Below are 57,671 nucleotides of genomic sequence, written 5' to 3' on the forward strand. Positions count from 1 at the left end.
AATTGTACAGATCCCTTAACCATTACATCTCAAGATCCTGAGGCGGGAACCTTACTTCCGGACGGAAATTACACCATTACCCTATCGGCCGAAGATGCCTTTGGAAATGTGGCAACCTGTGAATTTACGCTTACGGTAGAATCGACCTTGGGACAAAATGATGTTGGGGTTCTAGCTGGCGTAGAAATCTACCCCAATCCTGCGAAAGATCATATCGTGATTGAAAATCCCTTAGACCTCGAATTGGAAACACTTACTGTATTCGACCTTTTGGGAAGACGCATTCAACTACATGACCTTTCTCAAATGAGCGGGCAAAGAATCCTGGACGTGTCCTTCATGGATAGTGCAGTGTACGTATTGGTCATCCAAGGAAAGAATGGAAAGCTGGTACAACAGCTTATTAAAGAATAACTAACCAAGAACAAAGTAACCTATCGATTATGAAAAATCTAATCCTGTTTTGCACTTTGTTGGTATACTGTTCCTGCGTTTGGGGACAGTATACCATAGATGATACCGACACTACTCCCTTCGAAGATATTGCTGCTACAGGCATTGCGCTAGAAGCACATGATGAGAGCGAAGACAACGTTGCATTGCCCTTTACCTTTCAGTTGGGAGATAGAAGTTCTACAGATATTCGCATTGGGAATAACGGAGGGCTCCTTTTCGACAGGACATTCGGAAACCTAACTTTCGAAAATAGAACCCTGTCGGGAATAAGTCCGAGAATCGTGGCATTTTGGGACGACTTAGACGATCCCGTTGGAGATGTTTACTATGAAATACGTGGAACGGAACCCAATAGAAGATGTATCATTCAATGGGATGAAATGCCACACTACGAATTGGATAATGGAGAAACAGTGACCTTTCAAATAGTGCTCTATGAAGGAAGCAATGAGATCGTTTTTGTATACGAAGACGTGTTCTTTTCAGATTCAGAATTCGATCAAGGTGCCTCTGCCACAATTGGTTTGGTAAGTGGGTATATACTTGCCGAATATTCACTGGATAGTCCTATGTTGAACGATGGAGATGCCATTCGGTTCATTCCCCATGTTGTAGTGGGCAATGTACCAGAAATTACCTGTCCCGTGGATATGACTGTAAATAACGATCCTGGAGAATGTGGGGCGATTGTGAATTTCCCAAACGCCACAGCGACCGATGTGGAAGACGGTACCGCCATGGTGACACAAATTCTCGGCCCGCCCAGCGGATCTTTTCTGGAGCAAGGAGAGGAAACGGTAGTGTTCCAAGCGACGGATTCCGATGGAAATGTCTCCTTCTGTGAATTCACTATTACTGTAAATGTTATTGATACCGAAGCTCCAGTGGCCGTATGTCAGGATGTAGTTTTTGAATTGAATGCTTCGGGAACCGTAGGGGTTTCTCCTTCCGATTTCGACGGAGGCTCCACGGACAATTGCGATATCACCGTTCGCGCTATCGATGCGGTTTTGTATACCTGTGAAGATTTGGGCGATAACATCGTCAATTTTACCGTGTATGATATTGATATGAACTCAGATTCCTGCACAGCCATTGCTACTGTGGTCGATAATTTAGCGCCAACAGTCATTTGTGCGGTAGACGATGCAGGAAGAATAATACAAACGGGCGATCCTTTAGGTCAGAGCATTCCTGAATCTGGATCAACAGGTCCCATGATTCCCTCCGTGGCGACGATTTCGGAAACGGGCATTATCGGAACGGATTATGAGTTGGCTACGGTAGAGCTGGACATAACACACAGCTGGACTGGCGACATAGAAATTACACTGATATCTCCTTCGGGAACCGAATTGGAATTGAGCGATGAAAATGGAGGATTTGGCGAAGATTATACTAATACTGTATTTAGGGATGGAGGAGCCGATATTACCCTAGCCGAAGCTCCCTTTACGGGGACTTTTGAACCCGAGGAGGGCACATTTTCTGAAACCTTCATGGGAGAACCTATAGAAGGGGATTGGGTACTAGACATTTACGACGATACCTCTGGGGATGACGGGATGCTTAACAGTTTCACTATTCGATTCGACTCCGTTACCCTGGGCGGAGGACCTGCCAGATTTTCCTTGGATGATTCAGGGAGTATCTTGATTACACCAGACATGATGGACGATGGCTCCTATGATAATTGTGGTGTTGTCGAAGTAGATGTAGCTCCAAATACCTTCGATTGTTCCCAAATAGGATTGCAAACGGTAACCTTAGCCGTTCTTGATGGAAGCGGAAACTCCAGTTCGTGTACCACCGAAGTTCTTATTGAAGATACCACACCTCCTGAATTGATATGTCAAGATATTACGGTTGTGTTGAATGATTCGGGAAGTGCAACCATAACCACAGACGATGTCATTCAGGAGGTAACCGATAATTGCGGAGTAGCTTCTTCGGAAATTGATACAGATACCTTCGATTGTTCTAATGTAGGAACCAACGATGTCACTGTCACTGCATTCGATAATTCTGGTAATAGCATCACCTGTATGGTAACGGTAACTGTGGTGGATGATATGGCACCGGATTTAGTTTGTTCGGATATCATCATTTTCTTGGATGAAAACGGGAATGCCACCCTGGTGCCCGAAGACGTGATAGCTTCGAATACGGATAATTGTGATGTTCAAGAAGTACAATTGGATAGTAATGAATTTGATTGCTCGGATATAGAAAACCCAGTTATGGTAACCGTTTCCAGTGAAGATTTGAATGGAAATATGAGCACTTGCTTAGTCGAGGTTACTGTAAAAGATATCATAGCTCCCGAATTGGTCTGCCCAGAAGATCAGATTGAAGTGATCGAAGCAGGAACCCTTTTCGAAGTGCCGGATTATTTTGCCTTAGGAGATGTGATGGCTACCGATAATTGTACAGACCCTATTACCGAAATTGAGCAAGATCCATCACCCGGAACACAATTATCACAGGGCACTTACACGGTTTCCATAGCTGTCACAGATGAATCGGGAAATGAAAGTACGTGTTCCTTCGAACTCGATGTACAGGAAACTTTAAACGTTTCATCTTATTCCGATTTGTCCAGTGTTCGTCTGTTCCCCATCCCCACCACAGATATTTTGAATATCGCCAATCCAGAGCAGCTTCCCTTAGAAAAGTTAACCTTCTATGACATTTTGGGAAGACCTATAAAGAGTTTTGATTTAGAAAATATGGGACAGCACAAATTACTGGATATCTCCCAACTGGGCGTGGCGACCTATATCGTAAAAATTGAAGGACAAGGAAAAGTAAAGGTGATTAACATAATCAAAAATTAAGTAAGGATTAGTGATTTGATTAGGTTGATCTTTGGAATGAAGATCAATTGTTAAACCGGGACTCCCAAGCCATGCTTGGGAGTTTTTTGATCTTATCAAGGGTGAAAAGACCCGTATTTCTCGTTGAATTGTTCGCTTTCAAGAATCAGGACAGTGTTGATTTTCCTTGCTATAGCAGGGATTCTACATTCGCATTAGATACCCATTTCTAAAAATTGACTCATGACCCCAAAAACAATTGTACAGCGATTTTGCTGTGCCCTATTCTTTATGTTCACTAGTACGGTGTGGTGCCAAGCACCGTTAGAATCCCTTTTGTATCAACTCGAACAATCGGAAAGCGATAAGGACCGACTCGCTACTTTGGATAGTGTGTCCGAAATTATGGCTCGTTCCCAACATGAGGACCGAAGCCAGTATCTCAATGAATGCATTCAATTGGCCAAAGCCATGGGCGATTATGATATGGCAGCCCTAAAGGCACGCTTCATCATTCAAGATTTGATCCATGCTGGCCGTTCGGACTCAGCGCTATATGTCATAGATAAGACATTTAAGGATTCCAGTTATTTCAAAAATGAGAAACCCAAGGGAATCCTATTCTCCAAAAAAGGCACCGCCTTATTTCACGCAGAAGATCTGGAAGGCGCGGTGAATGCCTTCGAACGAGCTGCCACGATACTAAAAGCTACAGGGGATTATCTGTTCGAAGCAGATTCCCGTTATTTTGCAGGACAGATTTATGCCGAAAAAGGCGATTTCGTCAATGCAGTAAAAAGATACAAGGAAGCCTATGAACTATACGAAGAAGGAGAGGATCAAACCTACGCCAATTATGTACGAACCAGCCTAGCGAACACTTACGATGCGAACAATTTTATTGAAAAAGCCAACGAAGAACGCTTAAAGGTAATCGAAGCGGCTTTGCCAAGGCGTGAATTCGAAACCGTGTCTGCCAATTACCTCTACATGTCCGATGCTTTTGAAGAAATAGGCGATTGGGACAATATGAACAGGTATCTGCAATTGGCACTTCAATACGGAGACAGTATAGCCTCTGCTCCCGCCAAACAATTGCTGCACCTTTTCGCTTATCAGAACCTGGCAGCCTATCACATTCAGAATAACAACTTGAAATCGGCAAGTATACAATTGCAAAAGGCAGATTCGGTGAACCAGGTGGCTATGGCCTCCAAAGTGTATGAAAACAATTTAATACTTACGAAGGTTCGCTTTTTCCTGAAGGCAGGGAGCCCTGATAAGGCTTGGTCCAACCTGAATGAAATGATTCAAGGAACGGAACAGCTCAGTTTGGATCGGAAAATGGAAGTAGAAGATCTACTGGCACAAATCCATGAAGCCAATGGAGACCATGCGCAGGCTTTTGTTCATTTGAAGAATTACCAACGATTAAAGGATTCCATAGAAAATACCATTAAGACCAATACGCTCTTGTTCTATCAATCCGAATTTGAGTCGGAGCACAAGGAAAATGAAATCTACCGTCAAAAAACGGCCATTACCTTACTGGAAAAAGAACAGGAAATCGCTTTAGGGAAACGTAGAACTTTGGTTTTGGTGCTCATCCTAGTTGTTTTGCTCTCGGTCATGGTGGCCTACTATATATGGTTGTTGGGAAGAAAGAAACGGAAAGCTATGGCAAAGGCTTTCGAAGAAAGAAAGCAGGAACTACAAGATTTTGCCCAAGAGTTGATCCGTAAGACCAAGGAACACGAAACCCTCTTACAGGAATTAAAACGCTCTAACATCACCATGGATGATGAACATGATGAAGAGCTAGATACGCTACAGGAACTTTCATCATCCCGAATACTTACCGAAGAAGATTGGGATACGTTCAAACAAAAATTCGTTCGGGTATACCCCCATTTCTTCGTAAAAATGAAAAAGAAGGGGTTGCAACTCACCAAATCTGAAGAACGATTATTGGCCTTAGAAAAACTGCAATTACAAACCAGTGAGATCGCCAATATGCTCGGAATTTCCCCCAATAGCGTACTCACAGCCCGCTACCGATTGAAGAAAAAAATAAACCTATCGAAAGAAGCTTCGTTGGTCGAATTTGTTGAATCGTAGGAATTTCCTGAAAAACTATAGACAAAACTATAGACAATGCTATATAACAGGTGTTTAGGGCGATGAAGGAGCTCGATCTATTCATACTTTGCACCACCAAATCTATCAAATCATGAAAAAAATACTACTCTCCCTGGCAATGGTATGGCTGTCCTATTCGGCCTTTGCCCAAATAACATTTACACCCACTATCCTCGATTCCGGAAACTCCGTAAGTGGTCCTACCGATATGGAACCACAAGACTGGGATGGCGATGGAGATATCGATTTAATGGTGACTACCTCCGGATGGTTTCCCATAGACGGAAGGGTAACCCTCTACGTGAACGATGGTTCCGGAAACTTTACCCTTACTGTTGTAGACGATGATGCGACCTATACCGAAGGCGCATTTAATGTTCATGCAGTAGACCTGGACGAAGATGGCGACTTAGATGCATTGGTAGCAGGGTTTCAGACAGATACATTTTTATGGTACGAAAATGATGGTGCCGCCAACTTTACACGCCATGTAGTAGATAACAATACAACGTATACCGAAGAAGCCATTGGCCTCAACGCGGGGGATTTAGATGGCGATGGTGATATTGATATTGCCGCAACGGCACAATGGGCAAATACATTGTTGGTGTATCTCAATGATGGAAGTGAAAACTTTACCCGTTCCGTAATTGCCCAAGGAGTTACACCACTTACTGAAACGATAAAAACTGTTCAGGTAATTGATCTGGATGAGGACGGAGATCTAGATCTCGTTACCACAGCCAGCGATGGGCATACGTTTGCTTGGTGGGAGAATGACGGAACCGCTTCTTTTACGTCTCACATCATCGCCCAAGGAATAGTGTCTTCCGACCCAGCTTTTGGTGCAGACGATGCATCTATAGAAGATATAGACGGCGATGGCGATTTGGATATCGCTGGTATAAGTTTTTTAAGTGATCATGTGCTATGGTTCGAAAATGATGGAAGCGAAAACTTTACGTTGCATGTTGTGGACAATGACCCAACAGACACCAATTCACCTACATTTGTTCAATTGTATGATCTGGATCAGGATGGCGATTTGGATATTTTAACGGCAATCTTGGGAGCAGATACTTTTGTGTGGTATGAGAACGATGGTTCGCAGAACTTTACCTATAGACTCATTTCAGATGATACTAGTCTTACGAATGGCGCTAGGTTCCTTATCCCTACGGACGTCGATGGCGATTGCAAGGATGAGTTAATTGCCGGAGCAGGCGTAGAAAGGGTATTTACACAATTTACCATAAATGGAATTCCAGGAGGATGTTGTCCGGATGCCAGCGAATATCGGGGAGGGAGTTGGGATCCGGCGCCTCCTACTATAGATACAAAGGTGACCATTACAGATGATTATGATACCAGTGTATTAGGCAGTTTTAATGCCTGTCAATTGGTAATAGGAGCAAGTGCTACGTTAACCGTGGGGGCAAATGATTATATCAATGTACAAGGCGATATAACCGTGGACGGAACCCTTTCGGTAGCCCATCAAGGAAGTGTGGTACAGATAGATGATGCCGCAGTGACTACCAACAACCGCTCCATCAACGTACACCTAACGACACCCAATTTAGCTTCTCGTGATTTTATGGTGTTGGGAAGTCCCATGACAGGGGAGACGCGCGAAAGCGTATGGAGCTCAGCCTTTTTGGTGCTCGAAGCGAATACAGCCAATTTCGTTCCCCATCCCGATGTGGAAGCCCTATTTCCAGGAGCTGAAAACTTTGCGGATGATAACAACGATTTCTGGTCCGAAGTGCGAACCGGTAGTATTAGCCCAGGAGAAGGTTATATCGTTCGCCCACAAGCAGGCTACGGACAACCGGGAGGGATTTTCAATTATACCTACGATGGAGGGACCCTAAATTCGGGGAATATCAATTTTACCGTCATACAAAACACACCCGGCCCGACACCGGCCGACAACAAAAATGCCAGTCCCAATATTTTGGCAAATCCCTATGCATCCGCTATCTCGGCAGACGATTTCATTGCGGCCAATAGTATGATAGATGAGGTTTATTTCTGGGAACACCTTACACCGCCTAACAGTTCACTTCCTGGAGCTGGAAGTATGAACTTTTCTATGGAAGATATCTCCCTGTATAATCTTTCTGGAGGGATGGCAGCCGCTTCGGATCCTTCGGGAACCGACACGCGCCCCAATGGTTTTATAGCGACTGCCCAAGGTTTTGGAATAAAAGCCAGTGCTGCGGGGACAGCTACTTTTACCAATGCCATGCGAAGAACGGATAACAACAACACTCTTCGTCTGCAAGAAGACAAGGAACGTGTTTGGTTTAGTTTGAGTAATTCAGAATTTGGAATGCAGAAACAAACCTTATTGGCATTTCATGAAAATGCAACCAAGGGAATGGATGCTGGCTTCGATAGTCGTAGGTTGGCAACGGTAGTTTCGCTCTTTACACACCTTCCTAATGGATCGGAAGCATTGGGCATCCAAACCCTAGGTTCGTTCAATTCCTCTGTAATAGTACCTATGGGCTTTTCTACTTTGATCGATATAGATACCGAATACAAGATCTCCATTGCCGATTTGGAAGGGACTCAGCTTTCCGCTTCAGAAATATATCTCGTAGATCACGAAACAGGCACTATTCACGATTTAAAAACCGATTCCTATAGCTTTTCAAGTGAAATGGGAACCTTCAACAATCGGTTTAGTATACATTTCAATAATGTGTTGAGTACCGAAGATGAACAATTAAGTAAGATCGCCATCTACCCTAATCCAACTTCAGGGAATATCCATATCATGTCTCCTAATAATAGTATCGAGCAAGTGGAGGTATATGATTTGGCTGGAAGGAAAGTGATGGAGCAACTAGAACCCGGAAAGAACTATTTACAAATAGACCTATCTGGGTTCCCTTCTGGGGTGTACATGATAGGAATTAAGAATCACTCGGGCAGCATTTACAAACGCATTGTTAAACACTAGAGACGATGAGAGTGTATTTGCAAATAACCCTTCTGGTGATTCTGGGGTGGATTATTAGCTTCTTCTTTCAAAACAAAAAAGGCGAATCCGAAATAAAGGATTCGCCTTATTGAGGAGAATAGCGCTCCTATTTAGAAAGCAGCGCTTCAATTTGTTCCGCCAAACGATCTGCGTTAAACGAAACAGGGCCAAAGCCCGGATTGTATACTACCTTACCTTCTTCATCTAAAAGATAGATACGGGTTGGTTTGGCAGCATAGAGTTCACCCACATGATTATCCATGGCATCGACGTAAACAGGAATTTCATTTTTGAAGAGGTCCTTGGCATAAGAAGACGCTACCTTTTCACGCTCTTCCATAGTTAAAGGTTCATCGCGTTGCATCAAAGCTAGGGTGCCACTGGAACGAAAGACAGCTTGTTGGGTTTTACTTTCGCCCAGCCACCACTTATCGATGGGGTGTGCTTCCTGAAGATAGACGGGCACAAATTCCACCTGGCCCTTATATGTTTTGTAGAGATCGTAAATACGAACGGTCCCATCTGAATGGGGAGGACAGGTCTGGCTTCCGAAGATCAAGGCCACGGGCTTCTTATTTCTTAATTCTGAAAGGCGAAGCGTATCCTGTTTATCTGTGCTGACCAATTCGAAATCGGGCGCCATTTCTCCCATTTTGGGAGCTCGCTTATCATGAATGTCTTGCCATACGCGCTCATACGTTCTCCAATCCCATGCTTTAAAACAGATTCGCGTAGATAGTTGAGCAGGGTCCTGCCCTTCCCAAATCATAAAGGACATACAAAGGATAATTAACAAGGGAATGCCTATTCGTCCTAAAATGGTTCTTTTTCTAGAGGGGGTTTTAATTACAAACCAAAGGATGAATAGCCCCAACATTCCTATGGCCGAAAAAACAAAGTGCCATCCCAATAGTGTAGGGGTGATGACGAAAAAGGCCAGAATCAAGAAGGTCAATCCCAAAGGTTGTGCGTATTTCATAAAAGGATTTTCATCGGTGAGTTGTGAAGGCATTTTTCGGGAACGGCTTTTAAAGAGGTACCGTTTGCTTGCCTGAAAACCGTACAGGGCAACGAGAAATTGAAACACAGCGATGAAAAAATGAATCGCATAAGGGGTTAGACTGGAATGCAAGGCACCAGGGTCTACGAGGAATTCATATTCGGGATTCATTGGAGTAGTTATTAAAATTCGATAGAACGAATTTAACTACCTATTCCCAAGGGATTTCCGTAGGCTTGTTCTAATTCTTGAAAGAGGACATTTTAAGCGCTATAGCCCTATTTTGCAAGTACTTTGAACTTTCCTTTGCTCTTTCGAATACGAACGGCAACCACTTTGTATTCTGGGCACATGGCTTCCGAATCGTGAATATCTCCCGTAAGGTTATTGATCATAATCTCTGGGAAATGGAAGGTCGTACTCAAGATTCCTTTCTTCACCTCATCGGTAATTCTTGCCTTAACATCCACTTTTCCACGTGGTGATTCCAAACACACATAGTCCCCTTCATTGATGAGGTGTTCCTGTGCATCTTCAGGATTGATCATAAGATAATCGTCTGACAAGATCTGTTCGTTGGCTGTTCTTCGCGTCATGGCACCACAGTTGTAATGCTCTAACTCTCGATTTGTGGTAAGGATATACGGATATTCCTTTCCATGAGAAGTAAGCTCTTGGGTTTCTTCCCAGGCATGGAATTCGAAGTATCCTTTTCCGCGCTTAAATTCAGTTTTATGTAGAATTTGAGTATCGGTTCCGTCTTCGGCCACAGGCCATTGCAGTCCATTTTGCCCCAATCGATCCCAGCGAATACCCGCAAAGAAAGGAACGATTTGGGAAATTTCTTCCAACATGCCATCGGGCGTATAGTCCGGTTGGGCATAGCCCATACGGTTCATCATATCTACAATGATTTGTCCGTCTGGTTTACTGCCTTCTACGGGCTCAACCACTTGACGTACCGCTTGTACACGACGTTCCCCATTGGTAAAAGTTCCACTCTTTTCTAAGAAAGAAGCTCCTGGTAGAATGACATCGGCATATTTGGCTGTTTCGGTCATAAATAGCTCTTGAACGATCACCAAGTCAGTCGCTTGTAATGCTTTGATTACTTTCTGGGTATTCGGATCGGTCTGTACTACATCTTCCCCAATAATCCAGATGGCTTTCAAATTGCCTTGTAAAGCTGCATCGAACATTTCAGGGATTTTGTATCCAATATGTTTGGGTACTGTTACTCCGTAAAACTCATTGTATCGTTTGTTGACATTTTCGTTGGTTACATCCAAATAACCTGCTCCTTGATGCGGTTGCACACCCATATCGGCACTACCTTGTACATTGTTCTGTCCGCGTAACGGATTCACTCCAACACCTTTTCGTCCAATATTTCCAGTTAATAATGCCAAATCCGCAATTTGCATCACGGTAAAGGTTCCTTGCGAATGCTCCGTAACTCCAAGACCGTGGAATGACATAGCATTAGGCGCAGTGGCATAGGCGATGGCCGCAGCTTTCACCTGCTCTCTAGGCACTCCAGAAATGGACTCAAGGTGATCAAGGTCTATGTTCAATAATTCATTTTCGAAGGCTTCGTACCCTTCGGTTCTTCCTTCAATAAAGCTCTTGTCTACCAAACCTTCAGTAATGATATAGTACATCATCATATTCAGTACGGCCACATTGGTTCCAGGACGTAAAGCAAGATGATGGGTAGCGTATCTGGCCAATTCGGTACGTCTCGGATCGATCACAATAGAAACGTTATCAGATTTCATGGCAAACTGCTTCAATTTGGCTCCCGTTACCGGGTGGGCATCCGTAGGATTGGCCCCAATAACCATGATACAGTTTGTATGTTGTAAGTCTTCTATAGAATTGGTCGCTGCTCCGGTACCAAAGGTGCGTTGCATTCCCAAAGCGGTGGGCGAATGGCATACACGGGCACAACCGTCAATATTGTTGGTTTGTACCACGGCACGGAAGAACTTTTGCATTAGATAGTTCTCCTCATTGGTACAACGGGAAGATGAAATTCCGGCTAAAGAATCCGGCCCAAATTCATCCTTGTATTCTGTGAACTTTGAAGCAATATAATCGTACACTTCGTCCCAACTTACTTTTTCGAATTCCCCATTTCGCTTAATCATAGGCGAATCCAATCGCTCGGGATGATCGTAGAATTTGAAGGCAAATCGACCCTTCAAACAGGTGTGTCCCTGATTTACTTCGGCATCGTAAGGAGCCGTAATACTTAGGATTTCACCACTACTGGTAGCCACATCCAGATTACATCCCACACCACAATACGTACAAATGGTACGTGTAGTTTCGGTAGCTTGAATGGCCTTCGACTGGAATACATCCGAAATCGCTGAGGTAGGACAGGCTTGCGAACAGGCTCCACAACTTACACAGTCGGATTCCATAAAGGTTTGATCGATTCCCTTGATAATATGCGAATCGAATCCGCGACCGGCCATGCTTAGCACAAACTCTCCTTGTACTTCATCACAGGCGCGAACACAGCGGTAGCAATTGATACATTTAGAAAAGTCCGAGGTCATATACGGATGGCTCAGGTCTTTTTCCTTGTCCAAATGATTGTCACCTTCAGGATAGCGCACATCTCGTATTCCCACTTGCGCGGCTACGGTTTGTAGCTCACAGTTTCCGTTTACTTCACAGGTAAGACAATCTAAAGGGTGATCGGTCAAGACCAATTCAATGATATTCTTTCTCAGGGCTTTTACGGAAGTAGTACTTGTGTAAATGTATTGTCCTTCGGCCACTGGAGTATGGCAAGAAGCCAAGGTTTTTACTGGGCCATCTTCAGATAAAGCAACTTCTACACTACACACCCTACACGATCCGAACGGATCCAAATTGGGAGCGTCGCAAAGGGTAGGAACTAAGTTCTTTTCCTTGTAACGCCGAATAAACGAAAGGATGGTTTCCCCTTCAACAATCTCGAATGCCTGATGATCTATATATGCCGTTTTCATAATTGTAGGATTTAGTTGAAGTATGCCTTTAATTCATCTTCAAAATAATGGAGCGCATTTTTTATGGGTAAAGGAATTCCCCCTCCATGTGCGCAAAGGGATCCTTGTTCTAAGGTCGTGAGCAGGTCGTTAAATAACTTTCGGTCTATTTTATAATCGGAAGTAAGGGCTTTGGTCGAAAGTTCCTGTCCTCTTTTGGTTCCCAATCTACAAGGGAAGCACTTTCCACAGCTTTCATAGGCAGCAAAATCAAAAAGATGTTCTATGAACTTCATCATTGGGAAGTCTTCGGGTACGCTCACAACAGAAGCATGCCCCAATAAGAATCCTCCGTTAGCGAACGATTCGAAATCGACCGTAAGATCACCAATTTTTGAAACAGGCACCAAACCTCCTAAAGGCCCACCGATTTGAAGTGCCTTTACAGGTGATTTAAATCCGCCTCCTAAGTCATTTACTACGGTTGAAAGGGGTGTTCCCATTTCAACTTCGTACATGCCGGGACGATTAAAGAAGCTATCCAAACATACCAATTTCGTTCCTGAAGAACGTTCCGTACCGATAGCTTTCCAAGCGGCTCCGCCGTTTTTCATGATATAATGAACGGCAGCCAATGTTTCCACATTGTTTACCACCGTAGGTTTGTTAAACAATCCTTTCTGTGCTGGATAGGGTGGACGTACCCTCACTTCGGGGCGTTGTCCTTCTATAGAGGAAATCAAAGCCGTTTCCTCTCCACAAATGTAGGAACCTTGAGCTTGTATGATTTTAAAATCGAAATCGAAGCCACTGCCATTGATATTCTTTCCAATGAGGCCTTGATCGCGCAGTTCGTTCACTGCATCTTGAACAATTTGCACTGCTTCAGGATACTCCGCTCGGATGTATAGAATTCCATAACTAGCATGGGTGACATATCCCGAGATCAACATTCCGAACAAGACAGAATGAGGTCGTTCTTCCAATAGGTAACGATCGGAATAGGCTCCCGGATCTCCTTCGTCTGCATTACAGATGATGAATTTAGTAGGGTTTTCCACGTTTCGGCAGAATTCCAACTTCAATCCCATGGGGAAACCTGCTCCTCCACGTCCACGGACGTTCGAGGTCTTTATTTCTTCCAACACCTGAGCAGAGTCCTTTTTCAGGGCATCCAAGAAGGGTTGGTAGTAGTCCGATACTGTGGTAAAGGGAGCCGTTAAAATGGCTTTTCCACTAGCAGCTACCTGATACGTGTCTTGATTTAAGTTTTCCTCATCGCCAACGATATCACCCAGCTTATCAATGGCATCTCCAGAATAGTTTTTCCCTTGATAGAAAAAGGCACTGTTCTCATGGCATCTTCCCAAACAGGTCATATGACCAATTTCTTCTTCCTTGAAGTGTGATTTAAGGGACTCGTTTACGTTGTCCTGTGTTCCTGCACACAAGCAGGCAGTACCATTACAAACATATACTTTCTTGCCCTGGTTTTCGGGTTTTAGGAAATCGTAGAAAGTGGTGGTGCCATAGACGTTGGCTTTTCCGACAAGGAATTCATCTGCCAATAAGGCCAATTCCTCCTCATTGGGAGCACCACTGGGCTTGGCCAATATTCCCATCTTGTCGAAGAGATTTTCATCCAGTCCTTTTCTACCTAATAATTCACTTAAATTATCTGACATATTTTTTAGCTCGCTTTATTATCGAGGTTTTTTAGTTGTTTTTTGATTTGGGCACGGTGCGCATTCGAGTAACAGGTCGCTCTGTCTTCTCTGCAAAATCCGAAGATAGTAATTCCTAATTCCTTGGCGTAATCTACCGCCAAAGATGAAGGTGCTGAAACTGCTGCCAAAAAAGGCATTTTCCCTTTAAAACATTTCACTACGATTTCATAGGAAATGCGTCCACTCACCGTAAGGATTTTGGCTTTACCAAGTTGTCCCGTTAAAATGAGCTTTCCAATAACCTTATCTACGGCATTGTGGCGTCCGATATCTTCCATGGCGCATAGCATTTCGCCTTCTAAAGTAAAGGCTGCTGCGGCATGGGTTCCACCCGATTGTTTAAAATCATACTGTTGGGTGTTCATTTTTTCGAACACTACCGGGATGATTCCCATATCGATTTTATCCGCATCGTCCATCACGCTTCCCATGAACGACAAATCGCCCAATTCAGTCTTTCCGCAAATACCGCAGGAAGAAACTGAGAGCAAACTTCTGCTGGTGGAATAACCTTCGCCCAATTCTTCTTCGGGAACGGTGACATTTACAATGGTGACTATCCCATCCTCATTTTCTTTCTTAAGGACAATGTCCGGTATGAAATCTTTGTTTTTTAGAATGTTTTCCGAATGCAATAGGCCGCGAATAAGACTAATATCGTCCCCAGGTGTCCGCATGGAAACCGTAAAAGGGGATTCGTTGATATTTATCTGCAAGGCTTCTTCAATATTCAGGGAATCGACGATGTTTTTCGCATCGGATCCCTCAAATTTTCTGCCTTGATACTTTCTCGTAGCCATTTTGCGATCTATTGATAAAGAGCGATTTACACAAATTTAGTGGAAAAATCGCTTCAAAGCTGTTAAAACAGGCCTGTGATGTTGCCTTCGTTGTCTATACTGATGTTTTCTGAAGCTGGATGCGCGGGAAGTCCTGGCATTCGCATCATATTTCCAGAAATGGGTACCAAAAAGCCAGCACCTGCCGCGATTTCGATCTCGCGTATGGTGATGGTGAAGCCTTTGGGTCGACCAATCAACTTAGGATTGTCCGAAAGTGACTTCTGGGTCTTGGCAACACAAACGGGAAGTTTTTCCAATCCTAAATCGGCGATGGTTCTCAAGTTCTTTTTCGCCAAAGCAGAATATTCTACGCCATCGGCACCGTATATTTTCTTGGCAATGGCTTCAATTTTGTCGGTAACAGACATGTCCCACATATACGTTGGGGTAAATTTCTTATCGCAGGCTTCTACCACTTCTACCACGTGCTGGGCCAATTCTAAAGCTCCCTTTCCTCCTTTGGCCCACACTTCGGCCAAGGCCACTCGAACGCCCTTGTTTTGGGCAAACTCCTGAATCAATGCGATTTCATCATCGCTGTCGGATACAAAACGGTTGATGGAAATGATGGGTTCAATACCGAAGCCTTGTACATTTTCTAGATGCTTTTCCAAATTGGGAAGTCCATTTCTCAAGGCTTCCACATTAGGCGTGGTTAATTCTTTTAAGTCAGCTCCACCGTGGTATTTCAATGCACGGATGGTGGTGGTAATTACTACAGCTTTTGGTGATAAACCAGCACTTTGGCATTTAATATCCAAGAATTTTTCAGCTCCCAGATCCGCCCCAAAACCAGCTTCGGTCACCGTATAATCGGATAGGGACATTCCCATTCGGGTAGCAATCACTGAGTTGGTTCCCTGAGCGATATTAGCGAAGGGTCCTCCATGAATAATGGCCGGATTTCCTTCAATAGTCTGTACCAAATTTGGCTTTACCGCTTCCTTCAACAAGGCTGCCATAGCACCTTCTACTTTTAGATCACGAGCGTACACCGGCTCTTTGCCAAAGGTGTAGCCGATGAAGATACTTCCGAGGCGTTTCTTTAGATCTTCCATATCATCTGCCAAACACAGTATGGCCATGATTTCTGAAGCTGCCGTAATATCGAATCCAGTTTCGCGCGGAACTCCCGAAGTCGTTCCTCCCAATCCAACGATGATGTTCCGCAGCGCTCGATCGTTCATATCCATAACTCGTTTCCAAGTCACGGTACGGGCATCGATCCCCAACGAATTAGTTTTACTTTGTATGTTGTTGTCTATGACTGCCGAAAGCAGGTTATGGGCCTTTTCAATGGCCGAGAAATCCCCCGTAAAATGAAGGTTGATGTCCTCCATGGGAAGTACTTGAGAATACCCTCCTCCGGTAGCTCCTCCTTTGATCCCAAAAACAGGACCCAAAGACGGTTCACGAAGTACCACCGTGGTTTGTTTGCCTAACTGATTCAATCCTTCAGAAAGACCGATGGACATGGTCGTTTTCCCTTCACCCGCTGGCGTTGGGGAAATGGCCGTAACGAGCACAAGATTGCTCTGCTGCACCTTGTCCATATCTATGATGGAATGGGGGAGTTTGGCTTTGTATTTTCCGTAGAGTTCTAAATCATTGGGATCCAGTCCCAATTTTTCTGCAATGGAGTTGATGTGTTTTAATTCAACTTCTTTGGCAATATCTTGGTCAGTCATATCGATAACGTTTTCGACCTATAATATTAGCCATATTATTTTGAATTTTAGCCGTAAGTAACAATGATTTAACCTCCGATGGCAATCATACTCCTGTTTTTCCCGTGCAAATCGGGATTTTGAAGCTTCTCCAAAGTGTCCATTCCACCTCTCATTTTAAGCTTGGCTTGCACTGCTTTTTGAATGACGGGTTCGATAGATTTTCCTTCCCGAAGCGGTGTCAATAAATCGGATTCGGAAGAGGAGAAAAGGCAATTCTTTAAGTGTCCGTTGGCGGTGAGCCTCAATCGGTTACAAGTATCGCAAAAGGGATTGGTTACAGAACTGATAACAGCGAAAGAGCCTTTATATCCTTCAATTTTATAGTTCTTGGAAGTGTCGTTGGGTGCGTCTTGCAATCGGATGATTTGGTCTTCTTCAAAGTGAGAATGAACCTTATCCATTACCTCTTGATAAGAAACAGTTTTTTCTAGGTTCCATTTGTTTCCGTCGAAAGGCATAAATTCGATAAAACGCATGGCAACGGGGTGATTTTTGGTGAAATTGATGAAATCGACAATCTCATTATCGTTAAAATCCTTCATGAGGACTGCATTAATTTTCACACGGAAGCCTTCCTTAACAAGCAGAAGAATGTTGTTGAAGGTTCTTTCAAAATAATCCCGACGGGTAATCTGTTTGAATTTTTCAGCATTCAAAGAATCCAAACTCACATTGATGTTTTCGATGCCACATTTTTTGAAGGTATCGACAAATCGATCCACAGAAACTGCGTTTGTGGTAATGGCCAATTCCACCGGAAGGGAGGCCAATTTTTCAAGAATAATAGGAGCATCTTTCCGCACTAAAGGCTCGCCACCGGTAAGACGAATTTTGGTGACTCCATGATCCACAAATAATTTGGCAATAGTGTACACTTCCTCATAGGTCATGAGGTGTGATTTTGGGGAAAGCGCAATACCTTCTGCAGGCATACAATAGGTACAGCGTAAATTGCATCGCTCCGTTAGGGAAATACGCAAATAGGTATGTTCCCTGCCAAACGTATCGGTCAATATGTTATTATGCTCGTTCATTAATCGTGTCTCGCTCCTTTAAATATTCTAAATAGGTGCAGCAATGGCGGAAATACGGCGTCCATGGATTCCTTGGCACCATTGGTAGAACCCGGTAATGCCAATAAAAGGCTATTACCATAAGCTCCCGCTACGCTTCGTGAAAGCATGGAGAAAGGCGTTCTGTCCTGTCCGTAGGATCGGATAGCTTCCTCTATTCCAGGGATACGTCGATCTACCAAGGGCAACAAAGCCTCGGGAGTGACATCCCGTGACGAAAGCCCTGTACCTCCCGTATAAATGATGAGGTCTACGCCCTGTTCTTTGTAATGTGTTGCTTTCTGCTGAATGACATCCTTCTCGTCTGGAATGATGATATAATCTGCAATAGCCACATCGCAAGCCTCTAACTTTTCCATAATCGCTTTTCCGGCTTTGTCTTCTTTTTGTCCAGCCGAAATGGTGTCCGAACACACAATCACCGCAGCTGTAATGTCTTTTCTAAAACGATCCCTAAAATCCGATTTCCCACCTTTCTTTTTCAGGAGTTTTATTTCATGAATCTCTACGCCTTTATCAATCGGTTTCAGCATGTCGTACATATTCAATGCGACCACACTGGCACCATGCATGGCCTCCACTTCAACACCTGTTTTGTAGATGGTTTTTATGGTACACAACACTTGGATTTCCAGCCCATCAATTTCGTATTCGATGCCTGTATACTCAATGGGCAACGGATGGCAATCGGGCAACAGATCTGGAGTTTTCTTTACTCCCAATAGTCCGGCCGCTTTGCTCATGGCAAACACATCTCCTTTGGGAACCGTTCCGTTTTTTATCGCTTCAATCGTTTCCGCAGCACTTACTTTGACAATAGCCTGTGCCGTCGCGATTCGCAGGGTGTTTGTTTTGTGTGTTATATCGACCATTTGTAATGGAATATGTTCTATTTATTGTTTTCTTTTTTCAATACTTCTTTCATAAAAACTTCCTTTCATCACTCATCACTCATCACTCATCACTCATCACTCAACATCATGAATTAACTTTCCACTGATGCGTGGCATCTTCAAAAACTTCCTTTCCGAAGATGGGCACTTTTGTTTTTACCTCTTCTACCAAATATTCGATGGCTTTGAACACTTCTTTTCTTCTTGGAGAAGAGACGAAGATGAACATACAGATTTCTCCTGTTTTCACTTCACCCAAACTGTGGTAGATGTGCATGCAGGTTAAATTGAATTTTTCGAAAGTGGCTTCTCTAATTTCATGAAACTTCTCATTGGCCATGTCTTCGTAGGCTGTATACTGAATGGCCTTTACCGTTTTGCCATCGATTTCATCGGCCCGTACTTGTCCTAAAAAAATATTGTGGGCGCCAATGGAAGTTTTGGACTGATGTTTGGCAATGGAATTGCCTATGAATTCAGACGAAATGGGTCCTTCCTGAAATACATTTTTAGGTTTACGCTCTTTCATGTTCTTTATTTTTTTGATGTGTTATAAGGGCCTGCACCCCGTCTTTTAGACTATAAGCATGCGATATCCCATGCTGTTGTAATAATGTTGCTGCCTTTAGACTCCGAATACCCGAAGCACAAAACAGAATTTTGGTACCGTTAGCATCGATTTCGTTCAATCGGCTTTCAAGGATACTCATGGGGAGTTGAATGGCACCATCGAGATCAACTTTTGGCTCCTCATGCATCTCTCTTACATCTATAAACTGTATATTGCGATATGACGATATATCTTTAATATCCACTTCGAATGTTGATGTTTCACAAAGGTTTTTCATTTCCTTTTTTTGGAAAGCATCCCGTTGCGAAAGTACTTTTTCAAACTGCGATTCCGATCGATTGATGGAAATGGTAGTAGTTTGGGCTGTAAGGGCATTATACAATAGTAAACTACCACTTATTACCGACCCCAATCCGAGGATGATTTTCAACACTTCGTTGGCTTGCATGCTTCCTATGATACCTGGAAGTACACCCAAAACTCCAATATCGGAACAGTTGGGAACCGACCCATCTTTGGGAGGTTCTGGAAACAGGCATCGGTAACTAGGACCGTTGTTGTAATTGAAAACAGCAACCTGTCCCTCAAACTTAAAAATCGCTCCATAGACCAATGGTTTTTCGGTCAGAATGCAAGCGTCATTCACCAAATAGCGCGTTGGGAAATTATCAGATCCATCGACAACGATATCGTATTGACGGAACAGATTCAACGCATTTTGATAGGTGAGTTGGTAAGGATAGGTTTCAATTTGAATCGTATTGTTGAGGTCCAACAAGTGTTCCTTTGCAGCCAAGGCTTTGTTCTTCCCCACATCGGAAGTGCCGAATAATACTTGACGCTGCAGATTGGAGATTTCGACCACATCGAAATCCACAATTCCAATAGTTCCAATTCCGGCAGCCGCTAAGTATTGTAAAACAGGACACCCTAAACCTCCAGCACCAATGACCAGCACTTTGGCTTTGGCAAGCTTTTCTTGACCTTTTGGGCCAATTTCGGGCATGATGATATGTCTGTTATACCTACTCATAAATTATCCTCCCGCAAAAGGAGGTAGTAATGCAATTTCTGTGGTTTCTATTTTACTGTCTTTGGAAACGATCTGATTGTTCTGCGCTACTTGAAAATCTTTTTCTTCCAGTTCAGGATATTTCACGAAGAGCATCTTCAAGAGATCGGACACACTTTCTTGGGAGAACAAAAATTCCTCCTCTTGGCATTGTGTTGCCTCGGCCAGCATTCCAAAGTATTTAATGGTCAAATTCATTTTTCAATTCGTTTAAATCCTGCTCAGTATTGATATTGACGGCATGATGTTCTACTTCCTTATCCAGCACAATGGTTTTGGTTTGCAGGGTATCTACAAAGGTCCGTAGTCGTCGCTCACCCGATTCCAACAACTCCCAACAGGAAGGCAGGATTCGTTTTTTATATAATGCGATAAGCGGCATGGTCTTGTCTCCACTCTGAAATTGAACCATATCCAATGACGGTTCGTTCTCATCCATAAGCTGTTGTAATAGTGAAGTATTCATCAAGGGAACATCACAGCTCACCACAAGATTGTTTTCCGTTTTCGAATGGTACAATCCGGAGTACAATCCTGCCAAAGGCCCTGCATTTTTTATAAGGTCTTCGGTACGCAAAATTCCAAACCTATCGTATTCAGAATGATCACTCACAATAAGCATGTCGTTCACCAAAGGCTTCAAGGCATCGATCACATGTTCCAAAAACATTTTGCCTTTGTACGGTACCAATGCCTTGTCACGTCCCATGCGCTTGCTTTTTCCTCCTGCGAGAATAATACCGGTTATGTGTTCCTTCGCATTCATTTAGGTAACAAACAATTTAAAAGAGGCAACAATAAGTACTACGGCCAACAAATGCCTTAGATGTCGATTGTTCAGTTTTTTGCTACCTACATAACTTCCAAAAAATCCACCTACAACGGCAATGCCCACCAGTACAAATGATAGGGAAGAAAGTTCAACACCATTACTCAATTGTCCGGCTAATCCTGCGGCCGAATTCACCCAAATAAATAGGGCCGAAACGGCTGCAGCTTCCTTCATTTTACCCCAATGGAGCAATAGAATGACAGGACTTAATATGATTCCACCACCTATCCCTATAAGTCCAGAGAAAAATCCTATGATTCCTCCTACCAAAAGTCCTTGCCAGACTTTTACATCTTTAACAATGGGTGCTTCCTTACCGAAAACATTCAGCATTTTCAGAATGGCAAAAATCAATAGTATCCCAAGGATCTTTTTGTAAATGGAAGCATCTACTTCGACCATGCCTCCCAAAAAGGCCAAAGGAATGGAAGCAATAGCAAATGATAGAAAGAGCTTTCGATTAAAATATCCCGCTCGGTAGTAGTGAAAAAAGGCAATGGCGGCTACAAAAAGGTTCAATAGCAATGCCGTGGGTTTCATCACTTCTGGACTGAAGGAAAAAATAGCCATAAGCGCTAAATATCCGCTCGCCCCACCGTGGCCTACACTTGCATACAAGAAGGCGACGATGGGAAGAATGAGCAAAAAAGGCCAGATGGCTATGAGGTCATCCATTACAAATTCTCCAGTTTCCCGATTTGGGTATCTAAATAATCCCAACATCCTTGATTAATTTCTTCGAAAGTGGTGATGAGCGTCTTTCCATAAGGAGTCAACTCCGCACCGCCTCCATTTTTTCCACCAATGCTTGTAATGATCACTGGTTTTTCGGTCGATTTGTTTACCGAATCTATAAGCTTCCACGCCTTTTTATAGGACATTTGTAAACTCTTGGCAGCTTTAGAAAGCGATCCGGTTTCGTCTATGGCTTTCAGCAATCGGACCCTTCCTTCACCAAGGAAGACATGGTCATCTGCTTCTATCCAAATTCTACTTCTTATTTTAAGTCCCATACGCTATGAATTAGGTACATGTATTACGTCTACGATATCGCCCGGTTTCATGTCTACCATTTCTTCGGGTGCGAAAACCAATGCATTAGCCAAGGCAAAGGTTTGTAGCATGGCCGAACTCTGTCCGTCCAGAATGGTGACCGATCCGTTGGCATACATAGCCTTTAAAAATTGAGGTCGATCCCCTTTTCGCTGAAAGGGAGCCGCTAAAGGTTCTTTGGTTTTTGTGATTGAGAAATGCAGGTTTCCAGACATTCGTTCCAATGCCTTTCGAACATAGATATTGAAACAGGTTAATGCAGCTGCTGGATTTCCCGGAAGGGCGAATACTACTGTTTCTTCTTTTTTTCCGAAGAAAAGAGGCTTGCCCGGCTTTTGTTTTACTTTATAAAAGAGTTGGTTCACACCCATTTCAATAAGTGCTTTTCCTACAAAATCATAATCCCCTACGGAAATTCCACCCGTAATCAAGACCAAGTCACTTTCCAGAATGGAAGATTGTAATAATTTGAAGGTTTTGTCATAGTCATCCTCGACTTTGCGAATGGTCACTTTATCATATCCCAAACCCTGAAGCGAAGATGCTAGCATGGTGGCATTGCTTTCGTAAATCTGTCCATGTTCCAACGGCTGGCCTGGGGCTATGAGCTCGTTCCCCGTAGTTACGATGGTAATGGTAGGTTTTTTATGAACGTTCACCTCCGTAATCCCCAAGGAGGTTAGGAAACCAATTCCTGCTGGGGTGAGTAAGGTTCCTTTTTCCAGAGCAGTACTACCTTCCTTTACCTGTTCCCCTTGGGGTCGAATATTCGCATGTAGGGCAACCGTTCCTTCAATTTGAATGGTTTCTCCCCGTGCCGAAACTTTTTCTTGCATTACGACAGCATTGGCTGTATCTGGCACCGCAGCTCCGGTAAAGATCCGAATTGCATCTCCCGAATTTAGATCGAGTTGGTGTGCATCGCCCGCTTTCACTTCTCCAACAAGTGTATAGGTATTTGAGTCATGCAGATGAAGGGCGTATCCATCCATGGCCGACTGTCGAAAGGGAGGCATGTTAATGGGTGATGCGACCGCTTCGGACAATACATATCCTAAAGCTTCGGAAACACGTTTCATTTCCGATTGAGTCGTTGGGAACACATTGTCTTCAATAATCTGAAGGGCTTCTGGGATTGAGACCATGATTTTCGTTATATCCTAACAAATATAACGATGAAATTTCAGAAAGAAAAATGGCCTTACTTGGGTTTTGAGGGACCCTGCTGGCTATTCTTAGCTACTTTTTGTAAATGAACGACAAGCCTTTTTCTAATGTTTCAGAAAAATTGGTACCATCTTTTGTGTGTTCAAGTGTTTCACATTTAATATCCAGCGGAATTGCTTTCAATTTAGAAACGAAAACCTCCAAATCGCCTACATGATTCCTTTCTGGGTTCAAGTCATTATTGGTAACCGACAGATATACCTTTTTGTTTTCAGAATTATCGTCATAGCGAATGTGGTCCATTACGTGGATATGATCCAAAAACCGTACGATATAGTGGTTGTTGTACCAAAGCGATGGGTTAACGATGATGTAATTGTCGAAAATCTCGGGATGTCGAATCATAACCCATGAAGTAAATAGTCCACCAAACGCCTGTCCGGCGATACTCAAATTGTCATTGGTTCTGAAGTTTTCTTTTACGTAAGGAATGAGTTCTTTAGCAATATATTCTAAGAACTTCTTGGCTTTACCTGAATGTTTCTGTGCTTCTTTCGAAAATCCACCGTAAGGAACATACGTTGGTGTGTAATCACGGGTTTGGTCTACTTCCTTACTGCTAGTATCTGCATAGCCTATCCCAATAAGAATCATTTCATCGGTGGAAACACTTTTTACTTTAGAAAATAAATCATCTCCATCTAACAAAAACAGGACAGGATATGTTTTGTTCATATCCAATGTGTAGTTTGGAGGAGTGTGGAAGCTCAATTTATAGTTGATCCCATTTGCCTTAGATTGAAACATCCGAACTTCCGTTTTCGAAGGCGTTTTTATGAAGCTCTTTTGCGAAGTTCTCTGTGCCCATGCTGTGGATATCGCAAGAAAAAGGGTCAAGATGGCTATGAGTTTTTGTTTGCGTTTCATAGTGATATGTTTATAATTGCAGTAGGCTTCAAAAGCTCAAAAATGCCTTGTCGACTACTATTTTATTGAAAGTAAAGATTATGTCACCTGTCCGGTGTGTCAAAGATTTTCAAGTGTTTTCAAGTTGAATCACAGCTCATTTTCTACATTTTTCTGAAGGGGTTGTCTTATTTTGCAATTTCATTTCGTTACAAACATGGGGAAGCACAGTAATGGGCTTCTATATTGAGAAACCTTTAATTGAAAAAGTTACTGTTATGGGATTATTTAGTTCTCTATTCGGAAAGCGGAAAATGACGCTTGAAGAAATGAATGAAAAGAACAAAACCTACATTTCGGACAACCCCAACCCCAAGGATGACGAAGATGGGCGCATGCGTGAGGCTTCTGTTGCGATGACCAGTGGGCAATTTGAAGAATCGGCTGAGCTATACGAGAAATTGGCCGAGGATTTTCCAGCGAAAAAAGGATTGTATTTAAGTCAGGTGGGTGCAGCGTATTATTTTTTGAAGGACTTCCATACGGCTATATCATTTTATGTCACGGCAAAGGAGCATGGAGCAGATACCAGTATGATGGATGACAATATCTGGGAAGCTTGTGAAGCCATTTATAACCAAGAGAATGATAAAACGGCGATAGAAAGATACTTAACGCACTATCCCAATGGTAAATACGCGAAAAAAGCAGAGAAAATACTATCTACATAAAGATTAATCTATGTTGGCAAGGAATTCGGCAATGTCCTGAAATCCCTGTTGCGTAAAACCGGGTAGATGCGAATGTTCCGGGTACTTCTTCAGAATGGCATTGGGGATTTTTTCCAGCATTTCCGCTCCGTACCATGGAGGTGTCCAAGGATCGAATTCTCCCGATAGGATATAAGTGGGTCCTTCGAAAGATTCATTGGGCCAATCCCAATGATCGTAAATGGACGCTACGGGCCAAACGTCTTGGGTTGCAAAGGAAACATCGTTGGGGTAATAATCGCTCAACCACGGAAGGGCCTTTTTCTTTTGCCGAATCACTATTTCACTTTCTTCGGGCAATTCCTCACTTATCCATACCGAATAGCGCATTCCTTTGGCCTGTCTGGTGTAACCCAAATAAGAGTTAATGATTCCTTCTATCCCCACATGATTCCCATCGATAATGTTTTGCATAACTATAGGAGTATTGGGAAGAGAACCATGGGAACTCATTTGGTCGAGAACCCTATCGATCAATTCATTTCGCGTGTAGCTATATCTAATCGAATCTATAGAAATGCTAAAAATGGAGTCTTTTAGGAAAGAGATATGATCTGTCCATTGGTTATATAATTCTAGTGATCCGGTGTAATGGGATACAACGTTTTTCAATGTAGTATCTATATTTTCAAAAGCATCTTCATCATAATTAACATGATGTGGTAAAGGGGAATCTAAAATGAGTGCTTTTGTATTTTCGGGATAGGTTTGGGCATAGGCAGTCATAAGATTACAACTGTATGACATTCCGTAAAGAATGAGTTTATCAATGTTCAGGGCCTTCCGAAGACTTTCAATATCGGCCACACTTTCTAGGGTATTGTACCCATTTAAATCCGTGTTTTGGGTGGTCCATTTTTCGTGGCAAGACGCAACGCCTTTTAGATACAAACTATCCAACGCCTTACCCCAAAGACCCTTTTGCAATCCGAGGATTCGAAGTGAATCTACTTCCGGACAGGTAAGAAATGGCTTGGCATATTTGGTGCCCCGCTGATCCATCACCAGAACATCCCGATTTTCCCCCCAGGCTTTGTTTGTAACCCCGTTGGGCATGTGCAGGGAAGAACTGCCCGGGCCGCCGGACATAATGAGTACAGGAGTGGTTGCCTTCTCGATGCTATCTGGCACTTTCGCAAAAACAAAAGGAAGCTCTATGGTATTAGAGCTTTTATTTGTTCTGTTTTCGGGTACCTGCAACCAACCTTGGTCCCAAACCCTACCTGTAGTGTTTTTCATGGGAACGGGTCCTTCGATAATAAATACCTTTTCAGGTTCTTGGCAACTAAGAAAACTTATAAGAGTGAGACAAAATGTGATGTACTTCAGCATGACCAAACGATTAAGCATCAAAGTTGGGGCTTATTTATCCCTTTTGCATTCACATTTGTTAACTTTTGGTGTTTTTCAGGGAGTTTCTGATGCGGCTTAAACTTTGGGGAGCTACCCCAAGATAGGAAGCGATGTGTTTTTGGGACACTTGACTAAAAAGTTCAGGGCTTTTGCGAATAAGGTTATGGTATCGTTCTTTAAGGTCGTTCGTTTGTAAATCCTTTAATCGTGCTACCATCTGTAGGTAGGCTTGCTCTGCCATGATACTCCTTATTTTCTCGAACTTGGGCTGTGCTTCAAAAAGAGAGAGCAAGGTTCTTTTTTCGAATGCATATACATTCGTATCACATAAAGCCTGAAGGTATAATTCCCCCGTGGTATTAGTCAAGTAGCTTTCATAATCCGTGGCAAACCAATTTTCAACATAGAAATGATGTGTAATATCATTTCCATCCAAGATTCTATATCCACGAACCAATCCCTTTTCAATAAAGAACAACTTCTTCACTGGTTCGTTTGCGTTGAGCAAATGTTCGCGTTTCCGATACGTATGCTGTTTGGCTTTTGAAATGAATTCGGCAAACCCATCTTCAGAAAGATATAGGTGTTTGGAAAGCAGTTCTTTCATCAGTGTGAGCATTTATTTATTAAAATCCGCTTCATATTTAATTTCTCCCCTTCCATTTTTTATAAGGACATCATCGATGATACCTGCCCCTGTAAATGAAAAGTTGAGCCCTGCCAATGCTCCTAGGGCTTCTGCATAGTTCAGCTCATGAATAAGACCATCGTTGAGGTATATTTTTAAGGAATTGCTTCGAACCGTGCACTTCACCCTATTCCAGTCTGTGTAGTCCACCCCAAAGGCCGAGAAATTGTTTTCGCTCCCTCTTTGCGTTACTTCGCTGCAGTAGATATTAAGATCACCAATACAACCGGGGATAGAAAAGGGAATGTGTATCACCCCTTCCTTGCATAATAAGGTAATTCCCGTTTTTTGACAGATACCATCACCCCGAACAAATGTGTTTTTAAAGGAAACTTCGAAGGTAAGATCGTCTCCGTTTAGATCGTCAAATTCCATCACATTATAATAGTACAGCTTATTTGGCGGACTGGTTTGAGCTGTGATTTCATCCAATATCCCTTTATTGATGGAAAGAATATCGCTGCTGTCCAATTCCTGTTGCGTGAGGTATCTAGGTACAGGGCTATTGCCAATAATACTCATCCAACCTTGCGTTTTCATGTGGATGTCATGCTCTTTTACGATGTCTCCATCGACCAATAGCTTTGCCTGCCAGTAACCGGGATAGTAATAAACCGTAGTGGCTTCAGATTTATCTTTTGCGATCTTGAACTGCTTTCTGGTGTCCCAACTTTGCTGAATTTTGATATTGTCTGTTGGGACTTGTGAAACGTCATATTCGAAAACTACGGTGTTGGGAAATCCTTGAGCGACGGGTTGACTCGAAAAGCGTATCGAATTCAGGATATCTTCAGAAATACTGGTATCTGAGCTTCGAGGGAGCAAGATATAGGCAGTCAATGCCAGTGCAAGGGCCACAACAACTGCAATTTTTGCGCGAGACGTCTTTTTCGTTTTTTTCGAGCTTGAAGGGATGGGATCTTCGACGACTTTGTCACTATGATGGGAATTTTTTGCTTTATAGGCCAACCAATTTTCATGATCGAGAAATTGCGCTAAGGCGTTCAGGGTTTGTGAACTTGGCACACTACTATAGGAAAGATTCCCCAAAACTCGTTTCAAGGTACTGGTGCTTAGTTGAACCTTGGTTTTTTCGAAAATCCGTTCGCTTAAGGAGACAAAATCTTGGTGCTTCCAATGTTTACTTTCTCCCCATTGAAGGGAAGTTTCCAAATCAGTTTTTAATTGGTCAATGAATAAGGAGTCTGAACTATTTTTCGGTTTTTCTTTCATGTGTTTTCTCACTTTAGGGCATTGTTTGAAAAGAGTGTTTTGTATCAACTTGAATAAACTTGAAAGGCTTTGACCAAAAGATCCATTGTTAATCAAAGATGTTCATGTTAATCAAATTGATGTTCAATAAAACACAAACAAAAAGGCGATCACAGCAAAACAGGCATTCAAGCTACATTCCGTTGGTACGACATTCTTTAACACCTACCTAAGAACCTGAAAATACTAAAATTTAGGCTTCCTATTACAGAGCCATGAGAAGAACCATTCGAGAAATCTGCAAGAAATGCCAAGCCGTATCAATGGGATTTAGTTCGCCGCTTTCCGTAGTAAAGCGCTTTCCTTCAGTCGGTACATAAGGCGTTAGAGTTGTCCATAGAAGCAATGCTTCTATTCCGACAAACGAACCGAACAATTGTTACTTCTTTGGGCCCAAGTCCATAAGCCAGATTAAAAAGGAGAATTCTTAGATTCCAGCTGTTTAAAGTGTGTTAATCGTTGGGGATTATTTTCGTTTATGCTCATAGGAACAATGACAATATAGTCTTGGTAGTAGTAAAAGACATCATTGTCTGCAGGCATATCATAAGCCTTAGTGGGATCATTGGGTCTTAATCGCCACGTTTGCAACGCACCTTTTTCAGATACATCTGCCTCTGCCTCCAAAAGGAAAGGAGGACGGTCAAAAGTAATGGCGCGTTCCACTACTTTAACACCCTTGATACTTTCCAAGTCATCCGGAATGCTAATAGTCAGATATTCGAAAGTGTTCATTTCGCTCACCAAGGATGAGGTAGCCAATTGAGCTACCCACGAACATATTTTGTCCCTGTTTTCTGCATTGGGTCCATCCTCATCGATTCCAGAAACAGCGAGGGTGGGGATTTTCATAAGAGCAGCGGTCCTAGCGGCACCGACAGTTCCAGAACCGAACCAAGCGGCACCTTCATTGGCACCACCATTGATCCCGGAAATGACCAAGTCGATAGATTCTCCCTTTCCATAAAAAACACCCAAGGCACCGAACAGCACACAATCGGCGGGATAGCCATCTACTTCATATATTTCTATGTTGTCCGAAACGTCATGCGATAGCTGTTTGACTTGTACTTGCCCTTTTTTAAATGTTGCCATCATATTGGAAGTGCCACTGCGGTTTTCGGAACTGACGGAAATCACAATTTTGTTTGCATGAGGACTAAGGGCTTCTGCCAGACAGATAAGGCGATCCATGTCTTCGATACCATCGTCGTTGGTAATGAGAATGTTCTTTTTCTTTAAGGGTTCATTTTCTGTTTGGGAAGAGGCCATATTCTTTAGCACATCATCTGCGAAAATCCCTTTTTCTATGGTACCATCCCTGTAGTAAAGCGCTCCAAATCCTTCTTTTTTATTCTCTTTCCATTCCCCTTCATATTTAAAGATGGGACTATTGGGTTCGTACCAATAGGTTCCCATTCCGGATCGCATCCCTTCTTTATACTCCCCCACATAATGATCCCCATCGTCATTATAGTAACTTCCATTTCCGTGGGGCAATCCATTTTTAAATTCACCTTCATAGGTGTCGCCATCAGAGGCCATGATCCACTTGCCAAATCCGCTAAACTTACCATTTTCAACCGATCCTTTGTAGGTGTAATATGCTGTATTATTCCAAAGAACGGTCAATGTCCCTTCTCCCTGCACATAACCATTTTCGCACGCACCGTCCCAATGAAAACTTCGGGCTGTTGCATGATCGTGTGTATATAATTTGCAATCGGTTCCAGGTTGATAAATCCAACCGGGAGATCCAGAAGACTTTTCAAAACTATAGATGGAGAATACGATAATAGTTATTGGAACCAATTGAAACAAAAGGATTCCGACGGCACCAATTTTTTTTATGAATTTTTGCATGGAGTCAAATTTTAGTTTGTCCAAATATAGATGCCATCGCGCTCGAAACTAAGATCTTGTGATGAATGGCACAGATATGTGATCAATGGAATACCTTTTTACAGGGTTTCTTCCAAAAAAGCCCTTAAAAGTTTGATTTTAGAGCGGGCTACGGGAACTTTTATGGTACCGTTGTGCAACTTCACAAATAGTCCCTGTGAGTTTCCTTGTGTGGTTTCTATAGCATTCAGGTTTACCAGAAAGGACCTGTGGCATCTTAAAAATTGTGGGGAGGCTTTTAATTGAGTAGCTACTTGGGAAAGGGTATTTCTATATAAATTTTTAGTCACTAGGTCCCCTTCTTTGGTATGTAGGGCCACGTAATTCCCCTCTGCGCTTATATAGAGTATATCACTTTCGTTAAGGGACATTGGTTTCTTCTCAAGTGTAAGCGTAATAATGGCATTGGTAGTTGGTTTCTGAAGCTTTAATTCCTTCTGAAATCGCTCATTGAGTTCTTGTGAGATTTGAAGGTGTTTTCGAGCCAAAAGATTGAATCGGAACAAAATGAGGAAACCTGCTGCGACACACCCAATGGCAAGGATTTTAATGAGCCAACTTGTGAGTTCCTCACCCGAAACGAGGGATTCAAAATCGTTGTTTATAAATAGGGCATTGTAAATGTGGTTCCACAGGCCGATAAGAAGAAAATTATAAGTTAAGAATAAAAAGGCTTTTGATACGGACCAATTGCTTTCCTTGAAAAAGGATGGAAAAAAATAGGGAAAGCCAAAGTAATTTATGGATAAGGATACCATAGCGATTCCCTGTATGGCCAAGAAGTGATGCATGTGAGTTAGGGGAACAAACCCAAAGGGTTGCAATAGGATGACCACCAGACTAGCAAATACGGAAATGGTGAGGATGGTGTTTCTTTTTTCAAGAAAACTGCTCTCAAAAGGATAGGGGGTTTGTAACCAGGTCCAATTCATTGCATTAAGGAACTTGTGGTTACAAAATAAGAAATAGATCGCTATACCCAGTTCCGATATTTCCAATTTCTTCGGAATCCCTGCGGGATTTTATATCAATAACCCTTGCGTTCATATCAATCTTATGTTAATTCGCCCCATCGATATGAGAAATCAATCCAATTGAATCTATATTAGGGTGTAACTCCTTAAAAATGAGATTATGAAAATTTGGGTACTTACTTTATTTCTGGGCTTGATGGGAAGTCTTCCTAATATGGGAGTTGATGCTTCGGAAAGTAAAGAGTCGAACGTTCCTCCCATTGTGATACGTCATGATAAAAGTGATTCGGAATATATTGAGTTGGGGAAACAATTTCCTCAAGTTTGCAAGGTTGGTGAACGAGGAGGGGATGGAACACTCATTGCCCCACAATGGATCCTCACCGCTGGACATGTGGCCGAAGGGATGTTTCGCCGAGAGGGGGCAAACCTTAAAGTGTACTTTACGCATGATGGCCAGGCTTATGAAGTGGATAAGGTATTTGTCCACCCCGATTTCGCTCCCATGCAAGGGAATGATATTGGATTGTTACTGCTGAAGGAATCCGTTGTCGATATTGAACCAGCTTCTTTGTACAAAAGTCAAGATGAGCAAGGGAAACCCATCATCATTGTAGGTCATGGTGACTTTAAAACTGGAGAAGGAGGCGATTGGAAAGTGGACGGTATAAAAAGAGCTGCGACCAATGTTATTGATGAGACGCAGACCCATCGCATTGTATTCGATTTTGATGCACCTCCCTTGGGCACCCACTTAGAAGGCACTGCAGGCCGGGGCGATAGTGGAGGTCCCGCGTTTATTGAAATAGATAATAAGCCATTGATAGCGGGAATCAGTTCCGCTGGGATGCCTGGCAAAAATGGTCCAGGGACCTATGGGGCCGTAGAACACTATACTAGGGTATCGGCCTATATAGATTGGATCGAAAAAGTGATGGGAGGACCTAAAAGTACCCAAGCACTTACGCAAGAATACCTGAAGAAAAAAGACGAGATGCGCTCTTCTGGGAACCGAATGGTACGACGTGGCGGTGGGAATCCACAAATTAGAAGGGCTGGAGGTCCTTTGGAGGGGCTTGGATTGATGCTCATGCAAGATGGCGACCGCATCCGAATAGGTGGTAAGGCCAATCCCTTGGTGCCTAGAGCCTTTCGCGATGTGATGTTTAGACCGCCGTCCTATCTAATTGCATTGAATGAACAGGAATACGCTTCCTTAGAAGATTTTAAAAAGGCTTTTTCAAAAATAAACAAGGATGCTGCCTTTACCATTGAGTTCGAGATACAGGGGAAGAAAAGACGTTTCTCTGGAAGAAAAATGTAGGAGTAGTGATCGTAGTACATTTATTTTTCGGAATACTGGTTTTGGGCCCAATTATCTGGGGCATTAATAATGTGGTGCGATCCCGTAAAGAAGGTAAAAGCAAGGCTGGGAACCTTTTTTGGGTGCTGATAAATTCAGCTGTATTATATGCCATTGCTTACAACTTGATATTCTTCTTTCAGGAGCTTTTTTTGGTGTTAGGGAAGAAATATTTAGGCCTCACGGCCTATTTGTATCATAACAATCATGGTTGGGATGGAACCCATGAAATGGAGACATTGATGCAGGGTACAGGAGCCTTTGGCATTTTTGTTATGGGACTGCTCTTCTTAGGATTACTATTCTTCTTTCGCATAAAGAATGCTGTGTGGAGGCTATTGCATGTATGGCTTCTATTCCATGCATTGGTTCAGTCGTTATATCAAGTTACCGTGGCCTACTTTGCCCCTGAATCTGATGTGGGTCAAGCTTTTGGTTATTTGAAAATATCTGGCTCCTGGCTTATGGTTTTTTCCATAGTTTCCATCATAATAATGATTGGTGTATGCCTTTGGCTTTCCCGTTTCTTCTTGGGTTATGTAAGGGAAGAGGAGCGTGTAAGCATGGGACAGCGATTACGATTTTTCAGATTTATGGTGTTTGGAGGTGCTTTGGTAGGCTCCCTTATAGTGTTGTTGTTCAGGGTACCGCCTTGGGGTCAGGCTGTTTTTCCCTTTTTGATTTTACTAACTGTGGTTCCGTGGATTTGGGCTGCTTCTGGACTTCCGAAAAAGGCAACCTATTTTCCGAATCGTTTAAATTCCTCATTGCAATGGAAGCCCTTGGTATTTTTAATCGCACTTCTTGCCGTTTTCCGTCTTATTTTGGAGACCGGAATTGAATTCTAGTGCGTCGCTCCGATACAATTATGAACTAATAATTCGAATCCATATAAATTTTCCAGCTACCATCGGCTTGCTTTTTCCATATCAATAAGTAAGGAAGCGGATAAGAGCCACTGCATCTTCCTACCTCAAATACGATGTTTTCGTTTACCACTTCCACATGTTTTGGGTTCAGTTGAAGGCTGTAAGAAGAACTATTCATATAACTGTATTCCGTAGAAAGTGGGCCATGGCCCCTCAGGATTCTTCCTCTGTTGTAATAAATGGCGTCGTCTGTATACAGTTCTGAAACCAATTTCTCGGCATCGTGTTTATTACACAATTTCACCCATTTGTTACGAGCCTTGGTAATCTTATCCAATACTTCTGTGTCTTTGTTGGGTGATACGGCGTAAACTGCTTCGAGGATTTTTTGCTCCGCATCACTGTTTCCTACCCAAATGATCACTTGGGCGAATTTGTCTCCATTTTCCGTTTGAAAGGATCCGATTTCGTAGTGCATTTTGTCATGTACCGCAATCTTATGAAGTGTTTTAAAATCATGAGAATTACCGTGCTTGTTTTGAAAGCTCGAAAGGTGATTTTTCAGGACATCATGTCCTTGGAATATTCCATTTTTTGCGAGTCCGACAACATTGGGGTGGTATTCGGAGTCATTTTTCACTTCCTGCCCTAAGCAGGTATACGAAAACAATAGGAAAGCGCTTATTAGAAGATGTAACCGAAATGTGAATGACTTGGATTTCATATCAATGTAATTTGAGCTGTGCGTTATATTGAAATCAAAATTAGGCCATAAACGTAATAATACCCTTCGAAAAATCTTCTGTTTTTCTTCTTTTGTGTTAACGAGTGTTAACCGGTCGTTTCAACAAGTGGAAGCTAGTTAGACTGAAATCACTTTCTCAATCGTAGAGAATTCGCTTTAGTCAAATTTTCAGAAAAAGGTGATCGAATAGGGCAAAACCTGTTACTGCAAAATGATGTATCTTAGTTATACCATGATGGATACCCTTCTCAACGTATTATCTATTACCGCTTTTATTCAAGGTTGTATCGTTGGAGTGTTGCTAATTTTTCATCCCAAATTCAATACACCTATGTTTACTCTATTGGGGGTTTTGGTTTTGTTAATGGGTTTGGAGTGCATTAACCAGAATGGAATAGTAATTTCAAAACATGCCTGGCTATTTTGGTTGAACAATGGGAATCTTTTTCTGTTTGGCCCCCTTTTTTATTTTTTCATTCGAGCCGCCAAAACGGGAATAATTCCACATAGGCCTGTATTTATTTTACATATAATTCCTTTCTTATTGATAAAAACGGGAACCCTAGTATTGGGCCCCAATAATCTTGGCGAAGAACTGCTACCTCCTGTATTCTTTCTTGGCCTTAATTATGCATTAACCCTGCATGGTACGATATACGCTCTGTTATCACTTTTGGTTGTGATAAGGAATAGGAAATCTCATCTCAGCTCCTTGGACGCTTGGGTGTTTTGGCTATCAATAATTTATGCATGTGGTTGGGTGTTTTCGTTCGTTGCAAGGCCATTCGAATTGGTAAGCAATACCGTATCTTCTACCATGTGGGCCATTGCCTATATTACCTTGGGAGGCATGATATATGTCGTGAGTGTGAAATTGATGATATATAGGGTAGGCACGGGTAACAGGGAAAGTGAAGGGTTCGATTCTGCAGATTTTTCATTGGAAAAGGAAAGTAAATACAGCCATTCTTCCCTTAAGCCCGAAGAAATTACGCGACTCACAGCGTCTTTGCAAAATGCGCTATTAAAAGAGCAGCTGTATTTGGATCCGGACTTGAATAGGGCCAAATTGGCAGCGCGCATCAATGTCTCTCCACATACACTATCGCAACTGCTCAATAATCACCTTAAAACAAGTTTTTCTGAATATATAAATGAACTTCGTTTGGAGGAAGCAAAGCGCAAACTTGTAGATCCTTCCTATGGCAATTATACCATTCTTTCCATTGCTTTTGAAAGTGGGTTTTCATCGAAATCCTCTTTTCAAAGACTGTTCAAAAAGTTCGTAGGCAAAACCCCTTCAGAATATCTTGCCGAAAAGAATACTCAACGTTAATACTAATCCTTCTGCGGTAAAATTTGTTGTCCCATCCCATTGGATAGGTTGACATCGTCCTTCAACATAGGGTACTTTCGAAATCAAAAACCCATTGATGACTCTCATTACACGATTTCGAAAATTAAGCCTGATGAAACGAATACTAATCATTTTTCTGTTTTCCAGTGTCTTATTAATAGTGGTATTTACTTCCTGCGGAACCAAATTAAGACTCCCTGAAGAATGTGCTCAGGAAGAATTATTTGCGGGACAGAAATGGAAACTTCGGTTGTTAACCACATTATACAAACCTTACCGACAGTATAAACCCTACGTAAAAAAATCGATTACCGCTTTTAGAATAGAGTACCCTTCCTCGGTGAATGGAACGGAAAAAATGCTCAGTGGAATCGTGTTGATTCCCCACGAAAAGGAAGCCCCCCTTCCCATTTTATTATACTGCCATGGAACTTTATTTAACAAGGAGGATGCTCCGTCGAGATGGGATTCTGCGGTGCAGCTCGAGGCAATTCCCGCTATGGAAGGTTATATCACCTTCATTCCAGACTATTTGGGATATGGTTCGACCCGTGATGAGGTTCCTGCCTATTTCGATCAGGAGATTACTACCCAAACTATACTCGATATATTGCCCCATGGACTGAATTATTTGGACAATTGCGGGATTGCATATCGAAACGATCTTTACATACTTGGATATTCCCAAGGCGGACATGCAGCGATTTCCGTGCTAAAGAATATGGAAGAGGAGAATGCGACAAATCTCGAGGTGAAGGCAGCTACGTCCATAGCAGCACCCTTTAAGCTCAAGGAAAATGTAAACCATATTCTCGAAAAGGACGTTTTTCCGGCAACGGCATACGTTTCCTATCTTTTTGCTTCATTGAATCATTACCAATGGCACCGCAAACCCAATGAATTTTTTCAAGGTGCTTCCCTCGATTTTATAGAAAAGCAATTGGCTGGGACGGTAACATTAAGCAAAATGGCAAGAAATCAATCGGACACCATTAGCCATCTCATGAACAAGGACTTTCTTGAGGATTATCTCGGAGATGGGGAGCTTTTGTTGAAACAGAGCTTGGAGCGTAATAGCAATTTCGATTTCACTCCCAAATCCCCATTGTTGGTTATTCACTCAAGAAAAGATGAAGTGGTTCCATTTAGCACATCGTATAATACGTGGAACCAGTGGATTGATAGAGGAGCAGACAAGGAACATATTAGATTTCATGCTTTGGAAAATGAAAATCACAGTGAAACTGCCTTTGAGGGAATTTTATTGGGCCTGGATTTCTTTCAAAATTATAAATGATACATAGTGAAAAAGCCTTTGTTTTTCCGCTTTTGTGTTAACGAGTGTTAACAGACGTAGTCATTTCATTAAAAACGTATGGTCATTAGTAGTTGCCTTAGTAAATTAGAAGGAATATTACCAATACGATTGAATAATGAGCGTGTTACATCATTTTGAACTTATGGGGAGGAAAGTAGTTGTAGATTCAAATGAAATCCATTCGAACGGTACCATCACGAAGCTAACCCCAAAGGAAAAGGAGGTTTTATTAGTGTTATATGATCATAGGGGAAGCACAGTTTCGCGATCGTATCTCCTTGAAACTGTTTGGGGCGATCCGTTGGGAAATGATTCGGGATTGTCTCAAGCCATCTCCAAATTGAGACAGGTTTTTAGGGATGACCCTAAACACCCCGTGCTTATTAAAACCATTCCTAAGTTGGGGTATCAACTCTTGGAAGATAATAGGCCCTTGCATACCAGAAAAAGGAAGGGGGGCATATTGAGAAACTTCAAAAACCTTTCTGGAATTAAGAAATTTGCCATAAAGCTTCTTATTCTTGCTATCTTCTTTACCATTCTCATGTTCTTCATCGATGTGCGAATTCAGGTACGGCCGCAAGTTGCGTTGTCTAATTTTTACGTATAACATGACCATCCGATTTCATTTGGAGGGCGTTTAAGAAAAAATACCCCGCCGTTATGGCAGGGCATATTTTTGCTATCGATGTAATTATGTATAACCGTATTTAGTTATAATTTTTGATCATTTCAGTAAAACCTGGAAAATCATTGGGATGCAATAACGCTTGACTTTCATTTTGAACCAACTCAATAATTTTATAATCCGGTCCAGGTTTGGTTTGTACCAAGTATTTGTACTCGCTTAAAACACCTTGGGTATTCTCACTTTTAAAGGTAAATCGATATGTATAGGAAGCAACATCATTGGTTTTTTCGCCTAGTTGTTCGGTTAGTTTATCGATTTCCGTTAAGATAGTTTCGTATTTCTTTACTTCGGCATTGAGAGAATTTACTTTTTCCTCAACATACATGGACGATTTTTCTTCCTTGTATTTTTGTTGTCTTTCCAAGCCTTCCTTTGCACCGTTTAAGTTGAGTGAATAGAAATTCTTATGGTACGTTACATTGTCTTTGTAAAGCACCGAATCGACAAGCTCGAGCGCTCCAAATTGATAACTATCCGGCGCGTGGAGTTTTTTAAGTAAGGAGGATTCTAAATTCGTTTTAACGATGTTTTGCCGATCTTCATTAGGATTGGATCCGCAAGAGGTAAGACCGGAAAACAGAAAGACGGCTCCGACCCAAAAAAGGGGTAATAATTTTTTCATGGTAGTAGTTGATTTGGTAAAAATTTGACCGAATTTATAAATAAGTTGGATACGATACAACCTACAAAAACACTAGGGAAAATTCTTTCAAAACTATTTTTTGAAGAATTTAATCCGATAATGTGTTGTATTTAATCGATAAAATACACTTTTTTGAATGAGCTAACGAATTAGCTTTCATGTGCTTATTGTAATTTCTTCCAAATCTGAAATCCACTTTTTAGTATTCGTTTCGGGAGTGCTTTCAACAAATAGAAAGAGCACAAAAAAAAAATTGAAATTTAATTGCACATCCTTGGATTTGGGTGAATTAACTGCCTCGCTAGATGATCTTTCTACTCCACTACGAATACATTCAAGGTCGTAATAATAAGGGAAAAACTCATTGAAAAAACCGTTTTTCAACTGTAGAGGTATTCAATTGCTACGTGTACATTGTGCGGCGTATCAAATAAATTCTTCAACAATGAAAAAGCTATTGCATGCAAGTATATTACTTGGAATGATCCTAGTGAGTTGTAAAACTACGCTGCCACCAAGGGATACCCGTCCCCCAGAATTCATCCTGAAAATAATTGGAGATGGACTAAATGAAGAGATCACTGAGGATTTTGATTTCGATAATAAGGCCCTTTACTTAAGAAGGGAAGCATCGTATCGCGTTATTTTCACTTTTACAGATCAGGGTGGGCTCAAGGAAATGTCTTGGATTTATTCCGCAGGGGTAATTTCTCTGGGAGGAGAAACCACGGCAGCCGGATTCTTAAGTATTGCTAATTCTGGAGATCCTTATAAGCAGCAGAGGAAATGGATACCTCTATTACCCGATGATTCAGGCGAAGTCTACCGAAGCAATATTATTACCTATACAGATTTCAAGGCAATAGGAAGGCCACCTAGCGGTAGTATCGATAATTATGAATGGGAAATTGTAATTACGGATATGCGGGATAATATAACGAATCGGAAGCTTGTTTTAAGGATTACCGATGAGCCTTCTAGAATAGGATCTATAGACTAGATTTTAGTCTAGGCAAAAGGGGTTTCTTTGCTTTCCAGCTGCTTCTACAAGGTATACTAATGCATTTCACTGCAGAAACGTTTCGCCCTGCTGAATTTTAAAAATTCGCGTGTTCCCTTGCCTTATTTTTATTTCATCTCAAGCAAATTGAAACCATAGCGGGGGTCATTGATGTGAACGCATGTTCAGTTAACGTGTTTAGATGGTTATAAGGTTCGATGACCCCTCTTATTCGGGTTTAGTTTGTTGGGTTGATTAAGTGTATAAATTAAACCATCCCTCTCATGAAATTACCTTGTAAAACACTCATAATTGTTGGTCTTTTCGCTTTCTTGGCATGTAGCAATATTGATGCTCAAATTGGTGCTCCCTTACCTACTCCAGTAGACCTGCCTCGAAAGAGTCCTATGGCTACCGTTTCTCAACGGGTTGGAATTACAGATGTGAACATAATATATTCACGGCCGTCACTAAAAGGAAGGCAGTTTCCAGAAGAGATCATTCAAAATGGACGCGTATGGAGAGCTGGAGCCAATGAAAATACGATCATTTCTTTTTCAACCGATGTTACAATCAACGGGAGCTTCCTTGCCAAAGGCACCTATGGATTGCATATGATTCCGGACGAGGATAATTGGACGATAATTTTTAGTAGCACAGCTACCGATTGGGGCAGCTTTGCCTATCGGGAAGATGAAGATGCGTTAAGAATTAAAATCACTCCGCAAACAACGAATTCGGAAACAGAGTTTCTTACCTATGGTTTCGATAAGATCACGTTAACCGAAGCAGAAATATATATGCAATGGGGACAAATCCGGATTGCTTTTGCAGTGAATATAGACACACATAAGCTGGTCCTTGAAGGAATTAACAGGGATATGAGGTCTACGGCTGGAGCCGGATGGAGTGGCCGACACCAGGCGGGTGCCTATATCGTAGCACATAAACTATCCGACCATTATGAAGACGCGCTTAATTGGCTAAGAACGTCCATAGCCAACAATAGGAATTTCAATAACCTCATGACCTTATCCGAACTCTACACCTTGCAGGGGGATCCCGCAAAACAGCAAAAAGCAGTAGCAGATGCGCTTGACGTTGGGACTTCCATACAGTTGGGAAATTACGCTTACGATGTTGTTATGAAGGACAAACGGGATAAGAAGACCATGCAAGAAGCCTACGAAATACTTAAGAAGGCCCAAGACAAATACCCCGAGGATATGGTGAGCTATGCCAATATGGGGATTTGGTACAGACGACTTCCCAATAGAAGCAAGAAGGAAACACGACAGGCTATTGAGCTTTACAAAAAGGCCATAGAAATAGGAGCGGAACAATTTCCTTTTTACGCAAACATGTTGCAGCAATCGGTAGACGAAATGACCAAGGAAATAGAGTAGTATTTAATTTGCCAACCTTTTTCCGAAAAAGGGGAACCTTCTTTTATCTTTACTTAAACTATCTCCGATCCTATTTTCGTGAACGCCACTGAAACGATAAAGAAACTACTGTACTCCAAAGGGGGCGTCATCGTACTTTTTTGGTTCTTGTTCCTTATCATCGATGTGTTTAAGAAATCCGTTTTCTCTTACACCGACCTGGGATATCTTTATTACTATTACTTTCTAGGGTTCCCTTTATGGATCCTATTAACCTTTCCCGTCTACTCACTTTTCAAGTTTTCTGCTAGATTCCGTACAGGGCGAAGAATAGTGTATTTGGTTTTTATTGGACTTGGCTTTGGAATTGTTAAGACAATACTTTCTTGGTCTATTTTTTATGTAATTACGTACTTCACTGAACCCGAGGGTAGGCGTCCTTTTATGGACTTCTTCAAAGGCATCATAACGTTTCATTATGTCGAGGCCGTAATCATCGCTTGGGTGGTACTCATCATCATGTACATTATCGAGCTAAGTAAAAAATATAGGGAAAAGTCCTTAGAGGCGGCTCAGTTGGAATCCCAGTTAGCGCAATCTAAGTTGCAAGCCTTAAAAATGCAGTTGCAACCCCATTTTCTATTCAATGCACATAATACGATTGCCATGTTAATTCGGACAAAGAAATACGACATGGCAGTGGATATGATCTCTGGTTTGAGCGATCTTCTAAGAACTTCTCTATTGGGAGAGGTGGGGCAACTCATATCGCTCAAGGATGAATTGGAATTCTTGAAAAAGTACTTGTACATAGAAGAACTTAGGTTTGAAGATAACCTAAGTATCACCTTCGACATAGACGAAGAAATGGAAACCCAGAAGGTGCCGAGTCTGATACTACAGCCCATCGTTGAAAATGCTTTTAAGCATGGTATTTCACACTTTTTGGGTCATTCCAAATTGGTAGTTAAGGCTTTTAGGAAAGACTCATTTTTGGTCGTTAGCATTTTCAATAGCGGTCCGTTGCTTGAAGATGGATTCTCGCTTGAAAGCAATAGCGGTATCGGCCTTACGAACACTGTAAAAAGACTAAAACAGCTTTATAAGGGTACTGCGAAATTGGAACTAAAGAATGAAAATGACGGCGTAACCGTTTCTTTATACTTTCCCATATATGCATAGGATTAAAACCATAATTGTCGACGATGAAAAGAAGGCTAGGGAGGGTCTTGTTAGTCTGTTGCAGGATGATCCTATGATAGAAATTGCAGAGGTGTGCAAGGATGGACTGCAAGCCATCGAGTTTCTAAGCAATAATGAAGTGCAGCTTGTCTTTTTAGACATCCAAATGCCAGGCATTGATGGTTTTGAGGTGTTGAACTCGATCCCCGATTCTAAAAGACCCGTAATCATTTTTGTCACTGCTTACGACCAATATGCATTGAAGGCTTTTGAGTACCATGCCTTGGATTATTTGTTGAAACCTTTCACCGATGAACGATTTCACAAGGCTTTGGAAATTGCTAAAAAGAACATTGCCAACAATTCCCTGGAAGAGAATGCGCTGAAACTGGAAAAACTGTTGAAGGAAATAAGAAACCATACAATGGGCGCGGAAACCCTGCACAATATCGTAAGCACTCCCAACAGTTTCGATGAGCGGATTGTGATTAAGACCTCGAACAAAAAGATAGTTTTTGTTTATCTAAAGGACATCGAATGGATCGAGGCTTTCGATTACTACATTAAGATTCACACGGTTTCAGAAACCTACCTAATCAGGGAAAGTTTGAAACGAATGGAATTAAAACTTCCCAAGGATCGATTTATGCGAGTGCATCGATCTACCATAGTAAACACCCAATATATTAAAGAAGTCGTTTCTATCGGCAACACTGAATATGAACTGACCCTAACCAATGGAGAAATACGTAAGGTAAGTAGGTCCTATAGCGCCGGGTTTAGCGATTTTGTAGAGAGATTTGATGGGGAGTGGTCTTGAAGCGATATAGGTAATCCTTTTTTGAGCCTTAGCGTTGTGGGTTAACTCATGACGGTTTTTACTTCAGTGCCTCTTGCGAGCTAGGAACATTCAGGATTTATTTAAAGATCAGTTTTAGGGTAAGGTCTTTCCTTCTGGCGGAAACTGGAACTTCAATTTTCTGTTTCAATGAAAGTGTGCCTTTTTTGTTATATCTGGAAACATAATTTTTGTTTACGATGTAGGAATGATGGCAGCGGATAAACGTACCTTCAGAAAGAAGCTCTTCCATGGCCTTAATGGGTTTGGAAATTATGATCTTTTCAGATTCTTGTACATAAAAGGTTGTGTAGCTTCCATCCGACTTGCAATATATGATGTCATCCTCTTCGACCACGTATACCGTATTGGAAGTTTTCAGAACGATGCGTTTTTTTTCCACTTTATTGAAATAATCCATTGATACCTGGATCAATTTTTTAAAGTGTTCTTCCTTGGTGTTGCTGCTAATTGCCTTAGATACTGCGTTCTTAAATTCTTCTTCATCAATTGGCTTCAGGAGATAATCCAATGCCCCAACCTTAAAAGCCTTAACAGCGTGGGAATCGAATCCTGTTACGAAAATAACATCGAAATTTCTGGAGTGGCATTTATCGATTAAATCGAAACCTGTTCCATCGGGTAGTTGTATGTCTAAAAACAGTAAATCAGGTTCAAGTTCCTCAATAAGATCAATGCCTTGCGCAACATTTTCGGCTTCGCCAATAAGACTTATTTCTGCGGGATAAAACTGTTCTAGTTTTTCGCGAACATCATTGCGAACAAAGTCCTTATCGTCTATAACTAAAGCTTTAATCATTTCCAGTTAGTTTATAAGGGATTAAGAATCTCACAATAACGCCAGTTTCATCTTCCGAAAAGTCACTTTTGTTTAAAACTTTGATTTTGGTTTTAGTGGATTTGTGTAAAAATTCGGAAATTAAATGAGTGGAAGTCAACTTGCGATTTGTATGCGAGGTTACATCTATCCCACGCCCATCGTCCTCTACTTCGCATGCAATAAACTCCTCTTCCATGGACAATGTTATGGTTGCTCTTCCTTGATAATTGATTCCAGAAAAACCGTGCTGTATACTATTTTCAACCAAAGGTTGTAATATCATTGGAGGTATAAACATGATATCTTCTTCAATTCCGTTCAATCTAATATCATATGCAAACTTTATCGAGGATCCCAATTGTTGGAGATCCAGATACGCTCGCAAGGATTCCAATTCCTTTTCAAGAAGGACATAATTATGGGTTGTGTTCTCCAATATTCGCCGTAACAATTTCGAAAATTTCAACATATACTGCAATGCTTTGTCTTGGTCCTTTTGTATAAGGTCCTTAATGGCATATAAAGTATTGAAGGTAAAATGAGGGTTCATTTGTGCCCTTAACAAGCGTTGCCGGGTATTGAGGTTTTCCCGCTCTAACTTGAAATGCTTCTGACGGTTAAATAGATACATAATTAGAATGAGAAACAGCAAAATGCCAATGGCTGAATACATTATTATTTGGAGCCTAAAATTTTTGAATTCGGCCGAGTATTTTTCAGCTTGTAGGTTTCTCTCCCTCTCATTGGCTACTTTTAAGGCTTCCAAATCCCGGTTATATTTGTCCTCGTATACCGTATTTTGATATGCATTTAACGTATCGAGATCTTCAAGAATCTGATTTATATCTGAATTGGATTTAAAGTTTAGTCGCATTTGGTATTGCAGGTAATGACGTTGAATTTCCCGTCCCAATGTGGATAGGCCAAAATCACGTACTGTGTCCAAGTAAGCTTGGGCCATTTCAAAATCACCGAGTTCTATATAGGCCTCTGCAATATTGCTGTATTTCATGGCAAGGTCCTTGGGCCTAGTATAATAATCAGAATTTTTTTTCTCAAACTCTAATGCTCTTTTGTAATATGTTATGGCCTTTTTATAGTCTCCGTCGTAATAAAGGTAAGCTCCATAACTATTGAAAATCTGTCTATTGTAGTGATTGGTTATTCTATGGCTTTGGGAAACCAAACTGTCGAGGATCTTATAAGCCCCTTCCTTGTCATTCAAATAATGATACCGTATTCTTATCTCACCTAAAAATGCACTATTTAGACTGGCCGTGTCGTACTTTTTAGAAATCAGTTTTCTTTTTTTTTCAACTTCCAGCACCTTTTCATAATCTCCCTGCCTTTGGTAGATCCTCGATTCAAAGGTATAGGCCCAAACCATGGCTCTATAGTTCTTTTCGGCTTCCGCTAAGGATTTTAGTCTTTCATAGATTACTTTACAATCCCCATATCGTTCGAGCTCATAGAAGGTTTCATACGCCCAGTAAAAATAGTCCCCTTCCCCTGGTTTCATGGAGTCTTGGACTAAGTTCGTTGCCTCAAGGAAAAAGGTAGCGGCCTTATTATTGTCGCCTTTATCCCTGAAGTACCTTCCTTTTAGATAGCCGCTATATGCCTTTACAGAATCTGAAATGTTCGGATTGTTTATTATAGAGGAATCAATTTCTTTAAGTGCTTCAAAAAGAGAATCGTTCATATTCCCATTTTCTACCTCCTTAAAATCTTGATACATCGCGGAAATTTCCTCATTGCTCCACACGCTTTTTTTTCCATCACATGAAGCTATCAGGGAAATTAATAGTAAGAGTATCCAGGAAAATTTATCCATTTATCAAACATATAAAAATTCAAACAATCCGTAGTCTTTTGAAAGATGACACTCAGTTACCTCCCTTTTGAACTGATGCACCAATTACACTTATGTAAAATGTAAGGGGACTTATATAAAAACCGGGTGTAACTATATGTTGGGCATTCCATATCAGGGTTTTGCAGCATACTTTTAATGAGCAGTTATTTCTCTTTCCAAACTCAAAAAATAAAATTGTAATGAATAAACGTATAGTATCAATCTTCGGTTTTTTAGTTTTCTTATGTTATTCCCAAACTGCTTTCAGTCAGGAAATAAACGATGTTGCTTACATCAAGGAAAACATCCCCAAGAGTCCTGAGGCAAGTAGTCTCGGAAACTACGGGGAGATTTCTAACAATCCCTATAACGGTAAAGTAAATTTTTCCATTCCTTTCTATGCCATCACGTTAGAGGATTTAACCATACCCATACAGTTGACCTATGATTCTGGAGGGATTCGGGCTAATTCTGAGGCCAGTTGGGTAGGAATGAATTGGTCGCTTAGTGCGAATGCAGTTATTACCAGGGAAATTTACGGCAATGATGATTTAAACGAAAATGAGGTAATAAATGGCGGTAGTTCGGAAATTTCAGCTAGGGTTTTTACCGATATTGAAGTCATCGAGCCTAGTGAAAGTAGCCCCTATGTTCCTTTAGCCGACATTATAAGGGTACATACCGCCTATGGAAATGGTGGTTCTTGGACGGCCCCGCATCTGCATCCCGATACACAACCAGATATCTACCAAGTCTCTCTCTTTGGAACGGATTACAAATTTATCCTTAACAAGCGGATTGGGGGATCTAATATCATCACAGGACACGTACTTAATAATAATTATGCGGTGATTGAGTATGATCTCATAAATCAATCATTTACTATCGAAGATGATAGGGGATATACCTTCATTTTTACTACGAAGGATTATGCTGCCTCCATAAGTTCTTCCCGATCGAGCGAGCCTGACCATGCTACTTCGAATGTTAAAGAAGAAACGATTTCTGGGTTAAAAGACGATAACAATCAAAGTGACAATACATCAGTTACCGGGTGGCTAATTAATAAAATTATTACCCCAACCCAGCGAACCGTAGATTTTTTCTATCAAGAAGGCGCCCACTTTACCTACCCCCTGTACTCAGGAACCGTAGGGTTTGAAGAGGCGTATACCAATCACTCTGGAGACCATATAGCAAAAACATACGATGAAAACGATACCGAGTTTACCGCCAATATGTCCATAATTCATTCAAATTATTTGACCAAGATCGAAGGAGATTTTGGAGAACTCATTTTTAACTCTGTTGATGATCGTAAAGACTTGCTAAACGGGAATGATCTTAAGGCTATTTTTCCAGGCACCTTTAATCCTGTTTTTGTTTTCTATACCAAAACAAGTGGTACAAATGCTATAAACGAAAGGCATGGAGCAGATTCTCCGGCATACAATCTGAAATCCCGACGCTTGGCGTCTTTGAGTCTCAAGGACTATAATGGGAACGAAGTAAAGACCATGAATTTTAATCAGTCGTATTACAACGATCACAAGTTAAATATGTCTGATGAGGCCAAGTTTTTAAGATTGAAATTGGACGCGGTGACTATGTTCGACAAAGCATATTCGTTCACTTATGCGTCCCCTAACAGCCTGCCGGAGAAAGGAACGCTAGATACCGACTTCTGGGGTTTTTACAATGGTGCCGGAAACAACTCCAACGTGCCGAGCATTGGGAGATTTGGGGTTTCTCAAACACAAAATGAACTTCCAGGAAACTTTAACCTTGGGCATATCTACTACAAGTTAAATGGTGCGGATAGGGGAGCCAACTTTACCTTTGGTAATAAGGGAAACCTTACTAAGATTAACTATCCAACGGGTGGATATACCGAATTGACCTATGAGGCCAATACTGCCTTAGTAGATGCGCCTCTTCCCTATGTGGTTACCGAATATTTTCAAGGCAATGATAGCGATGTAATGCGATGGACCAATTTATCGGATGAAAACAAATATAAGTTCAACTATCAATACCTAAAGAACGCTGCAGATCCACTATACAATTTTTTCAACAATCGGTTTGACATAAACAATGCGAACATCATAGAAACCCCTTTATCGAACAATCAGGTATTTACCGTAACCCATACAAGTTTTGTGGAAGGATCGGGAGATCTTTATCTGATTAATTGGGGAGCTAATCCCGAAGACTGGTACGATGTTGAGAAAATATACATTGAAAATGTTATCGATCCAACGATTAGGTATCCCTTATTTTACTATGGCGATTGGCTTGGCTTGGAACCCAGTAGTGGCAATTCGCAACCTGGCGATGCTACGGTAATTATTCCACCAGGAGAATATCGTTTAAGAATTCCAGTCACACCGATCGGAGCTCCGAATGTTTATATTAATCCAGCAAGTTATACTTTATATGAATTCGATATAGATCCTAATGATCCCAATTTTCCAACCCTTGTCGAGGCTTTCGAGGTGGGCGGAGCTAGAATTAAGAGTATCACCAATTTTGGCAATCAAAGTGAGTTCATAAATAAGAAATCCTTTCACTACGAACTTCCGCAAACCAGTGAGGCGGTCTCAAGCTCTGGTAAATTAATGAACGACATTATATACCACACCAAGGGAATTGGGTTTCATTCCTATAACCCTGTATATCCTGGGCCCGCAAATAATATCGTCGGAGTATCAATTGCTTCGAACCCAACCATTAGAATGGATCCGAGTGCTCAGGGATCGCATGTGGGTTATTCGTATGTAAGCGAAAGCGCATTGGACAAGGACGACAATATCCTTTCCAAAATAGATAGAAGTTATTTTAACGAACCCAGTAAATACCTCAAAGATACCTTTAGTCTTCTTTATTGGTATAATCCATATGCTGGGGGTAATGAACATGAGACGGAAATAGAAGTTAGGAATGCACATCTATTGGGGATGCATCCAAAAAACAGTTATGCCCATATCAATGGAAGTGTTATTAATGAATTCTACTATGACTGTTCTAATGTCTTGCAAAAATCGATTTTTAATGAATATACCTCATTGGGCATTAATCCGAAGGATCAGCTATTTGCCAATTTTTGGTCGGACACTTATGAAGCTCCCGAACCAGGTCAGAATGATGCTCCTTGGATAGAGAATCACCAAACATATATCACCTATCAAATTCCTCCATCTTATTCTAGGAAATCATTACTCACGTATTCACAAAGTGTAGAATATCATGATTCGGGTGAAATTTATACGGATTCATATTACACCTATGACGATTTCAATCAAAACTTAGCATCATCCGAAGTGGAGGTTCACGATGGAGAATTTCAGATTTCAAAGTTCTACTATCCCTACAGCCCAGAAGTTCAGGGAATGCCAGGGGTGTCGAATCTGTTTCAAGAAAAACAGATGTCGCAAATGGTACAATCTGAGTCCTTCCGCAACAGTACTAAACTAGGAACCAATAGGTATGGTTTTGCGAATAATACGAGTACTTCCGGTAATACCCGAGTGGTCGATTCTAAATTCGCCAAAGGGAATAATAGCTTATATGTTAATGGGTTGTATGAAAAATACAATGGCTATGGGAGGTTGCTTCAGTCTCGAAAAGAAGACGGCAGTCCCGTGAGTTATATATGGGGTTACGACAACCAGTACGTTGTGGCCAAAGTAGAGAATGCTACTTACGATGATATCGGTTTTATCCAATCCTCTGTAAACACTCAATCCCAAAATGACAATGATTCCTGTTTAAACGGTGGGGGATGTGCTGAGCAAATTTTGAGAAATACGCTCAATTCATTGCGAACGGACCCCAATCTTCAGCATGCACTGATAACTACATACACGTACGATCCATTAGTGGGTGTTACCAGTATTACCGCTCCTAATGGCGATGGTCAATTTTTCTCATACGATTCGCAAAATCGCCTGGAATATGTATACGACAATAATGGCGATTTACTACAGAAGAATGAATACAATATCAACGCTGATCTATTGCTTACCCAAGGAGAGGATGCTTTGGGATACGGGATTTGTGATCAATCTATTGTCGGCACTGGAAATGGCTTCATTAATGCCAATCAAATAGTGGATCCGCATCATACAAATACCGTGGTATCACAGGAAATCATCAATGAATTGTCCCTTAACGAGACCTTGGTTCATCAGACACAGATTACAAATGGGGATCATGCCTTCGAGCCTTTGCGCTTATCGATCGCTCAAACCCAAAGTCAATCCATAGGCAATGCGATAACATACATTTATGAGGCCTTTCCTTATGGGGGTTCTGGGAATGTAACATATAGATGGAAAATTAAAGGGGAGAAATTTACCCCATATTCTACAGACCCTACTTGGTCGTACAATTTCGATTGTGCTTCGCAATCGGTAAGAGGACTAGAGGTAATATGCGAAGTAAAGGATACCAGTTTAGAGCATACGCAAAGATCCTCCCTGCGTCATATCACTCTTTGCGAAAACTGATGCCTATAGAAACGTTTGTCTTAAATTTTTGTAACCACAGAATCAAATTATTATGAAATATATAATCGTAACTCTTTTTCTTTCAGTTTCGTTTTTGTCCCTGGCGCAAACCAGCGACGAAAACTATGTAAAGAGCACCACGTATCGGGTGGAGACACCCGATGGGAATGTGGCCGATAATTCCAAAATAGAATCAATTACCTATCACGATGGCTTGGGAAGACCCAAACAGACCATTGCGTTACGGGAAGGAGGCAACCGACAAGATCTAGTAACCCCAATAACATACGATGCATTGGGAAGGCAGCGTAAGGAGTTTTTGCCGTATGCCAATCCCAACCTAAACAACGATGGGGCGTGGGTTCCCAATGTTGTTAATCTATTGGCACCTCAGTACCTAAGCAAATTTTCTAGCGATAGTGATGGAAGCGGAATGATTAATCCGTATTCTGAATCCGTTTTTGAAAATTCCCCATTAAACAGACTGCAAGAACAAGGGGCTCCTGGCATGGATTGGGTGGTGGATACTACAGACAATGATCATACTATAAAATATGTATACGATGTAAACTTTGAAGAAAACATCTATAAGTTCGATGTTGACTTTGCCGGGGGCTTAACGGTGGCTCCCGTACTTGCTTTCGACGGATGGTTTGGAAGTGGCGAATTGTTCGAAACCATTGTTAAAGATGAGAACTGGAAACCGTCCGATGGAAACAATCGAACTACAGTCGAATTTACAAACCAGTTGGGACAGGTGCTGTTGAAGCGAACTTTCAATTTCGATGGGTATACCCAGCTCATTCTAAATACCTATTATATCTATGATGACTTTGGGAATCTTACTTTCGTATTGCCTCCTATGGCATCAAAAGACATCGTGGAGAACAGCAGTATGGCAATTAATGCTGCTCAGATTTTGGGTGACTTTGCCTACCAGTATAAATATGATGAAAGAAATCGCCTAATTGAGAAGAAATTACCCGGAAAAGGGTGGGAGCATATTGTTTACGATAAACTGGATCGGGTGGTATTGACCCAAGATGTCAACCAGAGATCCATGAACAAATGGTTGTTTACGAAGTATGACGATTTCAATAGAGCGATATATACGGGAATATATGCGAGCAGCGATTCCCGGTCCGTGTTGCAAGCCGCAGTGAATGCTTCGCAGAACCCTAATGAAACTAGGGCCAGCTCCTTTACAGATTTCGGGGGGGTACCCGTGTATTATTCCAATAATGCATTCCCCAATAACACTTCTCAATTGGAAGTACTTACCATCGATTATTTTGACACCTATGACCCTATTCCTTTAGGTGATCTTTCGTTGCCCCTTCAGGTGTATGGAGTGGTCCCAGCGGCAAATACCAAGGGACTTCCTACGATTTCAAAAATAAAGGTGTTGGACACCAATCATTGGATAACAGAGCTAATGGGATATGATGATAAAGGACGCATCATCTATACTGCCAAGCAAAATGAGTTCCTAGAAACCATCGATGTTGTAGAGTCGAGGCTTGACTTTACGGGAAATGTAGAAACATCTACGACTACCCATGCCAAAGACGGAAACGCTACCATTAGTATAAAGGATTACTTTTCGTACGATCACAGAGGTCGTTTGCTTACACATTTACAGGAAACAGACAACCGCGCCCTAGAGCTTATTGCTAGTAACCAATATGACGAGTATGGGCAATTGGCCAACAAAAAGGTCGGAGGTCAACTTTTTGAGTTGGGATATACGGATGAGGTTCATGTCAATGTCTCTCCAACAGGACTCATTTACAAAACAGACCCTACCGATTCGTATAACGCTGGTCTGGCCACTCAAGGGGTGCTCGATTTTAATGGAGGGGTTCGTTTTATGGTGCCTCATGAAGGACGATACATGCGTTTGGGTTTAAGCGAAAGCAATACCAGTCCTGGAGTGGGAGATTTAGACTATTTCATGTACTTCTTTGTAAATGGTAACCAAACACCCATTTTTAGGGGATACGCCAGGAATCCTTCTACAGGAGGCTTGGATGTTCTGTTTACTACGGTGTATAGTGCCAACGACACCTTTGCGATAGAGTGGGATGGTTTCTATATAAAGTATATCCATAATGACACTGAAATTGCCGTCTATTCGCAAATAGTTTCACCCGAATCTTTCGTAGGGGATCTGTCATTCCGGTCTGCCGATTCATCCGTTCAAGACTTCGAATTATACGCTTCTAGCGATATCACAAAGTTTCTTCAAAAGGTAGATTATAGATACAATATTCGAGGATGGCTTACAGATATTAATAATGTAAATGATCTCATTATAGGAGAAATTGCTCCTTTAGATCTGTTCAATTTTCGCATTAATTATACTTCTATCGAAGGGGCCTCACTTAGCACGAATAGCACCCCAGATCCCTTTGATCCTTTGTACAATGGGAACATTGCACAAACCATTTGGAAAACAGCGAATACGGACAATAGCAAGCGAACCTACGCCTATTTATACGATGACCTAAATCGCATTATAAAAGCTCGGAACAGAACGGGTAACGACTTGGAAGTTGTGGATCCAGAACATACCTATAATCTCTGGGGAGTTAGTTATGATCAAAATGGAAATATAAAGCAGTTAAAGCGAAGTGGAAAATACACCAGCCAATTATACGATGACCTTTCTTATACCTACAGCGGAAATCAACTGCTGCGGGTGGATGAGAACAGCACAGCTACCCACAAGGATCTCTTGTTTAAAGATGACACCTCTCCGCTTGCAAAGTCAGATTACTCGTATGATAGTAATGGAAATATGAAAAGTGATTTGAACAAGGGGATCGCGACCATTGTTTACAATCATTTAAATCTACCTACTTCCGTACATTTCGACCCAGTCAATCTTGAACCTAGGATAGATTATGTGTATGATGCCAATGGGACTAAGATGAGCAAAACACTTGTCGACAACGGTATCATAACTACTCAATATGCGGGAGGTTTTATATATAATGATCAATCGGGGGTGTCAACATTGCAGTTCATTACCCAACCAGAGGGATATGTGGCCCCGACTCCAGTGGTCTCCCCAACCGGAGGCGAGACGACCTATTCTCAGTTCAAGTATGCCTATCAATATAAAGACCATTTGGGCAATGTTCGGTTGTCTTATATAGACGACAATACCGATGGAAGTATTGATCCTGCGAACGAAATCATTGAAGAATCGAACTATTTCCCTTTTGGGTTACGGCATTGGGGGTATAACGACTCCCAAAATGGGCTTGGAAACTCTTTCGCCCAGCAAAGGAAGTTTGGAGGGAAGGAGTTTCAGGAGGAACTGGACCTAGATTGGTATGATATTGCGGCGCGCAATTATGATCCCGCTTTGGGTAGATGGATGAACATTGATCCATTGGCGGAGGAAATGCGAAGACACAGTCCCTATAATTATGCGTTTGACAACCCTATCTATTTTATGGACCCCGATGGGATGGCGCCCCTTGGGAATATGGCGGCGGATTGGATAAAGAATGGCGATGGGACTTACACGGCTGAAGCTGGCGATAGTGCAGCTTCTTTAGCTATGGAAGCGGGAATTTCATTGGAGGAGGCAAACGCACTTGTTCAAGGCCAACTTGGCGCCAACTACATCGGCAAAGATGGAAAGATTAAATCAAATGTTGAGGTAGGAGATGTTATCGCAATACCAGACCAGGTGGAAGAAGCGGAAATTATATCGATAAATCAGAGAGGGATTGAAAAAGCTGTAAATGGAATAAATGCTGATGCACAGTTAATTACAGATCTTTACCAACAAAATGACTCCCTTGATAGAGTTGCAGAAAAAGCCATTTCACAATTTGAACTTCAACGAGAGGCAGGGGTATTTGAAGGACACCATTCTGACCCCACGATTACTGGAGCCATTTCAGAAATTGTCGCGGGTGCTAGAACTGGCTTCGTCGAAATTAAAGTTGCCAAGAGAAAAGCAAGAAATTTGGAGTTAATTGACAGCCTATCCAATGAAATACTTAAGAAAACAGATGAAATCAATAAAAGAAGAGAAATCATTAACAATCCTAAAATGGTTAATCATAAATCTGTGATTGAACTTCAAAAGAACAAGGATATACAACAATGATCACTTAATAGTAGTAGGAAATATTCACTCTAAAATGATCAACATAGGATCAGTAAAGACCTTAATGAATTACTTTCATTTTTTCCGACAAATATTCCAAGGCTAGAAGTATTGACTTTACACAAAAAATCCGGCCAAAATGGCCGGATTTTAATGCTTTCCGTTGTATCAGCCACCCACCAGCTGCAACAGCGATTCCTTTGCATGCGAATTGTACGGATCGAATTCCAAAGATTTTTCAAAGGCTTCAATAGCCTCATCATTTCTTCCTTGTTTCTTCAGGCAATCCCCATAATAATTGAAGGTGCGATGTGTGTAATAGCCTTGAGGATATAGTTCCATATTCAGTTTAAAAAACTTCATGGCCTCTTCACAATTTTCTTTATCGGAGAGCTCTAAACCGTATTCATTGATCAAACGTTCCGAAATAGCGTATTCCGAATCTTTATCATACTCTTCCCTAATGAATTCTATAATTTCATCGGTCGATTTATGATTGGATAATTCGGAAATACTTTTTCTATTCAACATTAGATTTCTCAATATCCACCAGTAGCGCCAATGCGGGGTGGCACTTCGACTTGAAAAATTAAGAAGCGTAAGCAGATCAACGGTGGTTTTGTGCACTATGACCACATTTCTTTTTGGAATTACGGTAATGTACTGCCCCATCGCCCCGCTGGCGGTGTATGCTCCTTCAAAGTCTGGGTTATCATAAAAGCGTTCAAAGGGCCACCACATATAACCATACGACTGCTGCATGGGCGTCGAAACATCCCTTCCATATCTTTTATTCACCGTATCGGCTGGGGTTACAGCTGTGGTGATTTTTTTAATCCAATCCTTAGCCACTAGTTGCTCACCTTTCCATGAGCCTTCCTGTAACATGAGTTGTCCAATTTTTGCCATGTCCCTGGTGGAAAGATGCATGTGATAGGCAGAGTATCTCGACTTCTTTTCATTCACGGTCCTTTTTTGGTTTTCGATATGCCAATCTTGAAATCCTAGAGGAATGGCCAATTGCTGTTCTAGTTCCTCATATATTGTATTTCCCGATTTTTCCTCCAAAATATGCCCGGCAACATTGAAATCCCAGTTGTTATACACAAAGTATTCGCCGGGCTTTACACTTCCTCTTTCCTTTATATTGGGGGTATCATAACCACCATTGGCAGGGATGTGAAATACGCCAGATCTGGAGGTTATAATGTGGTCGACAGTGGCCTCTTTTTCTATAGGCAATAAACCATCGTCTTCATCGATGCCCAGATCGCCAATGGATTCATTTAGATCGATGGTGCCATTGGATACGTATTTGCCGTATAAGATGGCTAGGATACTTTTCCTAACGGATGCGTTATAACTCACTTCGGAAACATCCCCGTATTCGTATACGACCTTTCCGTTTTCTACAACAATCATGCTCGTTGTTTCGGACTCATCCTCGAGATACGCCCCTATTTCATTCAGCTTTTCCGCAGTGAAGCTCGAGTTTGCCAAAGATTTCTCTTTCTCGAATGATACACCTTCATGGGACGGACTTTTATAGAACCAAGTTTGTGGACTTAAACAGGAAATGGCAGTAGTCATAAGTGCTATTGCAATTGTGGCTATGATAACTCTCTTGATTCTATACTTTCTGTACATAGAAGCAAGAGCGTCTCGTTTGTGAATGATGAGGTATGCCACCGCCAAGTTTGGTATCCAGCTTAGCCAGGCGACCATCTGATAGGCTTTCACAAATTCACCGAAAATCAGGATTAGAAGTGGCAACCATAATCGTAAAGTAACCGCACCGAACGTGCCTGCATAACTATAGATCATAAATTTTCTATGGGCCTCTATATTTCCTTTTCTCACGGTGGTATATCCTAAATAGGTAAGAATGATCCAAAAGACGGCTCCAATGGAGAATCCTAATTTGGGTGAAAGCCCTCCTGTGGCGTGAAGTGCGATATAGAATCCGGGAATTCCACTTATCAAAACAGAGAGCACATAGATTTTTCCGATAGCCCTGTGGAGGTTCATGTATTTCCTTCTTAATTTCTTGCTGAATTGCAACCAACCAATTAATAGGGCAATCCCCCCGAAGGTAATATGCAAGTAGAAGGTAATCTGATATAAGGCGCTATTGAGTAATTCGGGTGATTTCGATCGTAATAATGCAACCGGTTCGTCGGCCAAAAGGTATTGTATGGGATAGAAACTAATGACTATACATAAGCCTCCAAAAATGATCCAAGCTAAATTTTTCATTGAGATGTTTTTTTTGATTGATGCTGGTAAAAGTAGCATCATCAGAACGTCTCAAAGCCTATTTTTAAAGGGAAGGTATAAAGGCAGCTGTTTTAGGTTGCATTGTATGTTTTTGGTATAAAACAACGTGTTTTAGGTACGAAAATCACAACGATAATAGCTGCGATTTGTAATTTTTGGAAACAGGGAGTTCCATTTGAGTGAGTGAAATAGTAGTGGAGTCTTTCCAAGATTTGAAGTGTGCCGGATTTATTAAATGAGAACGGTGTACCTGAAGTAGGAAATCAAAATCGGTTTGCATTTTTTTCAGCGAACTCCGAATTAGTTTCGATTTAAGTTCATTGTTTTCCACATAGAAGATCTCGACATAATTTTGGGAATTGGAAATACAAATAAGTTCCGATTGTTTAATTTTTAGAACGTCCAATTTATTCTCCCCTTTGATGGTGATATCGTCTTTAGCTGGCGGAATGAGTTTAATAGAATACCTCCTAATGAAGAAGAGAATAGGAGTTAGAATCAAGAAAACATTGACTATAATTTTCAGGAAATATGTAGGGAAATCATAAATCCCCCTAATTATTGGACTTCTATAATAGCCATATGTGATTGTTGTATATAGCACATAAAAAAGCACGTAGATGCTCACTTCATAAAGCACTCCCCATCGGTTCAATTTTTGAAAGAGATATTTTTGAAAGAAGCTCACTATGGCATACGAAATAAATCCTATGAGGCTATATCCAACACTCACCAGTATCCAAACCTTAGTATCCATAGTGCCATGCTCGAAAGGTCTTGAAAAAAAAGAAAAGAGAAAGCTCCAAATACTGATAAATATCCCAATAATGAGGTGATGCTTTATAGATGGATTTAGGGTTTTCATGTACTTTTTCGTATGAAAATTTAGAAGATTTCGAATGCAAAACTAAGACATATTTTTTTGATAAGAGACTTTCCTCTACCGTGTTGTTGCCCTAACTGAAATTGAACCTTTTCATCATTATTTACAGGCTTCATGAGACCTTCTTTCTTTAAAATTAGTCATCCATAGTCAAATCTTCAAAGAAGCCTAAAACCATTCTAAGGGATTTTACGTAAGTGTAGAAGAACAATTAAGTTTTCATGTTGTTAAATGAGTAGAGAATATCAAAATCTTGTCCTACTTTTGGCCACTTTATTTTTCTATCCATCGAATAGCGTAAAATTTAATTTCACTGTAGTTGGAACATCATTTTCGATAAAAAACAATGAAATATTTTATACCTATTTTGGTCTTTTTGGTCTTGCACAATGCTAATTCACAAACCCTAGAGGGAACCGTTATGGACCAAGACGGCATTGCGTTGGAAGATGTCGGCATATTCAATAAGAATAATGGAGAGCACAGCCATACCAACGGTAATGGTAGTTTTTCGCTCCCCCAAACCAGCGTCAATGACACCGTCTATTTTTCACTCTTGGGCCATACCACTCATA

Annotated in this window: 43 protein-coding genes (2 of these 43 cut by a window edge); 17 read left to right on the plus strand and 26 right to left on the minus strand. The window is 41.5% G+C overall.

Annotation, left to right across the window (positions count from 1 at the left end; translation table 11 throughout):
* From POV27_RS00235 to POV27_RS00250, 4 genes are all read left to right on the plus strand, one after another.
* Window positions 1-414, plus strand: partial view of an HYR domain-containing protein gene (locus POV27_RS00235; protein WP_272860710.1) — the end only. 4,980 nt of this gene lie to the left of the window's left edge; only the last 414 of its 5,394 coding nucleotides appear in the window; its start codon lies off the left edge, out of view; it ends in the stop codon at window positions 412-414.
* A gap of 29 nt (window positions 415-443) precedes the next feature.
* Window positions 444-3,293 carry an HYR domain-containing protein gene (locus POV27_RS00240; protein ID WP_272860711.1) on the plus strand — a complete coding sequence of 950 codons (2,850 nt, stop codon included), beginning with the start codon at window positions 444-446 and terminating at the stop codon, window positions 3,291-3,293.
* A gap of 222 nt (window positions 3,294-3,515) precedes the next feature.
* Window positions 3,516-5,390 (plus strand): transcriptional regulator, encoded by a 1,875-nt coding sequence (locus tag POV27_RS00245; protein ID WP_272860712.1) that lies wholly within the window; start codon window positions 3,516-3,518, stop codon window positions 5,388-5,390.
* A 112-nt stretch (window positions 5,391-5,502) separates the two neighbouring features.
* A complete protein-coding gene (locus POV27_RS00250) occupies window positions 5,503-8,382 on the plus strand; it encodes a T9SS type A sorting domain-containing protein (RefSeq protein ID WP_272860713.1) in 2,880 nt (959 codons plus the stop codon).
* A gap of 127 nt (window positions 8,383-8,509) precedes the next feature.
* On the opposite strand, the gene POV27_RS00255 is transcribed toward POV27_RS00250, so the two are convergent.
* The 15 genes from POV27_RS00255 to POV27_RS00325 form a co-directional block, all read right to left on the minus strand.
* The gene (locus POV27_RS00255) at window positions 8,510-9,574 is read right to left on the minus strand and encodes a deiodinase-like protein (RefSeq protein ID WP_272860714.1); all 1,065 of its coding nucleotides are present in this window, start codon (window positions 9,572-9,574) and stop codon (window positions 8,510-8,512) included.
* 107 nt (window positions 9,575-9,681) lie between these two features.
* Complete coding sequence (gene fdhF, locus POV27_RS00260; protein WP_272860715.1) at window positions 9,682-12,408, minus strand: formate dehydrogenase subunit alpha; 2,727 nt, start codon at window positions 12,406-12,408, stop codon at window positions 9,682-9,684.
* Between the two features lie 11 nt (window positions 12,409-12,419).
* Window positions 12,420-14,072: an NADH-ubiquinone oxidoreductase-F iron-sulfur binding region domain-containing protein gene (locus POV27_RS00265; RefSeq protein ID WP_272860716.1), complete on the minus strand. Its 1,653-nt coding sequence runs from the start codon at window positions 14,070-14,072 to the stop codon at window positions 12,420-12,422.
* A 5-nt stretch (window positions 14,073-14,077) separates the two neighbouring features.
* Entirely contained in the window at window positions 14,078-14,914 is an 837-nt protein-coding gene (fdhD, locus tag POV27_RS00270) for a formate dehydrogenase accessory sulfurtransferase FdhD (protein WP_272860717.1), read from the minus strand.
* A 62-nt stretch (window positions 14,915-14,976) separates the two neighbouring features.
* The gene (locus tag POV27_RS00275; RefSeq protein WP_272860718.1) at window positions 14,977-16,644 is read right to left on the minus strand and encodes a formate--tetrahydrofolate ligase; all 1,668 of its coding nucleotides are present in this window, start codon (window positions 16,642-16,644) and stop codon (window positions 14,977-14,979) included.
* Window positions 16,645-16,712: 68 nt separating this feature from the next.
* Window positions 16,713-17,720, minus strand: coding sequence for a GTP 3',8-cyclase MoaA (gene moaA, locus POV27_RS00280; RefSeq protein ID WP_272860719.1), 1,008 nt, complete (start codon window positions 17,718-17,720; stop codon window positions 16,713-16,715).
* Entirely contained in the window at window positions 17,720-18,631 is a 912-nt protein-coding gene (moaCB, locus tag POV27_RS00285) for a bifunctional molybdenum cofactor biosynthesis protein MoaC/MoaB (RefSeq protein WP_272860720.1), read from the minus strand. Before moaCB ends, moaA begins: the two co-directional genes overlap by 1 nt.
* A 106-nt stretch (window positions 18,632-18,737) precedes the next feature.
* Entirely contained in the window at window positions 18,738-19,181 is a 444-nt protein-coding gene (locus POV27_RS00290) for a molybdenum cofactor biosynthesis protein MoaE (protein WP_272860721.1), read from the minus strand.
* Window positions 19,168-20,256 (minus strand): HesA/MoeB/ThiF family protein, encoded by a 1,089-nt coding sequence (moeB, locus tag POV27_RS00295; protein WP_272860722.1) that lies wholly within the window; start codon window positions 20,254-20,256, stop codon window positions 19,168-19,170. Before moeB ends, POV27_RS00290 begins: the two co-directional genes overlap by 14 nt.
* A 3-nt stretch (window positions 20,257-20,259) precedes the next feature.
* A complete protein-coding gene (locus tag POV27_RS00300) occupies window positions 20,260-20,493 on the minus strand; it encodes a MoaD/ThiS family protein (RefSeq protein ID WP_272860723.1) in 234 nt (77 codons plus the stop codon).
* The gene (gene mobA, locus POV27_RS00305; protein ID WP_272860724.1) at window positions 20,477-21,061 is read right to left on the minus strand and encodes a molybdenum cofactor guanylyltransferase; all 585 of its coding nucleotides are present in this window, start codon (window positions 21,059-21,061) and stop codon (window positions 20,477-20,479) included. The genes POV27_RS00300 and mobA overlap by 17 nt, the downstream gene beginning before the upstream one ends.
* A complete protein-coding gene (locus POV27_RS00310) occupies window positions 21,062-21,802 on the minus strand; it encodes a sulfite exporter TauE/SafE family protein (RefSeq protein WP_272860725.1) in 741 nt (246 codons plus the stop codon).
* A complete protein-coding gene (locus tag POV27_RS00315; protein ID WP_272860726.1) occupies window positions 21,802-22,140 on the minus strand; it encodes a winged helix-turn-helix domain-containing protein in 339 nt (112 codons plus the stop codon). Before POV27_RS00315 ends, POV27_RS00310 begins: the two co-directional genes overlap by 1 nt.
* A gap of 3 nt (window positions 22,141-22,143) precedes the next feature.
* On the minus strand, window positions 22,144-23,325 hold the full coding sequence (locus POV27_RS00320; protein ID WP_272860727.1) for a molybdopterin molybdotransferase MoeA: 1,182 nt from the start codon (window positions 23,323-23,325) through the stop codon (window positions 22,144-22,146).
* A 94-nt stretch (window positions 23,326-23,419) separates the two neighbouring features.
* Complete coding sequence (locus tag POV27_RS00325) at window positions 23,420-24,274, minus strand: alpha/beta hydrolase (protein WP_272860728.1); 855 nt, start codon at window positions 24,272-24,274, stop codon at window positions 23,420-23,422.
* Between the two features lie 257 nt (window positions 24,275-24,531).
* On the opposite strand from POV27_RS00325, the gene POV27_RS00330 reads away from it, so the two are divergent.
* The gene (locus POV27_RS00330; protein WP_272860729.1) at window positions 24,532-24,984 is read left to right on the plus strand and encodes a tetratricopeptide repeat protein; all 453 of its coding nucleotides are present in this window, start codon (window positions 24,532-24,534) and stop codon (window positions 24,982-24,984) included.
* Between the two features lie 3 nt (window positions 24,985-24,987).
* On the opposite strand, the gene POV27_RS00335 is transcribed toward POV27_RS00330, so the two are convergent.
* From POV27_RS00335 to POV27_RS00355, 5 genes are all read right to left on the minus strand, one after another.
* A complete protein-coding gene (locus POV27_RS00335; protein ID WP_272860730.1) occupies window positions 24,988-26,355 on the minus strand; it encodes an alpha/beta hydrolase in 1,368 nt (455 codons plus the stop codon).
* A gap of 58 nt (window positions 26,356-26,413) precedes the next feature.
* Window positions 26,414-26,983 carry a Crp/Fnr family transcriptional regulator gene (locus tag POV27_RS00340; protein WP_272860731.1) on the minus strand — a complete coding sequence of 190 codons (570 nt, stop codon included), beginning with the start codon at window positions 26,981-26,983 and terminating at the stop codon, window positions 26,414-26,416.
* 12 nt (window positions 26,984-26,995) lie between these two features.
* Window positions 26,996-28,297: a hypothetical protein gene (locus tag POV27_RS00345; RefSeq protein WP_272860732.1), complete on the minus strand. Its 1,302-nt coding sequence runs from the start codon at window positions 28,295-28,297 to the stop codon at window positions 26,996-26,998.
* 450 nt (window positions 28,298-28,747) lie between these two features.
* Complete coding sequence (locus tag POV27_RS00350; protein ID WP_272860733.1) at window positions 28,748-30,199, minus strand: 5'/3'-nucleotidase SurE; 1,452 nt, start codon at window positions 30,197-30,199, stop codon at window positions 28,748-28,750.
* Window positions 30,200-30,297: 98 nt separating this feature from the next.
* Window positions 30,298-31,170 (minus strand): LytR/AlgR family response regulator transcription factor, encoded by an 873-nt coding sequence (locus tag POV27_RS00355; protein WP_272860734.1) that lies wholly within the window; start codon window positions 31,168-31,170, stop codon window positions 30,298-30,300.
* 202 nt (window positions 31,171-31,372) lie between these two features.
* Between POV27_RS00355 and POV27_RS00360 the strand changes: the two genes are divergently transcribed.
* Together POV27_RS00360 and POV27_RS00365 are read left to right on the plus strand one after the other, a co-directional pair.
* Window positions 31,373-32,536 carry a S1 family peptidase gene (locus tag POV27_RS00360; RefSeq protein ID WP_272860735.1) on the plus strand — a complete coding sequence of 388 codons (1,164 nt, stop codon included), beginning with the start codon at window positions 31,373-31,375 and terminating at the stop codon, window positions 32,534-32,536.
* Window positions 32,537-32,541: 5 nt separating this feature from the next.
* Entirely contained in the window at window positions 32,542-33,423 is an 882-nt protein-coding gene (locus tag POV27_RS00365) for a hypothetical protein (RefSeq protein ID WP_272860736.1), read from the plus strand.
* Between the two features lie 25 nt (window positions 33,424-33,448).
* Here POV27_RS00365 and POV27_RS00370 read toward each other — a convergent pair whose 3' ends face one another.
* Window positions 33,449-34,168, minus strand: coding sequence for a YybH family protein (locus POV27_RS00370; protein WP_272860737.1), 720 nt, complete (start codon window positions 34,166-34,168; stop codon window positions 33,449-33,451).
* Window positions 34,169-34,400: 232 nt separating this feature from the next.
* Between POV27_RS00370 and POV27_RS00375 the strand changes: the two genes are divergently transcribed.
* The 3 genes from POV27_RS00375 to POV27_RS00385 all read left to right on the plus strand — a co-directional run bounded on the left by POV27_RS00375 (window position 34,401) and on the right by POV27_RS00385 (window position 37,474).
* Complete coding sequence (locus tag POV27_RS00375) at window positions 34,401-35,525, plus strand: helix-turn-helix domain-containing protein (RefSeq protein WP_272860738.1); 1,125 nt, start codon at window positions 34,401-34,403, stop codon at window positions 35,523-35,525.
* Window positions 35,526-35,658: 133 nt separating this feature from the next.
* Entirely contained in the window at window positions 35,659-36,843 is a 1,185-nt protein-coding gene (locus tag POV27_RS00380) for an alpha/beta hydrolase family protein (protein ID WP_272860739.1), read from the plus strand.
* A 136-nt stretch (window positions 36,844-36,979) separates the two neighbouring features.
* Window positions 36,980-37,474, plus strand: coding sequence for a winged helix-turn-helix domain-containing protein (locus tag POV27_RS00385; RefSeq protein ID WP_272860740.1), 495 nt, complete (start codon window positions 36,980-36,982; stop codon window positions 37,472-37,474).
* 100 nt (window positions 37,475-37,574) lie between these two features.
* Here the strand turns inward: POV27_RS00385 and POV27_RS00390 are convergent, their stop codons facing one another.
* Entirely contained in the window at window positions 37,575-38,177 is a 603-nt protein-coding gene (locus POV27_RS00390) for a hypothetical protein (RefSeq protein WP_272860741.1), read from the minus strand.
* A gap of 466 nt (window positions 38,178-38,643) precedes the next feature.
* Between POV27_RS00390 and POV27_RS00395 the strand changes: the two genes are divergently transcribed.
* The 4 genes from POV27_RS00395 (at window position 38,644) to POV27_RS00410 (ending at window position 42,585) form a co-directional block, all read left to right on the plus strand.
* A complete protein-coding gene (locus POV27_RS00395; RefSeq protein WP_272860742.1) occupies window positions 38,644-39,198 on the plus strand; it encodes a hypothetical protein in 555 nt (184 codons plus the stop codon).
* A gap of 284 nt (window positions 39,199-39,482) precedes the next feature.
* Window positions 39,483-40,604: a DUF2911 domain-containing protein gene (locus POV27_RS00400; protein ID WP_272860743.1), complete on the plus strand. Its 1,122-nt coding sequence runs from the start codon at window positions 39,483-39,485 to the stop codon at window positions 40,602-40,604.
* A gap of 78 nt (window positions 40,605-40,682) precedes the next feature.
* Entirely contained in the window at window positions 40,683-41,765 is a 1,083-nt protein-coding gene (locus tag POV27_RS00405) for a sensor histidine kinase (RefSeq protein ID WP_272860744.1), read from the plus strand.
* Entirely contained in the window at window positions 41,758-42,585 is an 828-nt protein-coding gene (locus POV27_RS00410; RefSeq protein ID WP_272860745.1) for a LytR/AlgR family response regulator transcription factor, read from the plus strand. Before POV27_RS00405 ends, POV27_RS00410 begins: the two co-directional genes overlap by 8 nt.
* Window positions 42,586-42,682: 97 nt before the next feature.
* Here the strand turns inward: POV27_RS00410 and POV27_RS00415 are convergent, their stop codons facing one another.
* Window positions 42,683-43,423 carry a LytR/AlgR family response regulator transcription factor gene (locus tag POV27_RS00415; RefSeq protein WP_272860746.1) on the minus strand — a complete coding sequence of 247 codons (741 nt, stop codon included), beginning with the start codon at window positions 43,421-43,423 and terminating at the stop codon, window positions 42,683-42,685.
* The gene (locus tag POV27_RS00420) at window positions 43,416-45,278 is read right to left on the minus strand and encodes a tetratricopeptide repeat-containing sensor histidine kinase (protein ID WP_272860747.1); all 1,863 of its coding nucleotides are present in this window, start codon (window positions 45,276-45,278) and stop codon (window positions 43,416-43,418) included. Before POV27_RS00420 ends, POV27_RS00415 begins: the two co-directional genes overlap by 8 nt.
* A 221-nt stretch (window positions 45,279-45,499) precedes the next feature.
* Between POV27_RS00420 and POV27_RS00425 the strand changes: the two genes are divergently transcribed.
* Both POV27_RS00425 and POV27_RS00430 read left to right on the plus strand, forming a co-directional pair.
* Window positions 45,500-49,807 (plus strand): hypothetical protein, encoded by a 4,308-nt coding sequence (locus POV27_RS00425; protein WP_272860748.1) that lies wholly within the window; start codon window positions 45,500-45,502, stop codon window positions 49,805-49,807.
* 52 nt (window positions 49,808-49,859) lie between these two features.
* Window positions 49,860-53,936 carry a DUF6443 domain-containing protein gene (locus tag POV27_RS00430; protein WP_272860749.1) on the plus strand — a complete coding sequence of 1,359 codons (4,077 nt, stop codon included), beginning with the start codon at window positions 49,860-49,862 and terminating at the stop codon, window positions 53,934-53,936.
* Between the two features lie 168 nt (window positions 53,937-54,104).
* On the opposite strand, the gene POV27_RS00435 is transcribed toward POV27_RS00430, so the two are convergent.
* A complete protein-coding gene (locus POV27_RS00435; protein ID WP_272860750.1) occupies window positions 54,105-56,192 on the minus strand; it encodes a DUF2306 domain-containing protein in 2,088 nt (695 codons plus the stop codon).
* A gap of 145 nt (window positions 56,193-56,337) precedes the next feature.
* Window positions 56,338-57,078, minus strand: coding sequence for a LytTR family DNA-binding domain-containing protein (locus POV27_RS00440; protein WP_272860751.1), 741 nt, complete (start codon window positions 57,076-57,078; stop codon window positions 56,338-56,340).
* Window positions 57,079-57,442: 364 nt separating this feature from the next.
* Between POV27_RS00440 and POV27_RS00445 the strand changes: the two genes are divergently transcribed.
* Window positions 57,443-57,671, plus strand: the 5' end (the start) of a protein-coding gene (locus POV27_RS00445; protein ID WP_272860752.1) for a TonB-dependent receptor. Its footprint extends 1,997 nt past the window's final position; 229 of the gene's 2,226 nt are visible here — the first part of the coding sequence; its start codon is at window positions 57,443-57,445; its stop codon lies beyond the right edge, outside the window.

This window comes from Aureisphaera galaxeae (assembly GCF_028561275.1).
In the GTDB taxonomy this organism is placed as follows: Bacteria; Bacteroidota; Bacteroidia; order Flavobacteriales; family Flavobacteriaceae; genus Aureisphaera; species Aureisphaera galaxeae.

Coding starts and splice junctions, on each gene's coding strand:
- POV27_RS00240 (WP_272860711.1), top strand. CDS start 444: ATGAAAAATCTAATCCTGTTTTGCACTTTGTTGGTATACTGTTCCTGC.
- POV27_RS00245 (WP_272860712.1), top strand. CDS start 3,516: ATGACCCCAAAAACAATTGTACAGCGATTTTGCTGTGCCCTATTCTTT.
- POV27_RS00250 (WP_272860713.1), top strand. CDS start 5,503: ATGAAAAAAATACTACTCTCCCTGGCAATGGTATGGCTGTCCTATTCG.
- POV27_RS00255 (WP_272860714.1), bottom strand. CDS start 9,574: ATGAATCCCGAATATGAATTCCTCGTAGACCCTGGTGCCTTGCATTCC.
- fdhF (WP_272860715.1), bottom strand. CDS start 12,408: ATGAAAACGGCATATATAGATCATCAGGCATTCGAGATTGTTGAAGGG.
- POV27_RS00265 (WP_272860716.1), bottom strand. CDS start 14,072: ATGTCAGATAATTTAAGTGAATTATTAGGTAGAAAAGGACTGGATGAA.
- fdhD (WP_272860717.1), bottom strand. CDS start 14,914: ATGGCTACGAGAAAGTATCAAGGCAGAAAATTTGAGGGATCCGATGCG.
- POV27_RS00275 (WP_272860718.1), bottom strand. CDS start 16,644: ATGACTGACCAAGATATTGCCAAAGAAGTTGAATTAAAACACATCAAC.
- moaA (WP_272860719.1), bottom strand. CDS start 17,720: ATGAACGAGCATAATAACATATTGACCGATACGTTTGGCAGGGAACAT.
- moaCB (WP_272860720.1), bottom strand. CDS start 18,631: ATGGTCGATATAACACACAAAACAAACACCCTGCGAATCGCGACGGCA.
- POV27_RS00290 (WP_272860721.1), bottom strand. CDS start 19,181: ATGAAAGAGCGTAAACCTAAAAATGTATTTCAGGAAGGACCCATTTCG.
- moeB (WP_272860722.1), bottom strand. CDS start 20,256: ATGAGTAGGTATAACAGACATATCATCATGCCCGAAATTGGCCCAAAA.
- POV27_RS00300 (WP_272860723.1), bottom strand. CDS start 20,493: ATGAATTTGACCATTAAATACTTTGGAATGCTGGCCGAGGCAACACAA.
- mobA (WP_272860724.1), bottom strand. CDS start 21,061: ATGAATGCGAAGGAACACATAACCGGTATTATTCTCGCAGGAGGAAAA.
- POV27_RS00310 (WP_272860725.1), bottom strand. CDS start 21,802: ATGGATGACCTCATAGCCATCTGGCCTTTTTTGCTCATTCTTCCCATC.
- POV27_RS00315 (WP_272860726.1), bottom strand. CDS start 22,140: ATGGGACTTAAAATAAGAAGTAGAATTTGGATAGAAGCAGATGACCAT.
- POV27_RS00320 (WP_272860727.1), bottom strand. CDS start 23,325: ATGGTCTCAATCCCAGAAGCCCTTCAGATTATTGAAGACAATGTGTTC.
- POV27_RS00325 (WP_272860728.1), bottom strand. CDS start 24,274: ATGAAACGCAAACAAAAACTCATAGCCATCTTGACCCTTTTTCTTGCG.
- POV27_RS00330 (WP_272860729.1), top strand. CDS start 24,532: ATGGGATTATTTAGTTCTCTATTCGGAAAGCGGAAAATGACGCTTGAA.
- POV27_RS00335 (WP_272860730.1), bottom strand. CDS start 26,355: ATGCTGAAGTACATCACATTTTGTCTCACTCTTATAAGTTTTCTTAGT.
- POV27_RS00340 (WP_272860731.1), bottom strand. CDS start 26,983: ATGAAAGAACTGCTTTCCAAACACCTATATCTTTCTGAAGATGGGTTT.
- POV27_RS00345 (WP_272860732.1), bottom strand. CDS start 28,297: ATGAAAGAAAAACCGAAAAATAGTTCAGACTCCTTATTCATTGACCAA.
- POV27_RS00350 (WP_272860733.1), bottom strand. CDS start 30,199: ATGCAAAAATTCATAAAAAAAATTGGTGCCGTCGGAATCCTTTTGTTT.
- POV27_RS00355 (WP_272860734.1), bottom strand. CDS start 31,170: ATGAATTGGACCTGGTTACAAACCCCCTATCCTTTTGAGAGCAGTTTT.
- POV27_RS00360 (WP_272860735.1), top strand. CDS start 31,373: ATGAAAATTTGGGTACTTACTTTATTTCTGGGCTTGATGGGAAGTCTT.
- POV27_RS00370 (WP_272860737.1), bottom strand. CDS start 34,168: ATGAAATCCAAGTCATTCACATTTCGGTTACATCTTCTAATAAGCGCT.
- POV27_RS00375 (WP_272860738.1), top strand. CDS start 34,401: ATGATGTATCTTAGTTATACCATGATGGATACCCTTCTCAACGTATTA.
- POV27_RS00380 (WP_272860739.1), top strand. CDS start 35,659: ATGAAACGAATACTAATCATTTTTCTGTTTTCCAGTGTCTTATTAATA.
- POV27_RS00385 (WP_272860740.1), top strand. CDS start 36,980: ATGAGCGTGTTACATCATTTTGAACTTATGGGGAGGAAAGTAGTTGTA.
- POV27_RS00390 (WP_272860741.1), bottom strand. CDS start 38,177: ATGAAAAAATTATTACCCCTTTTTTGGGTCGGAGCCGTCTTTCTGTTT.
- POV27_RS00395 (WP_272860742.1), top strand. CDS start 38,644: ATGAAAAAGCTATTGCATGCAAGTATATTACTTGGAATGATCCTAGTG.
- POV27_RS00400 (WP_272860743.1), top strand. CDS start 39,483: ATGAAATTACCTTGTAAAACACTCATAATTGTTGGTCTTTTCGCTTTC.
- POV27_RS00410 (WP_272860745.1), top strand. CDS start 41,758: ATGCATAGGATTAAAACCATAATTGTCGACGATGAAAAGAAGGCTAGG.
- POV27_RS00415 (WP_272860746.1), bottom strand. CDS start 43,423: ATGATTAAAGCTTTAGTTATAGACGATAAGGACTTTGTTCGCAATGAT.
- POV27_RS00420 (WP_272860747.1), bottom strand. CDS start 45,278: ATGGATAAATTTTCCTGGATACTCTTACTATTAATTTCCCTGATAGCT.
- POV27_RS00425 (WP_272860748.1), top strand. CDS start 45,500: ATGAATAAACGTATAGTATCAATCTTCGGTTTTTTAGTTTTCTTATGT.
- POV27_RS00430 (WP_272860749.1), top strand. CDS start 49,860: ATGAAATATATAATCGTAACTCTTTTTCTTTCAGTTTCGTTTTTGTCC.
- POV27_RS00435 (WP_272860750.1), bottom strand. CDS start 56,192: ATGAAAAATTTAGCTTGGATCATTTTTGGAGGCTTATGTATAGTCATT.
- POV27_RS00440 (WP_272860751.1), bottom strand. CDS start 57,078: ATGAAAACCCTAAATCCATCTATAAAGCATCACCTCATTATTGGGATA.